Annotated in this window: 40 protein-coding genes and 1 riboswitch (1 of these 41 running past the window's edge); of the genes, 24 read left to right on the plus strand and 16 right to left on the minus strand. The window is 39.7% G+C overall.

The window, feature by feature from the left end; translation table 11 throughout:
- The first annotated feature begins 127 nt into the window (after positions 1-127).
- Positions 128-883 carry a hypothetical protein gene (locus HWQ42_RS02755; protein WP_292809087.1) on the plus strand — a complete coding sequence of 252 codons (756 nt, stop codon included), beginning with the start codon at positions 128-130 and terminating at the stop codon, positions 881-883.
- 215 nt (positions 884-1,098) lie between these two features.
- Complete coding sequence (locus HWQ42_RS02760) at positions 1,099-1,929, plus strand: peptidoglycan-binding domain-containing protein (protein ID WP_292809089.1); 831 nt, start codon at positions 1,099-1,101, stop codon at positions 1,927-1,929.
- 296 nt (positions 1,930-2,225) lie between these two features.
- On the opposite strand, the gene cobO is transcribed toward HWQ42_RS02760, so the two are convergent.
- The 3 genes from cobO to HWQ42_RS02775 all read right to left on the minus strand — a co-directional run bounded on the left by cobO (position 2,226) and on the right by HWQ42_RS02775 (position 5,105).
- Positions 2,226-2,903, minus strand: coding sequence for a cob(I)yrinic acid a,c-diamide adenosyltransferase (cobO, locus tag HWQ42_RS02765; RefSeq protein ID WP_292728626.1), 678 nt, complete (start codon positions 2,901-2,903; stop codon positions 2,226-2,228).
- A gap of 340 nt (positions 2,904-3,243) precedes the next feature.
- Positions 3,244-3,699, minus strand: coding sequence for a GFA family protein (locus HWQ42_RS02770; protein WP_094350332.1), 456 nt, complete (start codon positions 3,697-3,699; stop codon positions 3,244-3,246).
- A gap of 137 nt (positions 3,700-3,836) precedes the next feature.
- A complete protein-coding gene (locus HWQ42_RS02775; protein ID WP_292809091.1) occupies positions 3,837-5,105 on the minus strand; it encodes a plasmid pRiA4b ORF-3 family protein in 1,269 nt (422 codons plus the stop codon).
- Between the two features lie 194 nt (positions 5,106-5,299).
- On the opposite strand from HWQ42_RS02775, the gene HWQ42_RS02780 reads away from it, so the two are divergent.
- From HWQ42_RS02780 to HWQ42_RS02790, 3 genes are all read left to right on the plus strand, one after another.
- Entirely contained in the window at positions 5,300-5,836 is a 537-nt protein-coding gene (locus HWQ42_RS02780; protein WP_292809093.1) for a nucleotidyltransferase family protein, read from the plus strand.
- 185 nt (positions 5,837-6,021) lie between these two features.
- The gene (locus HWQ42_RS02785; RefSeq protein WP_292809095.1) at positions 6,022-11,448 is read left to right on the plus strand and encodes an ATP-binding sensor histidine kinase; all 5,427 of its coding nucleotides are present in this window, start codon (positions 6,022-6,024) and stop codon (positions 11,446-11,448) included.
- A gap of 432 nt (positions 11,449-11,880) precedes the next feature.
- Positions 11,881-12,543 carry a nuclear transport factor 2 family protein gene (locus tag HWQ42_RS02790; protein WP_292809097.1) on the plus strand — a complete coding sequence of 221 codons (663 nt, stop codon included), beginning with the start codon at positions 11,881-11,883 and terminating at the stop codon, positions 12,541-12,543.
- A 147-nt stretch (positions 12,544-12,690) separates the two neighbouring features.
- Here HWQ42_RS02790 and HWQ42_RS02795 read toward each other — a convergent pair whose 3' ends face one another.
- Entirely contained in the window at positions 12,691-13,107 is a 417-nt protein-coding gene (locus HWQ42_RS02795; protein ID WP_292809099.1) for a (2Fe-2S) ferredoxin domain-containing protein, read from the minus strand.
- Positions 13,108-13,498: 391 nt separating this feature from the next.
- Between HWQ42_RS02795 and HWQ42_RS02800 the strand changes: the two genes are divergently transcribed.
- A complete protein-coding gene (locus HWQ42_RS02800) occupies positions 13,499-13,891 on the plus strand; it encodes a carboxymuconolactone decarboxylase family protein (RefSeq protein ID WP_292728612.1) in 393 nt (130 codons plus the stop codon).
- A gap of 55 nt (positions 13,892-13,946) precedes the next feature.
- Positions 13,947-14,762: an alpha/beta hydrolase gene (locus tag HWQ42_RS02805; protein WP_292809101.1), complete on the plus strand. Its 816-nt coding sequence runs from the start codon at positions 13,947-13,949 to the stop codon at positions 14,760-14,762.
- Positions 14,763-14,766: 4 nt separating this feature from the next.
- Here HWQ42_RS02805 and HWQ42_RS02810 read toward each other — a convergent pair whose 3' ends face one another.
- Positions 14,767-16,353 (minus strand): hydantoinase B/oxoprolinase family protein, encoded by a 1,587-nt coding sequence (locus HWQ42_RS02810; protein ID WP_292809103.1) that lies wholly within the window; start codon positions 16,351-16,353, stop codon positions 14,767-14,769.
- A gap of 187 nt (positions 16,354-16,540) precedes the next feature.
- The gene (locus tag HWQ42_RS02815; RefSeq protein WP_292809104.1) at positions 16,541-18,634 is read right to left on the minus strand and encodes a hydantoinase/oxoprolinase family protein; all 2,094 of its coding nucleotides are present in this window, start codon (positions 18,632-18,634) and stop codon (positions 16,541-16,543) included.
- Between the two features lie 313 nt (positions 18,635-18,947).
- Positions 18,948-19,091, plus strand: a riboswitch (cobalamin riboswitch).
- On the opposite strand from HWQ42_RS02815, the gene HWQ42_RS02820 reads away from it, so the two are divergent.
- The 4 genes from HWQ42_RS02820 (at position 19,065) to HWQ42_RS02835 (ending at position 21,310) form a co-directional block, all read left to right on the plus strand.
- Positions 19,065-19,373: a hypothetical protein gene (locus HWQ42_RS02820; protein ID WP_292809106.1), complete on the plus strand. Its 309-nt coding sequence runs from the start codon at positions 19,065-19,067 to the stop codon at positions 19,371-19,373. It overlaps the preceding riboswitch by 27 nt.
- A gap of 20 nt (positions 19,374-19,393) precedes the next feature.
- On the plus strand, positions 19,394-19,804 hold the full coding sequence (locus HWQ42_RS02825; RefSeq protein ID WP_292809108.1) for a DUF1636 domain-containing protein: 411 nt from the start codon (positions 19,394-19,396) through the stop codon (positions 19,802-19,804).
- Between the two features lie 162 nt (positions 19,805-19,966).
- The gene (locus tag HWQ42_RS02830; RefSeq protein WP_292809110.1) at positions 19,967-20,431 is read left to right on the plus strand and encodes a hypothetical protein; all 465 of its coding nucleotides are present in this window, start codon (positions 19,967-19,969) and stop codon (positions 20,429-20,431) included.
- Positions 20,432-20,449: 18 nt separating this feature from the next.
- On the plus strand, positions 20,450-21,310 hold the full coding sequence (locus HWQ42_RS02835) for a methyltransferase domain-containing protein (protein ID WP_292809111.1): 861 nt from the start codon (positions 20,450-20,452) through the stop codon (positions 21,308-21,310).
- Positions 21,311-21,560: 250 nt separating this feature from the next.
- On the opposite strand, the gene HWQ42_RS02840 is transcribed toward HWQ42_RS02835, so the two are convergent.
- Positions 21,561-24,371, minus strand: coding sequence for an ATP-binding protein (locus tag HWQ42_RS02840; RefSeq protein WP_292809113.1), 2,811 nt, complete (start codon positions 24,369-24,371; stop codon positions 21,561-21,563).
- Between the two features lie 236 nt (positions 24,372-24,607).
- Entirely contained in the window at positions 24,608-26,860 is a 2,253-nt protein-coding gene (locus HWQ42_RS02845; protein WP_292809114.1) for a glycoside hydrolase family 65 protein, read from the minus strand.
- 413 nt (positions 26,861-27,273) lie between these two features.
- Between HWQ42_RS02845 and HWQ42_RS02850 the strand changes: the two genes are divergently transcribed.
- Positions 27,274-29,922 carry an ATP-binding protein gene (locus HWQ42_RS02850; protein WP_292809115.1) on the plus strand — a complete coding sequence of 883 codons (2,649 nt, stop codon included), beginning with the start codon at positions 27,274-27,276 and terminating at the stop codon, positions 29,920-29,922.
- Here HWQ42_RS02850 and HWQ42_RS02855 read toward each other — a convergent pair.
- The 3 genes from HWQ42_RS02855 to HWQ42_RS02865 all read right to left on the minus strand — a co-directional run bounded on the left by HWQ42_RS02855 (position 29,919) and on the right by HWQ42_RS02865 (position 32,058).
- A complete protein-coding gene (locus tag HWQ42_RS02855; RefSeq protein ID WP_292809116.1) occupies positions 29,919-30,623 on the minus strand; it encodes a helix-hairpin-helix domain-containing protein in 705 nt (234 codons plus the stop codon). The two genes, HWQ42_RS02850 and HWQ42_RS02855, sit on opposite strands and share 4 nt — an antisense overlap.
- Positions 30,624-30,644: 21 nt before the next feature.
- Positions 30,645-30,986, minus strand: a complete 342-nt coding sequence (locus tag HWQ42_RS02860) for an NINE protein (RefSeq protein WP_292809118.1) — start codon at positions 30,984-30,986, stop codon at positions 30,645-30,647.
- A 676-nt stretch (positions 30,987-31,662) separates the two neighbouring features.
- Positions 31,663-32,058 (minus strand): hypothetical protein, encoded by a 396-nt coding sequence (locus tag HWQ42_RS02865; protein ID WP_292809120.1) that lies wholly within the window; start codon positions 32,056-32,058, stop codon positions 31,663-31,665.
- A 605-nt stretch (positions 32,059-32,663) separates the two neighbouring features.
- Here HWQ42_RS02865 and HWQ42_RS02870 point away from each other — a divergent pair.
- From HWQ42_RS02870 to HWQ42_RS02885, 4 genes are all read left to right on the plus strand, one after another.
- Entirely contained in the window at positions 32,664-32,828 is a 165-nt protein-coding gene (locus HWQ42_RS02870; RefSeq protein ID WP_292809122.1) for a hypothetical protein, read from the plus strand.
- A 287-nt stretch (positions 32,829-33,115) separates the two neighbouring features.
- The gene (locus HWQ42_RS02875) at positions 33,116-33,469 is read left to right on the plus strand and encodes a hypothetical protein (RefSeq protein WP_292809124.1); all 354 of its coding nucleotides are present in this window, start codon (positions 33,116-33,118) and stop codon (positions 33,467-33,469) included.
- 516 nt (positions 33,470-33,985) lie between these two features.
- Complete coding sequence (locus HWQ42_RS02880) at positions 33,986-35,338, plus strand: histidine phosphatase family protein (RefSeq protein WP_292809126.1); 1,353 nt, start codon at positions 33,986-33,988, stop codon at positions 35,336-35,338.
- Between the two features lie 197 nt (positions 35,339-35,535).
- On the plus strand, positions 35,536-36,840 hold the full coding sequence (locus HWQ42_RS02885; protein ID WP_292809127.1) for a dihydroorotase: 1,305 nt from the start codon (positions 35,536-35,538) through the stop codon (positions 36,838-36,840).
- 351 nt (positions 36,841-37,191) lie between these two features.
- On the opposite strand, the gene HWQ42_RS02890 is transcribed toward HWQ42_RS02885, so the two are convergent.
- The 3 genes from HWQ42_RS02890 to HWQ42_RS02900 form a co-directional block, all read right to left on the minus strand.
- Entirely contained in the window at positions 37,192-38,283 is a 1,092-nt protein-coding gene (locus HWQ42_RS02890) for a response regulator (RefSeq protein ID WP_292809128.1), read from the minus strand.
- 269 nt (positions 38,284-38,552) lie between these two features.
- Complete coding sequence (locus tag HWQ42_RS35415) at positions 38,553-39,287, minus strand: response regulator (RefSeq protein WP_334812071.1); 735 nt, start codon at positions 39,285-39,287, stop codon at positions 38,553-38,555.
- Positions 39,288-39,561: 274 nt separating this feature from the next.
- Positions 39,562-42,900 carry a PAS domain S-box protein gene (locus tag HWQ42_RS02900; RefSeq protein ID WP_292809130.1) on the minus strand — a complete coding sequence of 1,113 codons (3,339 nt, stop codon included), beginning with the start codon at positions 42,898-42,900 and terminating at the stop codon, positions 39,562-39,564.
- Between the two features lie 860 nt (positions 42,901-43,760).
- On the opposite strand from HWQ42_RS02900, the gene HWQ42_RS02905 reads away from it, so the two are divergent.
- Both HWQ42_RS02905 and HWQ42_RS02910 read left to right on the plus strand, forming a co-directional pair.
- Positions 43,761-49,160 carry a PAS domain S-box protein gene (locus tag HWQ42_RS02905; protein WP_292809132.1) on the plus strand — a complete coding sequence of 1,800 codons (5,400 nt, stop codon included), beginning with the start codon at positions 43,761-43,763 and terminating at the stop codon, positions 49,158-49,160.
- Between the two features lie 12 nt (positions 49,161-49,172).
- Positions 49,173-50,252 (plus strand): hybrid sensor histidine kinase/response regulator, encoded by a 1,080-nt coding sequence (locus HWQ42_RS02910; protein ID WP_292737202.1) that lies wholly within the window; start codon positions 49,173-49,175, stop codon positions 50,250-50,252.
- A gap of 21 nt (positions 50,253-50,273) precedes the next feature.
- Here the strand turns inward: HWQ42_RS02910 and HWQ42_RS02915 are convergent, their stop codons facing one another.
- Entirely contained in the window at positions 50,274-52,082 is a 1,809-nt protein-coding gene (locus tag HWQ42_RS02915; protein WP_292809134.1) for an endonuclease, read from the minus strand.
- 252 nt (positions 52,083-52,334) lie between these two features.
- Between HWQ42_RS02915 and HWQ42_RS02920 the strand changes: the two genes are divergently transcribed.
- The 5 genes from HWQ42_RS02920 to HWQ42_RS02940 all read left to right on the plus strand — a co-directional run bounded on the left by HWQ42_RS02920 (position 52,335) and on the right by HWQ42_RS02940 (position 56,003).
- Positions 52,335-53,069: an SGNH/GDSL hydrolase family protein gene (locus HWQ42_RS02920; protein WP_292809136.1), complete on the plus strand. Its 735-nt coding sequence runs from the start codon at positions 52,335-52,337 to the stop codon at positions 53,067-53,069.
- Positions 53,070-53,349: 280 nt separating this feature from the next.
- Positions 53,350-54,024 (plus strand): HupE/UreJ family protein, encoded by a 675-nt coding sequence (locus HWQ42_RS02925; protein ID WP_292809138.1) that lies wholly within the window; start codon positions 53,350-53,352, stop codon positions 54,022-54,024.
- Between the two features lie 156 nt (positions 54,025-54,180).
- The gene (locus HWQ42_RS02930; protein WP_292809140.1) at positions 54,181-54,744 is read left to right on the plus strand and encodes a hypothetical protein; all 564 of its coding nucleotides are present in this window, start codon (positions 54,181-54,183) and stop codon (positions 54,742-54,744) included.
- Between the two features lie 53 nt (positions 54,745-54,797).
- Positions 54,798-55,175 (plus strand): DUF2358 domain-containing protein, encoded by a 378-nt coding sequence (locus HWQ42_RS02935; protein ID WP_292809142.1) that lies wholly within the window; start codon positions 54,798-54,800, stop codon positions 55,173-55,175.
- Between the two features lie 168 nt (positions 55,176-55,343).
- Positions 55,344-56,003, plus strand: a complete 660-nt coding sequence (locus HWQ42_RS02940; RefSeq protein ID WP_292809162.1) for a Uma2 family endonuclease — start codon at positions 55,344-55,346, stop codon at positions 56,001-56,003.
- An 83-nt stretch (positions 56,004-56,086) separates the two neighbouring features.
- Here HWQ42_RS02940 and tnpA read toward each other — a convergent pair whose 3' ends face one another.
- Positions 56,087-56,509, minus strand: coding sequence for an IS200/IS605 family transposase (gene tnpA, locus HWQ42_RS02945; RefSeq protein WP_292809144.1), 423 nt, complete (start codon positions 56,507-56,509; stop codon positions 56,087-56,089).
- A 68-nt stretch (positions 56,510-56,577) separates the two neighbouring features.
- Between tnpA and HWQ42_RS02950 the strand changes: the two genes are divergently transcribed.
- On the plus strand, positions 56,578-57,671 hold the 5' portion of the coding sequence (locus HWQ42_RS02950; protein WP_292809146.1) for a transposase. 229 nt of this gene lie beyond the right edge of the window; only the first 1,094 of its 1,323 coding nucleotides appear in the window; it begins with the start codon at positions 56,578-56,580; the stop codon falls past the right edge of the window.

Consider the following 57,671-nt stretch of genomic DNA (forward strand, 5'->3'; position numbering starts at 1 on the left):
TATCTAGCATCTATAGATTCCATAGGTGATATTTTTTGTCAATGCGTAAGTCCTAGTTCCTTAACTTCGGTTGTTAGCGCAGAGTTACACGTGCAAAATACAAAAAGTTTTCCAATTGATAAATCCAGTGAAAAAGTTAAGTCGCATTTTAATAATTTTCCTCAGCTTTATTCTTTGGCTAGGTGGGCTGAGTCCGGCTTTAGCAGATAACAAAACAGTATTAGGTATAACTACTCTTTACAGCAGCCCAGAGCAACAAGGACAAGGAGTTACGGTATACAAGGATATACTTAAATACGCAATTGCTACCCCTTTTGCTCCAGATTCGCCGATTCCTGCTACTAAAGAAGAGTTTGATAAAACACTAGTACCAGAACTGGTTAAAGCACTTGGAGATGGTTCTGTTACAAAAGCTTGGTTCGACTTCCAAGCTGCTAAAGGTGAAAGTACTGGCAACAAATTATTTAGTGTTGATGCTCCTTCGGGAGAGAAACTATATAGTGTAGTCGCTGGAAAACCTTTACAGCAATGTCCTCTAAAAATTCAAGATACTCAAATTGATTTCTTTCTAGATTCACATAAAGCAGCTGACAGAGCCGAAGAATTGGATAAGCAAGGTTACTTTATCTATGTTTCTCCTGTTGAGGAATTACGCAAAAAAGTACTTGATGCTTTGTACGATCAATATAGCAGTGGAAGTAATAATCCATCTTGTTTCTTAGTTAATGGCACTACTAAGAAGATTACAGTTGATTTCCAAGATATTTATACTTTACTTCCTTCTCAATTGCAGCAGCCAGCGAGGGAAAAACCACTCGTTTTCTTACCTAAGAATGAAAATGAGTTTTTATATGTTGTCAATGCCAGAGAGTCAGTTAGCTAGTACTCTACCAGATTAATTTTGCTCAGTTCGTAGTGGGTAGAGCAGTAGGGACGCACATCTGTGTGTCCCTAACACGTAGTATCATTAATAGTTGAGAATAAGCGATCGCATCTCTTTCTTTTTCACTCTCTATAGTCGCATACGCCGAACGTCTCAAAGAGTTGCAGCTTGTCGTCACACATCGCTTAACTTTCGGAACGCCTTGCAAATAAGAAATGTTAGATTTATTTATTTCTACTTACCCAATTTTTGTAAAACAAGATACATTAAATGGTAGTTTAATCGCAAAGGAACCAAAAAGCATGGCTGTTAGTAGCCCTGAAGTCATTCGTCATATATTGATCGGATTGGGATATTTAGCTCCTGAGATTGATCCTAAGCCGGATCTCACTAAATTTGCTCCCTGGAAACGGAATAACAACTCCCTGACAGACGATCCTACTGAAGAAGCGATTAAAAAGTTTCAGAAACAGTATTCACAAAAACTTACGGTTAATGGTAACGCTGATGCCGAGACTCGAACTGTCATGGAAGATACAGTCACAGGACTTCAGAATAGATTGAAGTTTCACGGTTTTGCAACCAATGCCGAAATTCCTCCAGGCAAGCCTTTTTATGGTCCAGCTACTTATACAGCAGTCAAGAAATTTCAGAAATCTCAGGGTTTAACTGAAAATGGGATTGCTACTATTGCACAGCGTCAAATTCTCCAGCAACCTAGTCTAACAGATAAGCCCCAGCCTCAGCCCCAGTCACAACTCAAGCTGATAGATTTGTGCTTTCAATTCAAAAAAGATCCTCAAAATCCTTCTTACATCGCAGCATTAAATAACTTACAACAAAATCTACCCAAGGACGTTTTACACAAAGTTACTAACAAATGGAGGGCGACAAACGATCAAAATCCTGAAATTGTCAAGCTGACGAATCTGTTTACTTATTATGATGACAATAATGCAAACCATCGTGATGCACTAAATCACTTACAAAGTCAGATTACCCCAGCCATATCTCAAGCATTTTTAAGTCTTTGGAATAAGAAGTAACAAATGGGACTTACAGCAGAATTCAGAATTCAGAACTAAAACTTTGTACCTCATCAACTTGAAATCTGCTTTTCCACATCTGATACCAATTCAAAAAATGTTTACGACAGATAAGCCCACCCGCGCTGACGCGCACCCCTTAGTAAGGGCAGGATTGGTGATATCTATTATCTATGTGTTGCATTCTTTTTTCAAATTGGTATGACATACGAGAATTAAAAACCAGATTTCTGATCTCTGCTGAGTCGAAAACCTGGTTTTTTAACAATTCTGAGTTCTGAGTTCTGAATTCTGATTTAATATTCAATTCCCGGTTGTGCTTTCACACCTTGATCGCGGAAAGGGTGCTTAACTAGGGTCATTTCAGTTACTAAGTCAGCACGCTCAATTAAAGCAGGTGGTGCGCCTCTACCTGTGAGAATAACGTGTTTGTTAGCGGGTTTTTGTGCCAAACCTGCTAAAACGTCTTCTACTGGTAAGTAAGACATTTTGAGGGCGATATTGATTTCGTCTAACAACACTAGATGAAAGTCTGGGTTGCGGATGTATTCTAATGATTTCTCCCATGCGGCGCTAGCTTTGTCAAGATCGCGATCGCGGTCTTGAGTTTCCCAGGTAAAGCCTTCGCCCATTGCGTGAAATTCTATCTGGTCTTCCCAATAACTGAAAACCCTTTTCTCGGAAGGTTCCCAGCTACCTTTGATGAATTGAACGATCGCTACTTTATACCCATGACCGAGCGATCGCAACACCATCCCCAAAGCCGCAGTGGTTTTACCCTTGCCGTTACCAGTATTTACAATAATTAACCCTTTTTCCGGTACAGCTTCTGCTATGCGCTTGTCTTGCACTTCTTTGCGTCGCTGCATCTTTTTGCGGTACTGTTCATCAGTCAGAGATGAAGACATTACCTCATCAATTAAGCGCCCAATTTCTTGGTCTGGGTTCAATTCCTGTGGTGTATCGTTTTTCATCAAGCTTGTCTAGAAATAACTGTTAAAAGTGTTGAAAATGAACTAAAATCGTCTTACTTATCCAATTTCACTTAAATTACTTGCTTGGAAATGTCCAGTAAGCTTTCATGTGAAATATTAATAGTGTGTTAGCTTTATTAACGATTTGCAGACAAGTGGAACTATATATGATACACAAGCTGAACTTATAATTTAAGTTTACTATTACTGTTTTAAATAATCTAATATGTTCATTAAAGCATTTTACCAGTAAAATTTTATTATTATCTTCTTTAGTACAATGATGAGTTAGATACTTTAAGTATCATAAGTATGATGTCTAATATCAGGAGTTATGCATTTATGGATGTTGTTGTTTCCATTTTTCCCATAAAGCCTGCGTATCTTCTGGTTGTCCGTCATAGTTGAGCAATTGGTCTGAAATTATCACCCATGATTGGGCACTGCGTGTCCAAATGTTACCCACTGGCCGTAACCAACTTGTATCATCTAAGGTTCCAGCTTTGACATTAATAGTATTTGAATTGTAAGTCCTTTCATGGAACAATCGCGTTCCGCAGTCGCCACAGAATAGGTTATTTACTTCACGTCCGCTATCATTTTTCCGAGTCCAAGCTTTTGGTTTTCCCTGAACAATTACAACAGCATCTCGTAATACTGTAAGAGACATACCAAAGGCACTAGACGATTGTTTTTGACACTCCTTGCAGTGGCATAGATAAAGTGTTAACGGTTGGGCATTAATTTCATAACGAATCTGTCCACATTGACAACCTCCAGTATATGGAATATTCACAGATTTTATCTCCTAACAATTTGTATTGCCGTATTGTAAATAAAACTATCTCAATCTTTAAGCGGGTTTTAATAGACACAAAAAGAAGACATGAGAATACAAGAAACTTTCATTATCTACACTTACCTAAATCCTTCTCATTCTTCATCTTCATCCGATTCATCATCCTCACTCCAATACTGTTGAGGTGCATTTCCGTGAACTTCTAAAATCTTCGGTTTTTTGATTTTGTTATCAGGTGGATTAATTGCTTCTAACTGCACATCAAATTTCCAGTTGTCACCAAAATCATAAAGATAGGTCATTTTACCACCCGGTTCTAGAGATAAATCACCAATCTGCACTTGGTCGGCAAATGGGGGTGTTTCCATGTAGGCATGACCGATTTTTATGATGCGACCAAAATGGTCTTTATAACTAAACTCGTACAGGTGATCGTAATCAAAGTCAAAAGCATCGAGAATTATCTCTGCTAGCCAGCTTAATGGTTTTTTTGCTGGTATGGCAATGCGTCGCCAAGCCTTAAAAAGGGATACTTTAAAAATATAAATACCATCAGTGAAGCCTTGCTTGGGAACAAGTAAATTATGCTCCCATTCTGGAAAAAATGGTTGGAAATGTGACTGTAATTTTCCAAAAGTCACATTCACATCATCCTGTAATTCTCCTCGTATACCCAGTGGAAAAAGTAATTGCAACAGAGCATCACCAAAGGGCAAGCGTTGTAAACCAGTAATGCGCCACCCCTTACCTTCTTGTGGTTTGCCATGTTTGATAGATAACAATCCAAATAACTCTAACAAGGCAACATTATGCAGTCCGGGATAATAACTAATATTGTTTTGATCTTCATATTTAGTGAATTTTAAACCTTTATCTGGGACGCGGGGCCAAAGTTGAATACATCTAAATAAGTTCCCTAATGAATCTTGATGTTCACCCAAAACTTCGTTATTTCCCCAAATCAACCAAGCTTCTAATAAGTTGAAATAGCGTTCTGTTAGGTTGAGGCTTAACCATGATTGCAAAGTTGCTGCATCTAAAACTAAAACCTGCTTCTTCCCTTGGGATTTAATTTGGGCTATTCCAGAACTGCGTAATAACAGATATAGTCCATTAATGTAGGGGTATGATTTCTGTACAGGGCGTTTGAGTTTGGTTTCAATTGGGTGACTTAACCGAGAATTAACTTCTGATAGGACTTTTAGCGGTAGAAGGTTATTAATACTACTAACTTCCACTCCGTTTGGTTGCAAGAAATCTATCAGGGTTTGAAAGTCATGCAGAATCGTACCGGGTTGATTTTCATCAATACTGAATTCTTGGAGGAGTTGTTGTTGTGACTCTGTTAGAGAAGGTAGTTCAGGATTGAGTGTGCGTTCTAGTCGCGCAAATAAATCTTCCATAAATAAAAATTCTAAATTCTAAATTCACAATTTAACCTTCTGTTTAACCTGTTTTCTTTATACTATGACTACAGAAGTTCTCCTGATAAACATTGACCTGCCAAGTGTCACAACAGGACTATCAACACCGTAAGTTTAATGAAATATGAATGATAATATTTTCACCTTCTACTTGACAATCCCAGGAATTTGATATGAATAGTAACACTCGCCTACAGATGATTTTAGCTGATACACGTATTAATACAGTATTACCTGCGATCGCTCAACTAAATCTACCTAACTGGTGGTTAGCCGGAGGTGCAGTCCGAAACACCGTTTGGTCTTCAATTTTTGGCAATGACTGTGGGTTAGGTATTAAAGATTTTGATATTGCATTCTTTGATATAGAGGGGAACCGTTCCCAAGAACTAGCAGCAAAAGCTACTCTCACAGAACAATTTCCTGATGACGAGTTTGATGTTAAAAATCAAGCCAGTTTTGCTCGTTGGCGTCTTGGTAGCAGACCTTATACTAGTACAGAGGATGGCATCAAAGATTGGCTGCACACCGCTACCGCTGTGGGAGTTCGACTAAATGCTCAAAGACAATGGCAATTTTTTACACCCTACGGGTTAGATGACCTATTTGGCGGCATTATTCGACCTACGCCAACGCATACTCATAATTTGGATGCCCATAATAAGGCATCTGGATTTTTACAGAAGTGTCCTTATCTGCGGTTGGCGTAAAAGTTACAGTCAGATTTTAGCCGCTAGTTTTCGTTACCAGGAAATAATCGCTTTTTAATTTACAACCATTGGATACTGAAGCCCAATGTTAATAATTCTCTACGTACTGGGAATAATTAAACTAGAATCCCTTTCACGATAGAACAGGGATGATGCTAATTTTATAACTTTATAGTCAAAAATCAATGCCAAATCTTACTGGATACCAAATCAAGTCGACTCTCCACGAAGGAATCCAAACAATTATTTATCAAGCACAAACGCCAAAGACGCAACAGCGAGTTATCCTCAAGCTGCTTAAAAATGAATATCCGACTCTCGAAGCCTTTACTCGGATTAAAAATGAGTATCTAATTCAGCAAGGTTTAGACCATCCCAATATAGTTAAAGCTATCAGTCTAGAAACCTTTGGAAATCGTGTGGGATTGTTGTTAGAAGACTTTGGTGGTCAGTCTTTATCTCAACTTCTACAAACAAAAAAACTTGACTTAATTAACCATTTCAAGATTGCTATTCAGCTGACTAAAGCTTTAGATTATTTGCATAATAATCAGATTATTCATAAAGATATCAAACCTAATAACATCATAATTAACTCCCAGACAGGTATTGTTAAACTCGCTGACTTTGGTATAGCCTCGCGTCTCAATAAGGAAAATCCCCAATTTAATAACCCTAACTGCGTTGAAGGCACACTTGCCTATATGTCTCCTGAACAAACTGGGAGAATGAATCGCATTCTTGATTATCGCACTGACTTTTATTCTCTTGGCGTGACTTTATATGAAATGCTAACTGATAAAATACCATTTATTAGCCAAGATCCCCTAGAAGTAGTTTATAGTCACATTGCAGTTCAAGCGAGAAACCCGCAATCATTAAATTCACAAATTCCTACCGCTATCTCTGAAATTGTGATGAAGCTGATGGCAAAAAATGCGGAAGACAGATATCAAAGTGCTATAGGATTATTAGCAGATTTAGAATCATGTCTCAAGCAGTTAGAAACTAAGGGAATCATCACTGATTTTGTGCCGGGTCGTTTGGATATATTGAGTCAGTTATTAATTCCTCAAAAATTATATGGTCGTGAAGAACAAGTTAATGAACTTTTAGCTGCATTTGAGCGAGTTACATCTGGAACTAGTGAAATGATGCTAGTTTCTGGTTATTCTGGAATAGGCAAATCAGTTTTAGTCAACGAAGTTAATAAACCCATTACTCGCAGACAAGGGTACTTTATTTCTGGTAAATTTGATCAGTTAAAACGAAATATACCCTATGCTTCTTTAATTCAGGCTTTTGCATATTTAATGCGGTATTTGCTGACCGAGAATAATGAAAAAATAGAAATATGGCGTAGTAAAATATTATCAGCTTTAGGAACAAATGGAAAAGTTATTACTGACGTAATTCCAGAAGTAGAGTTAATCATCGGTACACAACCGGAAGTTGCCCAAATTGGTGCAACAGAATCACAAAATCGCTTCAATCATGTTTTTAAAGAATTTATCCAAGTTTTTACACAAAAAGAACACCCATTAGTCATATTTTTAGATGATTTACAATGGGCCGATTCAGCCACTTTAAATCTAATTCAACTGCTCATAACTGATACTGATAGCAAATACTTTTTATTTATTGGTGCATATAGAGATAATGAAGTTAGTTCAGCACATCCTTTAATCCAAAAAACAGAAGAGATTAAGAATAGTGGCACGGTTATTAATAATCTTGTATTGCAACCCTTAAATTTAGCCAATGTAACTCAGCTAGTTGCCGAAACTCTTCAAAAAATAGAGGTTAAGCAGGATGAAGAGACAGGAGTCTTTAACCAAGAAATTATTAAACTAGCTGAGTTGATTTGTAACAAAACAGGTGGAAATCCATTTTTCATAACACAACTAATTCAGGCACTTCATCAAGAAAAACTGTTAAAATTTGACTTTACTAATGCTAAATGGCAATGGAGTCTAGAGGATATTCAGGCAATTGGAATTACCGACAAAAATGTAGTTGAGTTGGTTGCCAGCCGAGTTGAGAAACTACCAAAGTTTACCCAAGATGTTTTAAAATTAGCAGCTTGTGTAGGTGACAGATTTAGTCTGGATATTTTATCGATAGTTAATGAAAAATCACCTTCTTTGACAGCGAATGATTTACATTCGGCTTTGCAAGCGGGATTAATTCTGCCTTTAAGTGAAGCTTACCGCATTCCTTTAGTTTTTAATCAAGAAGAAGCGGTTAATTTAAATTTCGATACTTCACGGGTGGGTTACAAGTTCTTGCATGACAGAGTACAACAAGCAGCGTATTCGTTAATTCCAGAACAACTGAAGAAATCTACTCACCTGAAAATTGGGCAATTGCTTCTCCAAAATATACCTAAAGAAGAAATAGAAGCTAATATTTTTGATATTGTCAATCAGTTGAATGTAGGTATTGTTAACCTGATAGAGCAATCTGAAAAAACTGAATTGGCACGATTAAATTTAATTGCCGGACGAAAAGCTAAAGCTTCTACAGCTTACGAAGTGGCTCTTAAGTACTTCACAAATGGGATAGAACTTTTAAATATAGACTCTTGGCAAACTGAATATACCTTAACCATAGGTTTATATGAAGGAGCAGCAGAAGTAGCATATCTGGGCGGTGATTTTGAGCAGATGCAAAAATGGGCTGAGGTGGTGCAGCAAAAAGCCAAAATTCTTTTAGATAAAGTGAAAGTCTATGAAGTAAAAATTATCGCTTCTATCATTCAAAGCAAGCAATTGGAAGCTATTCAAACCGCAGTATCAATTCTGCAATTATTAGGAATAAGTTTTCCCGATGAACCAACATCAACTGATATTCAGCAGGGAATGGATGAAATCGCTGCTTCTTTAAAAGGAAAAGCCATTGCAGATTTAATTAACTTACCATTAATGACTGATCCTAACAAAATTGCAGCGATGAGAATCTTAATGGGAGTTCTCCCTGCGGCTTTTCAAACTGCTCCTGCAATGATGCCAATTATTGTCTGTAAAATGGTCAATTTGTCCTTAAGTTATGGAAATACGGCTGTATCTGCCTATGGTTATAGTCTTTATGGATTACTTCTTTGTGGAGTTCAAGGAGAAATTGATTCTGGCTATGAATTTGGGAAATTAGCTTCACGCCTGGTGTCACAATTTAATGCTGAAGAACTCAAGGCAAAAATTCTGACGGTTGTTAGTGCCCATGTGATGCATTGGAAAGAGCATGTTAGAGAGACATTAACATCATCAATGTCAGGATATTCTAGTGGTCTGGAAACTGGAGATTTAGAATATGCTGGTTATTGTGGTTACATTTATCCTTATCATTCATTTTGGATGGGTAAGGAACTTTGGGTTTTAGAAAAAGAACTGATAGCTTATTGTGATTCACTGAAAAAAATCAAGCAACAAGTAGCCTTCACTTGGAACTCAGTGTATTTGCAAACAGTTTTGAACTTGAAAGTAAGTTTTGAAAATGTGGACTGTTTAATTGGAGAAGCTTACGACGAACAAAGTATGCTGCCCATTCATCAGCAAGTAAATGACCTTTACACAATTAACCATTTATTTGTTAATAAGTTAATGCTCTCTTATATATTTGGGGAGTACTTTAAAGCTGTAGAAAATGCTGCGATCGCAGAAAAATCTTTAGGTGGTGTTACAGGCTTGTTTGTTGTTCCAGTGTTTTATTTCTACGATTCTTTAGCCCACTTGGCAATATATCATACTGCTAAAGAATCTGAGAAGCAAGCTATTCTAGAAAAAGTCCAAGCTAATCAGCAAAAGATGGAACTCTGGGCTACTTATGCTCCCACAAATCACTTACACAGATTTTATCTCGTGGAGGCAGAACGGTATCAGGTTTTGGGTCAAAAGCTAGAAGCAATGGACTATTATGAAAACTCTATTGCCAAATCTCAAGCAAACGGTTTTCTCCAAGAAGAAGCTTTAGCCTATGAGTTAGCTGGAAAATTTTATCAGTCTCTAGGTAAAGAATTAATTCATCAAACTTATATAACTAAAGCCTATTATGCCTATATTCGTTGGGGTGCAATCGCTAAAGTTAAACACTTAGAATCAAAGTATGTTTTTCTAGTAGGACAAACTACTACTATAGAAAACACTAGTTCAAAACTTGATACAACTCATATTACTACTAACACTACTACCAATAGCAGCTTGAGCGATTTTCTAGATTTTAATGCATTCATCAAGTTTTCACAAGCAATTACTAATGAAATTGTTTTAGAAAATTTATTGGGTAAGCTGATCCAAATTTTACTAGAAAATGCTGCTGCGCAAAAAGCAGTACTCCTCCTACTTAAAGATAATCACCTGTATATTGAAGCTTCTGGAAATGCTACCGACGATGTGGTGACGGTTTTACGTTCTATTCCTGTTGAAACCTATCAAGATTTACCGCTATCTGTGATTAATTACGTTCTCCGAACTCAGCAATATATTGTATTAAATGATGCAATGATTACAGAGCCTTTTAATTTTGATATCTATATCCAAAAATCTCAAACAAAATCAATCTTTTGTTTGCCCATTATGTACCAATCACAGCTTACTGGTATTATTTATTTAGAAAACCAGTTATCATCAGGAGCTTTTGTTCTAGAAAGGGTAGAGGTATTAAAAGTCTTAGTTTCACAAATGGCTATTGCCATAGAAAATGCCAGCTTGTACACAAGGGCGCAAGAGAAATCTAAAGAATTAGAACAATCGATAAAAGATTTACAAGAAGCACAACTACAACTTATCCAAAGTGAAAAAATGTCTTCTCTGGGTAATTTAGTTGCAGGTGTAGCACACGAAATAAATAATCCTATTGGTTTTATTACAGGTAGTATTGCCCAAGCAAAAGATATTGTTAAAGATTTAATAGACTATCTGCAACTGTACCGAGAAAAATTCCCCAGTCCTGGCGCTGAAATTGAAGAAAAAGCCGAAGAGATAGATATAGATTTCCTCATAAAAGATTTACCTAAAATGATTGATGGTATGACAGTGGGAACACAGCGCATTCGTAATATTAGTACTTCTCTCCGTACTTTTTCTCGTGCTGACACTACCTCTAAAGTGTTAGCTAACATCCATGAAGGTATTGATAGTACTTTGATGATTTTACAACATCGTCTGAAAGCCGATCATAATCGTCCAGCAATTAAAATTATTAAAAATTATGCAGATATCCCATTAGTAAAATGCTATTTGGGACAATTGAATCAGGTGTTTATGAATATTCTTGCCAATGCAATCGATGCTTTAGAAGAAGCAAATATCGGCCATAATTTTTTAGAAATTCAAGAAAAGTATCCGAATATTATTACTATTGAGACTTTTCTACAAGTAGATAATCACAAGGTGGTAATTAAGATTCAAGATAATGCCAAAGGAATGCCTGAAGAAGTTAAAAGATGCATCTTTGAAAATTTGTTTACTACCAAATGCGTAGGAAAAGGTACAGGATTAGGATTATCTATTAGTCGGCAAATCATAGTTGAAAATCATGGTGGAAATTTGATTTGCGAATCAGTCTTGGGAGAAGGGACACAATTTATAATTTCTCTGCCCATTTTGGGAGAATAAGGAATTTTTGATAGTTTTAGCGGCAGATTACCTACTTCTCAAATATGTTGAGGAGTTTATCACGAATATTACAGTATTGCTATAGTAATTCTATTTGATTTCTAAAAATTGGGAAACGAAAATTCATTTCCCTGTTAATAAAACTATGTAAGTAGTGACTTGATTACTTAATAAAATCAACATAAACTTAGTCACAATTAACACTTGTAAATTGTTAATTAACTGTTATAACTAATTGTATACATCAAATCTTGTATGTACTAGCTTTATCATTTACTAGAAAAGAGATTTTCTAGCAGATATAAAACGTAATTACTAGTAAAATCTATAAGCATATTAGCTAGTTTTTATGACCTAAAATTATTAGCTAAAACTTTAGTTTGTAGTAAAGTACAAGATGCGAAAATCGTAAATAATTAAGGGAGTCATCTTGTGGATAAAAGAAGAGAAAATGGGGGAATAGTTTCAAAGGCTATTTCGTTTCTGTTAAATCGTATAACTTTAATTGTGCTTGCAGTCACTCTTGTGCTGTTTGTTGGAGGTAAGTTTGAGGTAGCAAGTGCAACTCAACCTAACGCAGAACTAGAAATTCAAAAATTAACATCCTGTTACGCTCTGGGAACTGACGCCATTGGTAGAGGAAATCTCCAAGAAGGAAAGAATATTTATCGAGATTGCTTTACTCAAGATTCAGTCCTCACTGCGATTTTTCCTGATGGGGCAACTCAAACAAATTATGGGACAGATTCTTGGGCAGATTTTGTCTATTCAGTATTCCAAGGAAATGGTTATACAGCTACTCAACACTTGATGGGTACAATAAACATTTCAGTTGAGAATAATAAAGCAACGATGACCTCTTATCTCCATGCTACTCACAAACGTTCAGAAACTAGCATTGATGTCGCTAATGGCACTTATGAAGATAAAGTCGTCAAAACAAATGGGATCTGGAAAATTCGTAATCGTACCCTTAAACTCATTGATTTCTTGAATCTCAGTTCGCCAACTACTGCTTCTTCAAGCACTAATGCCCGAAGTGCTAATTCCTCAGCTACCTTTGTAAGACCAAATATACCTCGTATAAAAGAATAATTCTTTAGATTGGAATAACACTAATACGGGTTGGATAAGTATTCTTTACTTCTCTTATGACCTTGAAAAAGGGGTGAATTAAAATCTTCACCCCTTTTTTATTTGCCACTTGAGTAAAATATAGTGCAAGATAAACAACCTTTGCAGTCAGTCTTTATTCTGCTTGATATATAAATAGAGAAGTTCGCGATCGCTTCGAGGATTTACAATTAAGCATGGACTATTTCCGTAACTTCCATTACTGACAAGAACAACAGTAATGCCCATCCGGGGACAAACCCCTAAACAACTGGTGCTAACCACCCGAAATTCACCCCATAATCCCTCAAATTTTAAACGCGATTTCAACCAATTCTCTAAGTCTTCAGAAGCGGTTGAGCCTGATTGCTCGTTTGCACATTGTGAACACACAAGCACCAAACCAGACTCCCATCGGGGAGAAACGGTTGGAATAGAAGTTTCTAATCGAGAATTTATAAGGGGCGATGGTTGCTGAGAATTGGATGCCGACCTCTTGAGGATACGTTTGAGCAATCTCTTAATACGCTGGATCAGTTTTTTCATGGACGACCCTACCTATTTCTGTCTCTGAGAGAATAATATAAATTTCCTGTTTAGTCTGTTCAACTGGTTGCACCAGCAGGACGATTCATTGTCAGCAGCTACAGTAGTCGCAGCCGAGGAATAATTCCTCTGGACATTGAAACGTATTTACGACAGCTTGGATTTAAAGTAGAGGGGAGTGTTATCGCTCAAGAAGTAGATGGTTGGATACTCACTCGTGTTGCTTGGATTGAGAAAGTGCTTTAGTAGTGCGCTGTCAATCTGTCGTTTCAGTAACCGGACATTGGCTAAAAGTTTCAGCCTCAAAGACTCAAGTTACTATCTTTAATTGCAACTCAGTATTACAATCTAGGGGTTCCCACTCGCTGGGGAAACTATATGGAATTAAAATATGACTAAGCTGATTGAATACGAAGAAGCCAGCGACGAAGTACGTGCAGTGTATGACGACATCCGCGTTACACGTCAGAATGACTACATTAATAATTTCTGGAAAGCCATAGCCAACCATCCTCCCACCCTGCAAAGAACGTGGCAAACGTTAAAGGAAGTGATGGTTAGCCCTGGTGAAATTGATCCACTCATGCGCGAACTGATTTATATCGCCGTGAGTGCAACGAATGGCTGTGAGTACTGCATCGCTTCGCACACAGCGGCAGCACGTGCCAAGGGTATGAATGATACTATGTTCGGGGAGCTAATGGCGATCGCAGCTACTGCCAATATGACTAATCGCCTCGCCAATGGCTATCAAATTCCGGTGGACGAGAAATTCAAGACGTAGGAGTTTAGCCTTGTCTATCCCTGCTTAAAAATAAGGTTTATCAGAATTATTTACTATGCCCAAGGTTCAGATTAACGGGATTGATTTGTTCTACGACATTAAGGGAACAGGTGAGCCTTTGCTATTAATAGCTGGCTTTCTTTGCGATCATGCTTATTGGTCGCTAATTATGCCATCGCTGGTTTCGCAGTATCAAGTCATTCGCTTGGATAACCGAGGTATGGGGAGAAGTTCTGCTCCCGAAAACCCCTATAGTCTGAAACAGATGGCTAGTGATGTTGCAGCATTGCTCGATTGCATCGGAATTAATCAGGTGCATCTAGCAGGCCATTCAATGGGTAGTCAGATAGCCCAAGAGTTAGTGTTAGCACACCCTGAAAAGATAAAAAGTCTGATGCTACTCTCATCTTTGGCAAAAGGTGATGCATTATTCAACAGCATCATTGAAACTTGGGGCGAACTTCCTAGTAATGTAGACCTAAAACTTTACGAAAAAGTCATATTGCCCTGGATATTTACAGATACTTTCTACTCAATTCCTGACATGATCGAAGGGCTGATTGAATTTGCGATCAGATATCCTTTCCCACCTGCAACTCATTCACTCTATCATCACAGCCAAGCTATCCTTAGTAGTGACACAATAGACCGCCTCCAACAAATTCATTGTCCTACCTTAGTTATGGTTGGTAAACAAGATATTCTCACTCCGCTAAAGTTTTCCCAGCAACTTGCTCAAGGTATTCCCAATGCTGAACTTGTAGTCATCGAACATGGAGGTCACGGCTTCTTGATTGAGTCGCCGGATGCTGTGGTTTCGGCGATGCTCAATTTCCTGGGGAAGTTGAAGCTAGCTTATAGCAATTTTTGATTATTTAAGAGCATTTACCAAATCCACCGCCGCCAGGAGTTTCTATCACAAAAACATCTCCAGTTTTCATCTCTACTGTTGCTGTGCTGTCTAAATTCTCTTCAATTCCATTCAGACGTTGTATCCAGTTACGTCCTACTTTTGCTGCTTTCCCACCATTTAATCCAAAGGGAGGAGCAACCCGATGACCAGAGAGAATATTTGCTGTCATCGGTTCAAGAAATCGAATGCGGCGGACAACTCCATTACCACCCGAATATTTTCCTTCGCCACCACTATTGGGACGAAGACTAAAGCTTTCTAAAAGTACAGGATAACGGGTTTCTAAAACTTCTGGATCGGTCAAACGAGAGTTAGTCATGTGAGAATGAACACCATCGGTTCCATCAAAATTAATTCCTGCGCCAGAGCCGCCGCAGATAGTTTCATAATATTGATATTGCTCATTACCAAAAGTAAAATTATTCATCGTTCCTTGAGAAGCAGCCATAACACCCAAAGCACCATATAAAGCATCAACAATAGTTTGAGAAGTTTCTACATTACCTGCGACTACTGCGGCTGGATAGATTGGGTTGAGCATACAACCAACCGGGATAATAATTTCTAGAGGATTAAGACACCCAGCATTGAGAGGAATATTATCATCAACTAAAGTACGGAAGACATATAATACTGCTGCTTGAGTTACGGCTTTGGGAGCATTAAAATTACTATTTAGTTGTAGAGAAGTTCCTGTAAAATCAATGGTAGCACTGCGGTTTTCTGGGTAAATCGTCACTTTAACTTGAATTTGAGAACCATCATCCATTTTATAAGTAAATGAGCCATCCTTGAGAACTGCGATCGCACGTCTCACAGACTCCTCAGCATTAGCTTGCACAAATGTCATATAAGCTTGAACAGTATCAATTCCGTATTGTAAAACCATTTTACAAAGTTCTTGAACTCCCCGTTCATTTGCGGCAATTTGGGCTTTGAAATCGGCTAGATTTTGGTCAGGTTTACGAGCAGGATAAGTATGATTTGAGAGGTGCTGTCTGACTAAGGTTTCTTGAAAATTTCCCTCTTCAACCAAGAGAAAATTATCAAAAAGAATTCCTTCTTCTTCTACTGTGGTGCTGTGGGGAGGCATTGAACCGGGAGTAATTCCACCAATATCTGCCTGGTGTCCGCGAGAAGCAACGAAAAAGATGGGCATGGGGCATTGGACATTGGGCATTGGGGATGGATTATTTTCACTACTTTCTAAAAATACAGGGGTAATTGCAGTTACATCAGGAAGGTGTGTGCCGCCGTTATAAGGGTTATTAGATAGATAGACATTTCCTGGTTTTAGCGTGTCACCTTTATCGTTAATTAAGCTGCGAACACTTTCACTCATTGAGCCTAAATGTACGGGAATGTGTGGGGCATTTGCTACTAGTAATCCCAATGAGTCAAAAATAGCGCAGGAGAAATCTAGCCTTTCTTTGATATTCACTGATGTGGCTGTGTTTTGCAACACAATTCCCATTTGTTCGGCGATAAATTGATAGAGATTTTTAAATATTTCTAAGCGGATGGGATCGGGTTTAGATGTTGTGTACATTTTGAGATTTTATTTATATAGATGATTCCATAGCTAAATTTTCCCTATCAAGAAAAAACTTATTGATTTAAAGAAGGGTTTTAATAACCGGATAAACGTAAGGTGACATTTAACTTCTATTTAGTTTTACTACAAGGTACTTGCTATTGATTATCCTGTAATTTACAGACTATCACTGATGAATTAATTAATATTTACGGTCTAAAATTAGGTGATTTTGTGCAGTTAATCTGGCGTTCCAGTTAGGCTCAACTACAATTGTGCTAATTTTTTCCACAACGATCGCAGGGCCATTAAGAATATCTTCTGGCTGTAAATCTTCTCGTCTATAAATAGGAGTATCGTGCCATCTCTCAGCAGTAAACATCTTGACTGTTTCAACAGATATGGGCACTTCATCTAAAGGGCGGGTACGAATAACTAAAGGTTCTTCAGGAGTATCCATTTTTTGAATTACTTCCACTGAAGAAGATTCGACAATTAAGGTTTTCTCTAATTGAATGAAACCATAGCGAGATTTATGTTCACTCTCAAATTCTTGTCGCATCACTACCACATCATCGGCAAAATTAACAGTCAAGATAGAGTTAGTACCCTCGTATTTTAAGTTAGCTTTTCGGATTACCTCTACTTGACTCAGTGCCTCATCTATTTCATTGCTAGCTTGAGTTTCTAAATATTCCATTAGCTGCTGTAACTTAGGGACTAATGCTTGAGTTAAAGGTTGTTCAACTCCTCCTTCTCTAATCGCTCGTACATCAGCTAATCCCATTCCATAAGCAGATAGGACTCCAGCATAAGGATGTAAAAATATTTTTTTCATTCCCAAGGTATCGGCAATTAAACAAGCAACTTGTCCACCTGCACCACCAAAACAACAAAGCACATATTGGCTGACATCATAACCACGTTGTAGACTGATTTTTTTAATTGCATTCGCCATATTTTCCACTGCGATCGCAATAAATCCTGCGGCTACTTGTTCGGGAGTACAATCATTTAATGTAGCGGCTTGAATGTCTTGGGTTAATTGTGTAAATTTTTGAATAACAATATCTTTATCTAAAGGTAAATTGCCATCAATGCCAAACACTGAGGGAAAATATTGTGGATGAATTTTACCTAACATCACATTGGCATCAGTAACCGCTAATGGCCCGCCACGTCGATAACAAGCAGGCCCAGGATTTGAACCAGCAGATTTAGGGCCGACACGATAACTAGAACCATCAAAAAAGAGAACTGAACCACCACCCGCAGCAATGGTATTAATTGCTAATACAGGAACTCGCATCCGCGCCCCAGCTATTTCTGAATCTAGTTGTCGTTCATACTCTCCTTTAAAGTGGGCAACATCTGTACTTGTCCCTCCCATATCAAAGGTAATAACTAACTCAAAACCTGCTCTTTTACTAGTCTGAACTGCGCCAACAATACCGCCAGCCGGGCCGCTTAAAATACTATCTTTGCCTTGAAATTGTTCGGCTGCGACTAAACCGCCATCAGATTTCATAAACATTAATTTGACTCCGGGTAACTGACTTGCTACTTGGTTAACATAGCGGCGCAGAATCGGAGTTAAATAAGCATCGACTACTGTTGTATCTCCTCGGCTAACTAACTTCATTAAAGGACTAACTTGATGGGATACGGATATTTGGGTAAAGGCGATTTCTTGGGCAAGCTGGGCTATTTGTTGTTCGTGTTTAGGATAGCGATCGCTGTGCATAAAAACAATAGCGCAACTCCGAATTCCTGTATGGTAAACTGCTTGCAAGTCACTTTTAACTTGTTCAATATTTATGGATACTAATTCATTTCCGTTAGCATCATAGCGTTCATCTATCTCAATCACCTGCTCATAAAGCATCGTTGGTAAGATTATCTGGCGGGCAAAGATGTTAGGACGGTTTTGGTAGCCAATTCGTAGCGCATCTTTAAATCCTTTGGTGATGAGAAGAACAACGCGATCGCCTTTCCTTTCTAACAGCGCATTTGTTGCTACTGTTGTCCCAATTTTTACAACTTCTATCGCTTCATTAGGAATGGCTTCGTTGCTAGCAATACCCATAATATCTCGAATACCTTGGATAGCCGCATCTTGATATAGTTCGGGATTTTCTGAAAGTAGTTTGTAGACTATAATCCATTGCTGATTAGGCAGAGTCACAATTAAAAAACGTTCAGGATGTTTTGAAAGTCTATCGATAATTGCTTGATTATTAGTAACAGCAACAATATCTGTGAATGTACCACCACGGTCAGCAAAAAACTTTAACATTACTCTGTTTACTCGACACTATAGAGGTAGCATAACAATAGAATTTGGAGTGTTTATACTTCCTCAATTTTAAGTTTTGATTTTTCAGCTAGTGAGGCGAGTTAGCGTAGGCGTAGCCCGCACTTCTCTACGAGACGCTGCGCGTAGCCTTGCTTCCACGTTCGCGCAGCTGCCGTAGGCAAGTGGTACGACAAAGCTCAGTCACCATCGTAGACATCGCTACATCGAACCCAGGCATCGCGTCTGATAAATTGTAGCTATTGGAACCAGTAAGTTTTAAGTATTCTTAAATTCATTCATAATCATGCTATTATAAAACCAATATCAAATCGGTTCTGGTGGGGATCAGCCATCAGACGCAAGGGGGAAAGTTCGGTGTAAATCCGTCGCTGTCCCGCAGCTGTAATGAAGCTTATGCCTCAAAGTCAGAATGCCCGCCGAAAGTAACAGACAAACTTACATCCATCTGCGAGGTACAGGTGAACATTGCCATAAATATTTCAAAGATACATCAGTTTCACGCTCTCATAGTGCCAGAGATACGCCACGGACTACTCATGGCTATGAAATTATAGGCAGTTTATTGATAGTTACAATTGTGCTTTGGTGTCACTGTCATTTACGCTATTTTTTCCCTAGCGTGAAAGCTTTTTTAACATCATTTGTGCCAAATTTACTCAATAGCTATGTTGCAGTTGCACGACTGCGACAACATGTCATATCTGCGATTTGGACTTAATCCTACACACTTCAAAATTAATGCTCGACAAACAACATAGTTTATTTGTTTGCACGACCTGCGCCAGCGTCTGGCAAGATGGTAAACGAGTTGGTGAAAGTAAAGGTGAGCAACTACTACTACACCTTCATGAACTTGCACAAGATTGGGAATTGCGAAATAAATTCCTCATTCAGGGAGTTGAATGCATGAGTGCTTGTAACCATTCTTGTGTTATTGCCTTTACAGCAGAAGGTAAATCAACCTATCTCTTTGGTGATTTACCAGTCGACACTAGTGCATCTGATGTTTTGCAATGTGCTAGTCAATATTATGCTAAACCCGATGGTTTATTGCCTTGGTCAGAACGACCGGAAATTTTGAGAAAGGGGATTTTGGCAAAGATTCCACCACTAAATAAGTGGGCAAAATTAAATATAAGTTGTTGTTAATTGATAATTGGGTAAAATTTTTCAGTTTCTAATCTCTAGTACCTAAATCATTAATCTTAAAAGGAATAGAAAGTAATGCAGATTAAAACAGCAAGGTTAGGCGATCCCTGCATTGGTGAAAACCGGGAAGTGAAGAAACAAAAGCCTTATGGGAGGAAGTGAATGCGACCCTCCAATAGTGTCTGGCAAGGAAATTTTGGCTACTGGCAAAACAGCTTTATTCATAATAATCTGCTGGTAATCGGCTACACAGGATGGCAGGGATTTCAGTCATTTGGGCGGGGAGTTGTCATTTGTGATGTGGATACTAAAGTTACTCACCCTACAAATACAAGTCTTGATACAGTTCCCTTCACCCTGCAATTTCTACCCTCCGATCTGATTAGGTTCTACTTGCGCTCGTTTCAGGATTGCGGAGCTATATCGCAATCAATCTGCTCATCCATGATTTCATCAATTTTCCCAGCAGTGGTAACATACAATCCCCATCAAGATATTCTTCTAGTGCTAAAGGCTGAACCTCAGATTGAGGTTAATTTTTTACACCAACTAAAAATTACTCCAGCCGATTGCTACGAACAAGTTTGTAAGCGATGGTCAGAATTTAAACCAAGCTTAATGCCCTAAAACTTACTTTATTCCTCAATGCTCAAGCCAAAATCAAGCAAGATTCCGAAACCAACTCGCTACCAAAATGCAGCGATAGATTATTACATTGGACTCACAAATTCCGACTATCTCCATTACGGGTATTGGGAACCACTACCTACTCATGGTGAAGAATTAACTCTAACTCGTCTGCGTGTGGCGCAAGTTGCATATACAGCCAAACTTTTGAGTTTTATCCCAGAGGGGACAAAAACTGTGCTTGATGTAGGCTGTGGGATTGGAGGTAACGCAGCATATTTGTGCGAGCGCGGTTTCACTGTTGAGGGACTAGCACCCGACGCACTCCAGCAAGAGAGGTTTTTTCAAAATACCAATGGTCAAGTACCTTTCTACTTAACGAGATTTGAAGATTTTAACAAATCATACTCCTACGACCTGATCTTATTTAGCGAAAGTAGTCAATATATTGCTGCTCTCGATTTAGCTCAAGGTGCGGCTCGTTTACTGGATAGTGGTGGCTACCTGCTGCTTGCAGACATGATGCGTTTCGATGCCGAATACCAAGAAGGTATTTTTTCTAATTGTCATATCGCCAGTGAACTCCAGATAGCGTTGAAAAAATCTGGATTTAATTTAATCAAGACTGAAGACATTTCAACCCATATTGCGCCAACGATTGATTTGTGTGTTGATAAATTCCGTACTTTTGGACTGACAACAGTTAAATATATTGCTGATGTTGTGGCGATCGCTGTCCCTCCATTACACGCACTTGGTCGTTTAGCATTTAAGCGTTGGTTGGAAAAACCGATTACGGAAGGTTTAACAGCACGGGTAATTTTTGAGAGCCATCTGCGTTATGAAATCCAACTTTGGCAGTTATCAAAAAAAGTTTAATCAAAATGACCCCAGAAATAAATACCCAAGATTGGTAACAAGCAGCAACTAAACACAATCATATCATGTCCGCTAGATTACTTATTAAACCTGAAGAAACCCACTCCGCCTGCGGGGAGAGGCTGGGGGTGGGGTGCAATGACTGTGGAAATGATAACTAATTATACGGACATGATATCATTTACCACGCCCGAAAATGGGACACGGATAATTATCACAATTTTTATTTTTGCTTTCAAAATGTTGACAATTAGATAGCTTGCTGGTTTAGCGGAATTACAATTACAAATTCTGTTCCCTGCCCAGGAGCAGAAATACATTCTAATTTTCCCTGATGTTTTTGAGTGATAATCTGATAACTAATAGATAAACCTAACCCAGTACCTTTATTAACTGGTTTAGTCGTAAAAAATGGTTCAAATAATTGTTTTTGTACCTTTTCTGGAATGCCTATACCATTGTCGCCAATACGAATAACTACCTGATTTTCGCTAGTGAGTTTAGTCTGAATGCGTATCTGGGGATTAGAAAACGCTTTTTCCCCTACTTCCCACTCACCATTTTCCACTGCCTCTTCTAAAGCATCGATTGCATTTGCGAGAAGATTCATAAATACTTGATTCAGTTGTCCAGCATAACATTCTACTAATGGCAGGTCGCCGTATTCTTTAATTACCTGAATTGTTTGATTGTTAGATTTATGTTTGAGGCGATGTTCCAGAATCATCAAGGTATTATCTATACCCTCATGGATATTCACAGCTTTCATCTCTGCGTTATCTAAGCGGGAAAAGTTTCGCAGAGATAAGACAATTTCTGTGATTCGTTCCGCACCAACTGTCATCGAAGTTAGCAAGTTGGGCAAGTCTGCAATTAGAAAATCTAAGTCGATTGCTTCTGTTTGTTTTTGAATTTCCTTTGTTGGATTAGGATAGTTTTGCTGATATAGTTGCAACAGTCTCAATAAATCTTGGATATATTGATTGGCATAGCCGACATTGCCATAAATAAAATTGATTGGGTTGTTGATTTCGTGCGCTACACCTGCTAATAACTGCCCCAAACTGGACATTTTTTCACTATGCACTAGTTGAGATACTAGCTGCTTTGCCTCTTGGCGCAATTGTGCTTCTGAGTATCGCAATATCTGCTCTGCTTGTTTGCGCTGGGTAATATCGTGGAGAATCACGACATATTCCTGAAAATCCTGATGGGGTCTATCTGAGATGGAAACTTCCAGAGTTCTGTTTTTTCCATTGCCGATTAGGATTTGTTCGCTACGCTTTGTCCACTGCTCTGGATAGTAGACTAATGCAGGTAGCCATTTATTGAGGTGATTTCCTGGCAACTCAGATGGGTTGACACCAAAAAACGATTCAGTGGCTGGGTTAGCTTGCTGGATAATGCCTTGATTATCTACGACTAAAATACCATCCTGGGCGACAATAAACAGGTGTTCGGCAGCAACTCTTGCTTCTGCGATCGCTACCACTTGCGGTAAACTTGTCCAACAAGCGATCGCTACTCCCACAAATGCCACACTCATCAGTAGCACCACAAATATATTCTCACCGCCCGCAGTTGCCACTTTATTAAGTTTGACGCCAAATAACCAGCCAACTGCCACGGCGCTGCACAGTAAAAAAATCAGGATGCTCACCTGAAGAATTACTGAATCTTTAATGATTACCACAGGGCGCGTGCGATATCGCCGCATCCACCACTTGGGATGGAATGCAGGGAAGTCCATACGGCGAATCACCGCATCAATTCCCATAACACCAATGGGAAATAATAACCCAATTAACAAGTTAAGCCAACCCCAAGCAAATCCACCCACGAACAGCACTACAACTTCTAACAGCAGAATGCCCAAAGATATGCGAGGAAACAAAACTTCCGAGCGATCGCGCCGAAGCCAAAGCCCCAGATGCAGTAACATAAAGGAGACAAACCAACCGATGTTACCAACAGCGACGATTCGCGCCACATCTCCCCAAATCAGATAGATTAAGCACAATAGCAGTGTCAACGTCAATGCTGGGACAAACACACCCCGACGGGAGACAACAGAAAATACTGGTGAAATGTGGTTATCTAAGGCCAGCTGATACAAAATTCGCGGGCAATTAGAAACCACCGTTGCCGAACCGAGTAGACAAGCTGCTACTAGCAAAAAAGAAATACTTACACCAGCGAATCTTCCCCAAAAGGGCTGGGAAGCCGCCACCAGATTCAGGAAAGCATTGTCTTTCAGGTTGGGATTTGTTGCCAACCGCATTACTACCCAAGAACCCCCCAAAAAGATGGGTGGCATCATCCAGGCGGCAATGTCTAGAAACCGCAGCGTTTGAGTGGGGTTGCGGCTATCGGCAACAAAGGAAGAAGCTGTTTCACAGCTGTAGGTTGCATAAGTGACGAAAAAGAACCACTTTGCCCAATCCACAAAGCTCAAAGATGACCAACTGCTAGGAAAAAACCCAGGACTCACCGGAGAAAACGCTAACCAGCCAAGACCTTGTATACAGAAGGTCATTAGTAGTCCAAAGGCTGGAATGACAAAAAACAAATGTAAAATACTCAGGGCGCGAGTCCCACTAAAGGCCACGATAAAGGGCAACAGTGTAAAGCTAATATCCAGAAATATTTCTGGACAGGCAATACCCAGCGGCTCCAAATTTACTTTAATTAAATCTCTGAGTACGATTGTATTAACTGACAGGTAGGAAACCCAGTTGAGGAGGTATCCAATTGCTGCATAGCGAGCTAATCCTGGGTAGTTTTGCAGTAGCTTGGTCGCATAGTTAGGTGTTCCTCCAGCTACATTGATGAAATGCATACCTAAGCGTTTCACTTGATAGTTGAGCAGCATTCCGAAAATCACCGCAGGTATCCAGACAAAAATAGCTTGGGAACCGAGAGCAGCATGAATTGCTGGAACCAGTGCTGTCCAAGAAATATGAGCTGTCAAACCAAAGCCCCAACTTTCAACAGCACTCAAGCTTTTAGTCAAGCGAGGGTAAGAAGATTGGCCCAATGTGGAGTGAGCAAAGTTGGACATGATTAGCAGTGTTGGGTGGGATACTGTAATTAAGCTTATTAGCTAGAGTTCCCATCTCATAAATCTTCTGCACAAAAACTTTCTGTAAAAAATAATACTTGGATGTTAATACATATATGATCAAAGAAAATTCACTTCACAACACCAGTGTTTATTGTCCTCATCCCCCAACCCCTGCTCCCAAACTTGGGAGAGGGATTTAGAGTGAAAGCTCTTTGATTCACGCAAGAAGTCTATTAGACGATTTTCGAGCGTGTATCTGCCAAGGCGGGAACTTTAACTTCTGTTTCGGCTTGTAAGTCGAAGTCATACCACTCGTTACGCCATTGCAGACGAAACTTCAAACGCGTCCAGTTGGGTGGTAGGTTGGGACAGGCAACGGGGCCAAATTGAGTCATCCGAATGCCGCCAAACCCAAAAACTACTGCTTGCCATACTCCTCCAGCACTGGCGGCGTGAATTCCTTCGGCGGCGTTACTTCTCACATCCTCTAAGTCTACCAAGGCCGATCGCAGAAAATGTGTATAGGCTTCGGTTGGTTGATTGAGGTCGCAAGCTAAGATGGCGTTAATGGCTGGGCCTAGTGAAGAACCATAACTGTGGTCGGTGCGTTGGGTGTAATAGTCCCAGTTGGTGGCGAGGGTGTTATAGTCGTAGCGATCGCGCAGTAAGTACAGAAGCATCAATACATCTGGCTGTTTGAGAATCTGCTTTTGGTTGGTGGCTTCAATTCCTAACAAACCTTGCAAAGATTTGCTGCGCGGTTCGTAATCAGCGAGGTTAACGTCTTCTAGTTGGAAAAAGCCTTCAAATTGCTCAATTAAACCTGTTTGAACATCTTTATTGACAAATAGACGCTCTTGGATTTCTGCCCAATGGTGCAGACGCTCTGTGGTTAAGTTGAGTTTTTGCGCTAGTTGGGCTGAAGTTTCAGGATAAGCTTGTTTGAGCCAATCCCACAGCGCCAAAGCTGACTGCAAATGCCACTGTACCATGAGATTGGTGAAGGCATTATTATCGACGCGATCGTGATTTTCATCAGGGCCAATGACATCTAGGATGTCATAGCTGTGGCGCTCTTGGTTCCACTGCACCCGACTTTCCCAGAAAACAGCCGTGTCAAGGATAATTTCTGCACCATAATCGCGCATCCAGTCATCATCGTTGGTAGTCTGCCAGTAGTGCAAAATTGCATAAGCGATATCTGCGGTGATATGCACTTCAATGTCACCGCACCAGATGCGGATTAATTCACCGTTGGGAGCCGGAACCCAGCGCGGAGTCACTTCATCGCCAGTAGTGGCACTTTCCCAAGCATACATCGCTCCTTGATAACCGGCTTCTTGAGCTTTGCGTCTCGCTCCTGGTAAGGTGTGGTAGCGGTAGGTGAGCAAGTTACGCGCTAGGGCTGGTTGAGTTAGGGTGAGGAAAGGCAGGATGAATATTTCTGTATCCCAAAAGATATGTCCGCTATAGGCAAAACCGGAGAGGGTTTTGGGAGGAATGCTCACGCTGTCATCGTGACGCGGTGTTACAGCAAGTAATTGAAAGAGATTATAACGGACGCTCAATTGAGCCAAGCGATCGCCTTCTATAATAATGTCACTGTCTTGCCACACTTGCTCCCATGCCGCAATGTGAGCCGCCAATAGGGTAGTATATCTGGGTTCATCAGCAAGTCTTGGTAAGGCGGCGGCAATGGGAATTTCTGTCTCTCGTGAAGTAAACAGGGTGACAATCTTTTCTACAGTTACCGTTTTTCCGGGATATAACTCTAAGGTGGTTGTCAAAATGGGAGAACTAGAAGCATTTTCGACGCTCACGCGTGCAGTCTCGTCGCCATCTACCACTAACTTAGCTGCCATCCCAAGTTGAATATTTGAGTGGATAGTTTTACTATTTAACCAGATAATCCGATCTATGCCACCTTGGTTTAAGGTTCGCCAATGTTTAACGCCTTGGGTATGTGGTTTGCTGTCAAATCCGGCTTCAACGGTAATTTCACCCTCAAAGTCTACCGATGTAATTTGAGCGCGAATCGCCAAAACGTGTTGGTCTGCTAAACTGGTGAAACGCTCGAAGTGAAAATCTAAGGTATGACCGCTAGGACTACGCCAGCGCACATCACGGCTAACTAAACCTAAGCGCAAGTCAAGCCGACGTTCGTAGTTGAGAATTTCACCACTGTCCATACTAAAGCGTTCCCCAGCTACTTTCACCACCAATGGCAGCCAGTTGGGACAGTTGACTAGTTCAGTATGAGTAATTGTCACATCATCATAAACACCGTGGATGAGTGTGGCTGGAAAATCCTGTGGATATCCTTCCTCAAACGTACCCCGCACTCCTAACAACCCATTACCAAGAGTAAAGACGGTTTCTTTGTGATGTAACTGCGTCGGGTTAAACTCCGTTTCAATAACGTTCCAGTCAGTATTGTCAATTAATTGCTGATTTTGTTGAGAATCGTGAGTGGATACGTTGAGCATGAGTGATAAAACCTATGTCTTGGGGGTTGCTGTGGGCAGGATGCAGTAAAATTAGGAGCAACCTTTAAGTGATTAACTCCTTTTTTTTAGCGCCTAGATTAAAACATAGTCTGAACGCTAAAAAATGCGCTTCATACAACAGTAACGCTTCAAATTTCATCTGTCTATAGTTAGATTTATTCAAAAATGCCAGTTATAACTCATAAATCTGAATTAGCTACGAATTGATTCGGTTTTTCATCAATTTTTGGCTGGTAAAATTTACAGGTGCAGTTAAGTAACGTTTTGTTCTTTTACCAGAAGTGGTATATTGGCACTTGACCCGACCGAGTACAAACTATGCATAAGCCCACAGGACAGCAAACTAGAGGTGTTGTACTCAGTAATACAGGACAGGAAGGGGAAGTGGGCAGATGAACAAAAATACCGGGCAAAGTAATGTTTTTTCTCTGTTTAAAGGTGTACCTCTAAGTCGCATTTTGGTAGCGTTGTTTTTGCTGCAAATCTTGCTAGCTGTGGGATTGACTGCATATTTATCAATCGGAAATGGGCAAAAGGCAGTCAATGAGGTAGCTAGCGAATTACGTCATGAAGTTGCCAATCGAGTTGAGCAGAATTTACAGACTTATTTGGCAACGCCGCGTCAGGTACTACGCAGTAATCAAAATGTAATTAATATCGGGTTGCTGAAGATAGAAAATTTGGCAACCTGGGAGTCATATTTAATAGAGCAGTTAAAGATTTTTCCAGATGCGTTGGCAATAACTGCAAGCAATGAACAGCAAGAGTATCTAGCGGTAGAGAAGCTCAACGATCGCCAATCTTTACTCAGAAAAGCTGGAAAGTCAACTGGGTACGACCTCTACACTTACATAATTGACTCTCAAGGTCAACGTACTCAATTACCAGAAGTGATTAAAAACTATGATGCGCGATCGCTTCCTGATTATCTCGCAGCAGTTACCGCTAAAAAATTCAGCTTTAGTGAGATTTTTACTCCCCGCACTGAACCAACACTCCTGATTAGTGCTTCTCTTCCCATCTATAACTCCCAAGGGGAATTACTCGGAGTCAACAGCACTCTCACTCACCTATCACAAATTGGGGATTTGCTGCAAAACATCAAAGTTGGCAAGTCTGGGCAAATTTTTATTATCGAGCGATCGGGGCTATTAGTTGCAAGTTCTACAACTGAAGAACCATTCCGCTTCCAAAATGGTAAGCCCATTAGGTTGAAAGCTTCCCAAAGTGGAAATTCTTTGACTAAAGCAACCGCTAAATACTTAAAAACTAAATTTAATAACTTTGACCAAATTCAAAGTTTACAACAACTAGATTTTTCTTTTGACGGCAAACGGCAATTTTTAGAAGTTAGACCGTTACAGGGCGAACCAAATGTCAACTGGTTGATTATCGTGGCTGTCCCAGAAGCAGACTTTATGGGACAAATTAATCGCAACATTCAAACTACAATTTTTCTCTGTTTGGGAACGTTGGCACTAGCTATTATATTGGGGATTGTCACCGCTCGATGGATTACTCAACCAATTTTGTACTTCAGCCGGGCGACAAAAGATTTAACTGATTTTAGCAACAGCGCAGACTCAGTGGTGAAAGTACAAGGCATTCAAGAACTAGAGGTGCTGGGTGGATCTTTTAATGAGATGGCACAATATTTACGCAAAACCTTTACTGCACTGATTAGCAAAAATGAGGATTTAGAACTGCAAGTTAAGCAGCAAACTCAAGAATTACAGCAACAGATTCAAGAACGCATTAACAGTGAGCAAAAACTGGGGCAGCATTATCAAGTACTCACAGAATTGGCAAATCACAAAGCGATTTTTGAAGGAAATTTAGAAACAGCATTCAAAGTTATCACAGAAAAAGCAGCCAATGCCTTAGAAGTAGAACGAGTGAGTGTGTGGTTATTCAATAGCGAGCGCACCAAGCTACAATGCATAAGTCTCTATGAACGTAGCAATCAAAAACATTCGGCAGGTTTAGAACGCAACCTTACAGATTATTTAATCTACTTTAAAGCCTTGGTGGTTTCTCGTACCATTGCCGTCTCTGACACTCGCACCGATCCACGGGTACAAGAATTATCGGATACATGGCTCGAACCAAATAATATTGTCTCCCTAATTGATACCAGTCTTTGGGTTGGGGGAAAAATGGTAGGAACAGTATTGTCTGAACAGGTTGATACTTCCCGCAAATGGGAACTGAGCGAGCAAAACTTCGTTAGCTCAATTGCGGAAATTGTCGCTTTGACTTTAGAAGTATGCGATCGCAAACGCGCAGAATCCGCGCTACGTGAGGCTAAAGAAATCGCCGAAGTGGCGAATCGTGCTAGAAAAACCTTTTTAGGAAACATTAACCACGATCTGAGAAATCCTTTAAACTCAATTCTGGGAATCACAGAGGCACTCAAAGATCAAGTGTACGGCCCTGTAAGTGAAGAACAGCGCCAGTCTTTAGATATGCTCGAATCTAGCGGTAAGAATCTACTAGAATTAATTAACCAAATCCTTGACCTTACTGACACCGAATCCAGCAAAATAGAACTGCAACTAGCTGCTACTTCGATTCAGGGAATATGTGACTTCTGCTTGAGTTTTGTCAAAGATTTAGCCTTCCAGAAAAATATCCAAATGAGGGCACAAATACCTGAAGAACTCGAACCCATCCAAGTCGATGAACGCCGCATTCGCCAAGTATTTATCAACTTATTGACTAACGCGATCAAGTTTACTAAAGAAGGAGGCGAAGTCTGGATTGAAGCCCAGCCAAGTTCCACCAATGAATATATTTTTATCAGCGTGGTAGATACTGGTATTGGGATGCTTTCCGACGACCTTTTTAAATTATTTCAACCTTTTGTACAAGTTGAAAATGCCTCTACTCGTCGTTCTACAGGCACGGGTTTAGGATTAGTAATGGTGCAAAAAATTGTCGAGTTACATGGTGGGACTGTTCACGCCGAAAGTCAGTTAGGTAAAGGTAGCCGATTTACAGTCAAACTTCCTTGGAAAAAGGCGGGACAATGGAGAGCCTAAGCTATGTGACGATAAGTATTAAACGGTAATCCAGTGCGTTGCTTCACATCAATCAATGATTTATACTCACCTCGTTGCTGCCTTTCGGCAATAATTTTTTCAGCGATCGCTCTATCCAATCCACAGGTAATTAATTCATCAGTTGAATATGTGTTTAATCGTTTCCAAGAAAAATCAGCTTCTTTTTTGTAGTTGTAGCTAAAAGTAATCAGTGGTGTAATTCGAGTTACCTGCTTTTCGGGAATTCCGGCTATTTCTATTAACTCTTCTATATGAGTAAAAACATATCCCTCATTCATCAATGATTCGATATTATTTGCATAAACTATCGGTAGCCCTAAATAATTAACTAGTTCATGTTTTGAGCATTCATTAATATCTACTTTATCGCGAGTATTCGCAACTAAATTTGCTAACTCTTGTTCTTCAGGAACTGGTAAATTTTTCGGATAGGTTTTGACTAAATAAGATTTCTTGAGATAGAAGGCAACGCCAATTTGAGCCATCCAGACAGCAAAAGCTAAACTATTTGCCGATAAAGCTAAAGCTAAAATAGAGATGCTAATTCCTAGAATAACCCAAGTTTTCGTCTTAGATTTATAACCTGCATAGACAATCGCAAATCCCCCCAATGTCGGAATTAATGATAACCACACCCAAGCAGGAGTTTGTTGAAACCAAGATTTAGATTGTGACATCATAAATCGACTAATGATTTTAATTTATAAATATTTCAGAAGGTTTTGGCGCTTTTCTTCATACTCTTCTGCGGTAATTATCCCAGAATCAAAAAGAGTTTTTAAATCAGCTAATGCACTGGTTGCATCTTTTGCAGAGACTGCTCCATTTGTGCTTGCGATAACTTGATTATATTTTGTATTGAATTCGGTATCTGACATCAAAACTAGGATGAAGAACTCAACAAAAGCTATTAAAGATGGAATACAAGTCCAAAAAAACAATAAGTACAAAATACCTGCTACATTTTGTCCTAAATAAAATTTGTGGATTCCCAGCCACCCGCCAAAAAAGCAAAGTATAATTGCTGTAGATTTAGTCTTCATAACATTTACTTCCTTAATTAACTATAATAAATATCTATTGGCATATAATACAACCAAACTTTTTGACCTTTTTTTGATTATTTATGTGTTTTATTAGTAATTTTTGCCGTCAAAAAATAAATAAAGATTATACATAGCTGACATTCCATTAAGACTAAATATCCTTTAACTATGTAGTTTAAATCTAGGTTGGAATTGAAATAAAAAATCAGAGAACCAATTGCTAGATATGGAAATAAACGCAACTGATGGAATTTGAGGTTTAGTTTTTGGTTATTAAAGTCGCTCATCAGTGGATAAAGTTATGTTGAGCAATCTTTGCTGATAAACAATCGATCGGTTATTACAAATTTGTTTGGTTTAACAGATATTGACTGTTATTTAAAGCTAATCTTAGTTAATTTCTATCTGTTAAACATCACGAATTTTACCGACTTTACTTATAGTTACATCAAAAGAGTTACGTAAAGTTTCTGATGACTAAAGTAAAATGCACAGCCGAAAAAATTACTTAAGTTTTGCCTTCTTTGCTGTTTTAGGCAAGAGAACAATCTAAAATTAAAGCATGACAGCGATTAGCAGTTCTTGTTCTACTTTGTATAACTCCTGTTCGTGCCTAAAAAGCTGCTAAAAACAGGTTTTGTTTCAATAGTGCAGACTTAAGTCTGAGGCGCTTTTATACCGTTGTAGCACTCTTAGTATTTGCTTCCTCTGAAGTCGCTTTCAAGCGTGTTGCTGTGCTTTTACGGATGCGATCGCTTTTACGAACACCACCCGCCATCTGATATTCATAGCTGTCTTTGCCGTATTTAAAAGCAACTCCAAGGAGCATTTTTTCCGTCAAGTCGCTCAAAGTTGTTTCCAAATCCTTCATCTCATTTTTGTAAGAGTCAATCAAAGCCAGAGTAGTATTATAAGCTTCTATTTTGCTACGATACTGCTGAATTATTTGTGTGATATTTTGCAAGTTGCGAGCATCCCCAAAATCCATACTCGGATCAATTGCTTTGAGTCCGGACATTCTCAATTCAGCTTTTTCTAGAACGCGATATGTACGCTTTTGACGAGGCATAATTATGTTCTTTTTATTGTGTTCTAGAACTAGCTTGCCTTACTAAAGCTTAATTTTGGTTGAGTAAAATCCACAAAATTTGTGCTTAATATAACTATAAATTAAGTAATATCCACTAAAGCTATGATGTTTGTAACGAAAATCGTAGTGGTGGTAACTAAACTCGTAACATTGTAACGAAAATAATCATGTTTGTAACAAAAATCGTAGCGTTAGTAACTACACTCGTTATTTTAGTAACAAACTCGTAATATTGTAACGAAAATCGTAGTGGTGGTAACTAAACTCGTTATTTTATTAACTTAAAGCGTGATGTTAGTGGCGATGTTTAGTAACGGCAACTGGTTTCAATTCAAAAAACCTAGATATCACAAGCAATATATTGAGAAAGTAATGCTGAACTCTGCAAAATCCGTAACGCTGAGTAGAATATGGGTTTTTTAACTTAGTTGCGGAATTTAGAACAAAAGCAGTGTGTTAATAAGTAAATAGGATGCACATAGTCAAGGCAGGATATGATACTTGAAACTGCGGCGAGCGCAATTGGTTCTGTAATAGCCACCAAAGCCTTAGAAAAAACAACCAAAAAGGTAACATAAACCTTATTGGATAAGGCTGGCAAGTTTCTCGTCACCCTCAAAAAACAATCTCCTTATACTGTAGCTGCAATCGAGAAAGCACCGACAGCAATAGCGGGAATGGGTGGCGTGGGCAAAACTGAATTAGCCACCCAATACGCCAGACGATATCAACAAGATTATGGCGGATAGAACAGGAGTGATATTGATTAGCGATCGCTTGTATGATTGCGTTAGTGGAGTGATTAATATATCTCAACGAACTTAGGTGCGATCGCTAAGAAGCTTAACCAGATAATCTAACTTCCAAAGAAATGCCAAAGCTATAACTTAATTAATGCCTAAAACAGCAAAATCATTGACACGCTAAGTATCTATGCAATACTGTTATTATAGTTTAACCTAACTATAGAGTTGATTAAAATACTTTTCCCAGAGAATAATATACAAGCAATATTAAAATAATTTGGATGAAACAAATGAACGCCAAAATTATTGCTTTCTTAGGGATTACGGCAGCCTTTGCAAGCTTAGGAAGCCAAGTCTACGCTCAATCACCAGCATCAAGCTCAAATCCCGGACAATATAGATTAACTAGTGATTCTCTACTTGGAATCGATCGGAAAACAGCCCAAGATGACTTTAGAAGTTTTTTTGAGCAAACTAATCCAGCAACTCTTTCCACCAATAATAGAAGAGAAAATAAAGCTCCAGTCCAAATCCGCTTTAACGAATCATTATCACAGCCTGACACTTCAGTTTTCTTAACACCGGCTCAGTCAGACAGTGACAATGATGGATTGCAAGTACAGTTAGATATAGGAAGAGAATAAGCAGGTATAAAGGCTGACGTTGTAGTTTTAAGGGACTTCCAAGAAATAAATTATCCAAATAAACGAACCACAGAGACGCAGAGAACACAGAGAGAAAAGAAATAAAGAGGATTTTTGTGTCAGTTTTGGGATATTTTTTTATTTGGAAGTCCCTAATTAATTATGCCTTGCCCAAAATCTTTCCTAATAATCTGTCAAGTTTCAATTAGTAAGGTAAACAAGTTCGTAGTAAGGACTTTAGTCTTTAATTTTCTAAACACTAAAGTTCTTACTATAAACTTTTCATTACTAGCTTAGATATTGTACTAGGCACAATATGTTCACTCTTGTATTTATACTTAAATCAAAACAGCTTTACTAGAAAATATCGTTCAGACAACGGCAGTTTTAGCCAATCGTCCTGTCTCCTCTACCAGAATAAAATTTTGCACCTGACTCAATCCGCCTTCCTGAGTCGATAATTATGCAATCGTTTTGCAGTAAAATTAATCGTCAAGATAAGAGGAGGGCTTTGAGATGACTCGTGTCATCATTGTGCGCCACGGTCAAAGCGGTTATAACACCGAGCGGCGTATCCAAGGACGCACTGATGCGTCAACATTAACCGAAAAAGGTCGTAACCATGCCAGTAAAGTAGGCAAAGCCCTCAGCAATATCTTATTTAATGCGATTTACAGCAGCCCCTTACAACGAGCGAAACACACAGCAGATATTATCCATAGTGAGTTAGCGACTCATGCTGAACAATCTGCTGTAGTTCAAGCTGCTGATTTGCTGCTAGAAATCGACCTACCTTTATGGGAAGCACTGCTAACTTCTGAAGTCAAGCAAAAATTTGCCGAAGATTACCGCACTTGGCATCAACACCCCGACGAGCTGCGGATGCTGCTTAATGATGCACAAGGGACAAGAGAATATTTTCCCGTTCTTGCTTTATACGAACAAGCACGGCAGTTTTGGCAAGAAATTTTGTCTCAACATCAAGGCGAAACTATTCTCATCGTGGGACATAACGGAATTAATCGCGCCCTGATTAGCACAGCGTTAGGCATCCCTCCCAGTCGCTACCACTCAATCCAGCAATCTAACTGTGGCATCACCGTACTAAATTTTGCTGGCGGATTGGGCGAACCAGTCCAGCTAGAATCCTTAAATCAGACGCAACACACCGGAGAAACTCTACCCTCATTGCGACCGGATCATCAAGGAGTACGATTGTTACTAGTGCGTCACGGTGAAACTGACTGGAATCGCCAAACCAGGTTTCAAGGACAAATTGATGTCCCCCTCAACGACAACGGTAGACAACAGTCGCAAAAAGCAGGCGAATTTCTCCAAGACGTAGAGATTAATTTTGCTGTAAGTAGCACAATGCTGCGCCCTAAAGAAACAGCAGAGATTATCTTAAAACAACATCCTAATGTCAAGTTAGAATTGCAAGATGGTTTAAGAGAAATCAGTCATGGTCTCTGGGAAGGAAAATTAGAAACAGAGATAGAGCAAGAGTTTCCGGGAGAGTTACAGCGATGGCGGCTGATACCAACGCAAGTGCAAATGCCTGAAGGGGAGAATTTGCAACAAGTGTGGGAGCGCAGTGTTGCAGCTTGGCAATCAATTCTGCAAGCAGCATCAAATAATCAATTCAAAACTGTATTAGTAGTAGCTCATGACGCTACTAACAAAACCTTGCTTTGTCATATTCTGGGTTTATCGCTGGAAAACTTCTGGAGTTTTCGCCAGGGTAATGGTGCAGTCAGTGTTATCGACTACCCTGCTGGAATCGATGGTTTACCAGTACTGCAAGCGATGAACATCACCTATCACTTTGGTGGAGGCGTACTAGATAAAACAGCAGCGGGAGCGTTGTGAGTACTGAGTGCTGAGTGAGGAGTGAGGAGTTAGGAATTACGAATAAATTTATAAGCAAGGAATTAGAAGTGAGGAATAAAGTTAGAAGCAATGATTGAGGAACAAATAACTCATAACTCCTAACTCTTAACTCCTAACTCCTAACTTCTCACTCTCACTCTTGACTCATAACCCTTAACTCATAACTAAAAATTTTTATGACTGAACTGCTGCAAAAAGTACGAGTGATTGACCCTGTTTCTGAAATCGATGAACTCTTTGATGTGCTGATTGCTGATGGTTATATCCGAGAAGTGGCTTCGCACATTTCTGACATCAGTTCCGATACTCAAATCAGAGATTGTCAGGGATTAGTTCTCGGCCCTGGATTAGTGGATTTGTACAGCCACTCTGGTGAACCTGGCTTTGAAGAACGGGAAACCCTTTCGTCTTTTTTACAAGCTGCTGCTGCTGGCGGCTTTACTAGAGTTAGCATTTTACCCGATACATCCCCAGTTATTGATAACCCTGCACTTGTGGCACAGTTGCAGCAGAAGAGGGCAGAGGGGCAGAGAGGCAGAAAGGCAGAGAAGAGTTTGTCTCCCCTGCTCCCCTGCTCCCCTGCTCCCCTGCTTCATATCTGGGGTGCAATCACCGTAGATGTTGCTGGAAAGCAGATGACGGAATTGGCAGATTTAGCGTCTGCTGGAGTTGTTGGTTTTAGTGATGGTAAGCCCTTAGAAAATTTGGCGCTGGTGCGGCGAGTGTTAGAGTATCTCCAGCCATTGGGCAAACCAGTCGCATTTTGGCCTAGCGATCGCCAGTTAACAGCAAATGGTGTAATGAGAGAAGGGACAGATGCTCTGCGTTTTGGTTTACCCCCAATCCCCGCCAGCGCTGAAACTACTGCGATCGCAGCTATGCTTGAATTGGTTGCCACCATAGGCACACCAGTTCATATCATGCGTGTCTCTACAGCTCGCAGCGTGGAATTAATTGCTTCAGCTAAGGCGGCTGGTTTACCCATCACCGCCAGCACCACCTGGATGCACCTTTTACTTGATACCAAAGCAGTTAAGAGTTATCACACCAGCTTGCATTTAGACCCGCCTTTAGGTACTGCCAGTGATGTAGCGGCGTTGCGTGCAGGGGTACGTGCAGGTGCGATTGATGCGATCGCTATCGATCACACACCCTACAGCTACGAAGAAAAAGTCCAAGCTTTTGCCGAAGCACCAGCTGGGGCTATTGGTTTAGAGCTAGCATTACCTTTGCTGTGGCAATATCTCGTTGAGACTGAAGAATTTACAGCTTTAGAATTATGGCGGGCATTGAGTACTAATCCAGCGGAGTGTTTAGGGCAAAAAGTAAGTGCGATCGTACCTCATCAACCAGCGGAACTTACTTTATTTGATCCTCAGCAAACCTGGAAAGTCGAACGTAAAAGTCTGTATACACTTTCACAAAATACACCTTGGTTAGGACAACAGTTGAAGGGTCATGTTGTGCAAACCTGGTGTTGAAAAAGCGTACTTCAAACTACGGAATATAACTAATCCCCTAAAAGATTAAGATAGATTCCCTTTACTCCCTGAATTGCTATTTTGTAAATTTATATTTTGCTGTAATTATATTTGTAAGCAGGGAGCATCTCAATGAGTGTAAAAACACGCCTGCCCTGGCGAATGGAATAGAGCCTCCGGCATGCTGATGCGTAGCTTGCTTCTCCGTAGGAGTACGCGGCTATACAAACAAAACCCACCTCTGTGGGTTTCAAATTCTTCGAGTCCGCGTAGGCGGACTTAGTTTTTGTAGCCGCGATTTCTAATCGCCTGGTATATTTGCAAAGGTGAGATGCTCCCTGTAAGCATCTCCTAACAAGGCAAACTAACACTTACAATAGTTCCTTTTTCAGGAATGCTAGCAATTGTAAATTCACCACCATATAATTTAACTATATGCTGAACAATAGCCAGCCCTAAGCCAGAACCTTGTTGTTCCCATAACTTTCGATTAAATTGTACAAAAGCTCCAATGTTATTAATCTCTTCAATTGCCATACCTTTGCCATTATCAATTACAGACAAATTAAATTTATTACCTTCTATCTTACTCAGAACTTGAATTTCGCTGTTTGGCAAAGAGAATTTAAAAGAATTCTCCAGTAATTCTTCAATCAGAATACTCAAATTTTCTTGTGATAATTGTACTGGAGATTCTTGGATATCCAGCTTTAAATCTTTTTGTCTACAGTTTTCTGTAGCTTTTTTTAGAGCCACTTCACTAATAATTTTCTCAGCAAGACATTTATCTTTTTTCTCTTTAATTTGACGGACTTTTTCGGGGTTTTTAGATATTAATTCCAGATTACTATATAATAAAAACCTTTGAACTAATCTATTCAGGCGATTGGCAGATGTGTAAATTAATTCTGCAATTTCAACTTCTTCAGAGCCAGGCATGATGCCACAACTTTCTATTAACAGCTGTGACATACCGAGAATACCATTTAAAGGCGTATTCAGTTCGTGAGGTAATGAGTGAGCAATATTCATTCTGAGTTCGTCTAGTTTGGCTTGAGTTTGGCGCTCAACTAAAGCATGTTTATCAAGACGAGAAGCGATCGCACTGAGTAGTTCTTCAGGAGTAAACGGTTTAGTCAAATAATCATCAGCCCCATAATCCATTCCCTGACGAAAATCTGAACGATCTGCTTTAGCAGTAACAAATATTAAAGGAATATTGATAGTTGCTTCATTTTTGCGTAAAGCAGACAGCACGCTATAACCGTCTAATTCAGGCATCATAATGTCACAGATAATTAAATCTGGTAATTTGGCTTGAGCAATTTCTAATCCAATCTTGCCGTTTGCAGCTATCAAAGTTTCAAAATCAGAAAGCTGTAAAATTTCCTGAATGTTTCCCCTGACTTGAGGTTCGTCTTCTATAATTAAAATTGTGTTCATCTATGATTACTAAAGATAAAAATATCAATTTTATGTTATTGGTCTAGCATGAGATGGTATAGCAATTTCCGACCTGGTGAGATACGCTTTTAAAGCTACTAACCTTGGGAAACAAAATTTGGGTGTACTTCAGTTGCTTAGAAAACGCTATATCCATACAAGGCTTATCTTGCTAAACAAGAAAAATTAATTTTCAATAATACCGCATAATCAGATTCATGCCTTAAGTATAAACGCTGAAATATTTCAACATTTTTTCATAAACTATATTATTTGCTATGGTTAAGCATATTAAACTTTTGCAAAAGCTTGGCATTTTCTGGGGTTAGTAATGTTTGTAAATTCTTCATTTCATTCAAAAACATAATTTCTCTAGCATACTCTTGTTGTAGGATATTCAAGTAGCGATCGCGCTCAATATCTGATTGAGCTTTTTTCAGCATATAGATTGCCATATTGATATTTGAAAGGGGGTTGCCTAAATCTTGTAAAAGTTTTTGTAAAACCTCATTGCATATTTCTGCCAGGTGTTGACTCTCTTGTAACTTTTGTGAATTTGTCTCTATCTGCTGCTTCAACTTAGTATTTTGTTGATGTTCTTGTTCATATTGTTGTTTGATTAAAGTTGGTTTTTCTACGCGATTTAATCTGACGTTAATTGCCTTCAAAAGTTCTTCCATAGAGAAAGGTTTTGTCAGGTAATCATCGGCTCCTAACTCCATACCTTGGCGTAAGTCACCACGATCTACTTTTGCAGTCAGAAAAATTACTGGGATAGATTCAGTTACTGGGTCTTGGCGTAAGGCTGTCAGTACACCGTAACCGTCAAGTTCAGGCATCATAACGTCACAACATATAAGGTTTGGTTGTTCTGTTTTAGCAAGTCGTAATCCTTCTAAGCCATTATTTGCAGTAATAGTATTAAAATCGGAGAAAGTTAAAATCTGTTGAATATTTGAACAAATTTGGACTTCATCTTCAATTACTAATATTTTTTTGTTCATTGACTTATTTCAATAGTAATTTTTACTAGGCAGTTTTGTGATATCTATAGACGCAGTAAATGCAGTGACTAGAACTGATTATTCAGCTTAACCAACTTGGAAATTTACATTAAACCTCGTCTAACTTGAGAACTGTAGTTTTTTAGCAAAGTTTTGTGATTGCTTCCTTCGTCACAATGACACAACAGAATAATTCAAAACTTCAGGTTTCAACGTGGACGAGGTTCAGATTCCAAACAATCTCCCGCAGTTTATTGTTCCCTAAAATTATTTACTAATAACATATTAGATATTTTTCATGCAGTAAGTCACTTATCATTAGTGGTAGTTCTACCCTAAATGTCGTACCAACTCCGACCTGGCTAGCGAAGATAATTATTCCTCTATGAAGGTCTATACAATTGTTGACTATTGCCAAGCCTAATCCAGTTCCTGGCGTATTCCCAACATTACTAGCTCGGTAGAATGGTTCAAATAAGTTCTGTTGTTCCTCTGGTAAAATGCCAATACCCTCATCTTGAATTAGAAAAACTGCGCTTTTATCTTGAACTAATAAATCAATTTCAACATTGCTACCGTCTGGTGAATATTTGACAGCGTTTGAAAGCAAATTGCTCAGTATTTGTCGCAAAAGTTTCTTGTCTATACAAGCCATAAAGCGATCATCTGTTGATGAATCACCCAAATATTGAGGAGCAAAAACTAGGGTATGGTTGGGAGAACTTAGTTGAATTTCCTCTACCAAAGAACGACAGAAATTAATCAAATTAATACAAGTTGGTTCAAATGCTAATTTTCCAGCTTCAGCCTTATTAATTAGCAAAATATCATCTAATAGTTGAGTAGTGTGTTGAACATAAGTTTGAATACACTGAAGATGTTTCTGCTTTTGTTGTTCATCTAGTTTATGGCTAAAACTTTTTAAGATTCCAGCAGAGGAAGCAATCACAGCTAAAGGAGTTCGGAACTCGTGGGAGGTCATAGAAATGAAACGAGATTTTAACTCACTGAGTTCTTTTTCTTTTACTAAAGCTTTACAAATATTTTCTTCAGCTTGTTTGCGCTCGCGTATATCTTTAACTACACCGATCACGTAAATGGGTTTACCAATCGGATCTCGAATTAGAGAAACCGTTAGATTTATCCAAATTACATCAGCATTTTTATGTAAATAGCGCTTCTCTATGGAGAATGTTTCTAGCTTTCCTGCTATTAATTTTTGCAACTGATTGAGATGGATTTGTATATCTTCTGGATGTGTGATATCTCTAAAGTTTTTCTTTAGTATTTCTTCTTGGCTATAGCCTAAAATTTCACACAACTTTTGATTAACTTTCAGAAAATCACCATCTAAAGTTTCTAGTTTAATTCCCACTGCTGCTTGATTAAAAATAGCTCTAAGTTCTGCCTCACTTTGTTGTAAGTCTAAAGCGCGTTGCTTAACCCTGACTTCTAAATCTTGATTGAGTTTTTGTAGAGCTTCTTGCGCTCGTTGTCTTTGCAGTTCAGCAGATGCTCTGGCTGCAAATACTTTGAGAATTCCTTCAAATTTCTGTTGGTCAGGTATGGGTTTGTCATCTACTATGCATAGTGAGCCAATTGGTTGACCAAAATCATCACTCAAAATAACTCCCATAGAACTTTCTGCTTCCATAGCAGCTAATCTTTTCGCATTAGGAAAGAGTTGATGAATTCTCGAACTACAGTGGTAAAATCCTTGCTTGAGCAAAATTTCACATATAGTTGATTTTGGGTCATAGCAAATATTGGGTTGTAACTGCCCATCAGACCAAAATCCTAAAGTGTGAGCTTGCTCATCAATTAACTCACTCACTAAGGTGTTACGGACATCTAAAGTAGAAGAAATATGCTCAACTAATGCTGGAAAAAAGTCACGTCCAGTCGTAGAAGCTGTACTTTCTATCAAACTTCGTAAGGCTATTTCAGCTTGTTTGTGTTTTGTAATATCGATTCCGATTGCAACGGCGGCTGTGTTTTGTTGATATTTTTGAGCTACGAGCAAATAATTGCATATTTTATCATTAATTTGGACATCGATAACCTTAGAATCTGCTACATCTTGCCTATCTAAAAACTCATGCATAAATTCTGTAAATTGCGGGCTGTTTTCCATAAACCCCAATTCTTGACCAACAAAAGCATCGGGAGTCAAGTTAAAACTTTCAGCTAAATGGCGATTAACCCCTAAATAATATCCATCATCATTTACCCAAGAAACAAACCCAGGTACTGCATCTAAAACCGTTTGTAATTGCTCTTTTGCTTGTTGCAGATTTTTTTCTGCTCGTTTGTATTCTGTAATGTCCTCGGAAATACATAACAGATATTCGGGTTGTTGGTTTTTGTCATACAAAGGAATTTTAGTCATGTGTAAAATTCTTCTGCCAAAACGAGGGCTGTCAATAGGTTCTTCAGAAATATCTTGAGGTACACCACTAGCAAAACTTTCTAGGTCTTTTTGACAGAAAAAGTCTGCTTGTTCTTTCGGGAATAATTCGTAATCTGTTTTGCCAATAGCCTGCTCTGCTGTAATTCCAAAAATATTTTCACAGGTATGATTCCAGAGCTTGACTGTCCCAAAACTTTCTGGTTTGGCATCTTTAACAAAGACGGCTACAGGCAGATTATTAATCATCGACTGTAAAAAGTTGCGAGTCTGCTGGAGTTCCTCTTGTGCTTTTCGGCTTTCAGTAATATCAATGCCTGTACAGACGATATAATCAACTTGATTATCGCGATTCAGTAAGACCTTATTTGACCAAGAAATTAAGCGGCTAGCACTATCTTTAGTAACTAAATAAGTTTCGTAACGTTGAGGAAATTCTCTCTCTGCTAAATTTTGAAAAATATCTTTGATACATTTTGTTGTATTAGGTAACAGCAGCACATCCCAAACAAGTTTTCCTTTAACTTCATCAAATGCGTAACCTGTAGCTTGTTCGCAAGTATGATTAAAGCGAACAATTTTTCCCTGACAATCTAGTACTATAACCAGAGCGTCTGCTAGATTCAAAACGGTAGAAACAAAATTACGCTCCAATCGCAGTTCTGCCTCGATTTTCTGGCGTTCTACAAGTTTAACTCGTGTATGATTGTAAAGTTCCGCTTGTAGAATAGAAACTGCCAGCAGACTGCTAGGAGTCACTAATCCAATTAATTCTCCTTGATCTCCAACAATAGGCAGATGACAAATCCGATTTTTCCTCAGCAAATGTAACGCAGTAAAAACATCTTTAAAATCTCTTAACCTCAATGTTATTAACTCTCTGATCATCACTTGGGCAACACTGATACCCTCTAGATTTTTCCCTTGTGCTGTGAGCTTAATTAAATCTTGTTGTGTAATTATCCCCACCAACTGTGAGTTTTCTAGAACTAAAACACAACTGGTGGCTTGAGATGTGTTGCTAGCTATATCTTTACCTGGGTTAGGCAAATAATTGCTATGTTTGATTGGCAAGCTATCATGATTACCTGATGCTTCATTGATTAGTGCAATTACATCTGGAAGCATCATCTCAGAGCTAACAATAAGCGGATGACGAATGATAGTCTGTTGTAAATTATCAGAAATGATAGAGTTAATGAACATTACGTATAGATGCCTGGAATAAAATTATCTTTAAAAAAGAGGAAAATAATATTTTTACTGATAATTCACTAAAAAGCATCAGTGTTTTCTATGATTATTTTTTTATATTATTTTTAATAAGCCCCTTTACTATTTGTGATTCACAGCCTTTTAAGGTCTAGTTTATGCTGTAACCGACGCTCTATACCTGCTAGTGACATTAGGTTAAAACTCCTTTTGCGATTGGACTTAAGCCTGAAATTTTAAATACACTGAAGTGGCTATAAACAAATCATTTCTAGAAAATATTGTTTGTAATAGTTTTAGTATTAAGGATTTAAATGAAAATGTAATCGAGAAAAAACAGGATTTTTTTCTGATTAAGTTGAGAGTATTTACTTGAATGGCTATTTTGAATTTCTGAAGAAATACTGAGTAGCAACTCTAAATTGTCCGTAGGATAGAGGAGATTTTATAGAAGAACAGTACAGAACAAGCCAATAAAATCGATAATGTGAAACTTTAAAAAAATCTGGCTAATGATAAAAATCACTACAAAACAGAGGTTTGAGCATTATTCTAGCGGCTATTAATGGATGAATTTTGAAGACTGCAAATTTACTGAAGCTCTGAGGAGTTGTTTAGGTAAAATTGCGAATCCCACTCGTTTATAACACCCAGTCGTAAAGCGATTAAAGTGCAAAAATTTTCAGGTCTTTGGGCAATACATCGCGCTGAAGGGCAATATAAAGATATTTCAGGTATTTTGCCTGTTCTATATTTTTCTTGTCTAAGCGTAATTAGATTTACATCAAGCTATTAACACGGTGATATCGAGCTATAATTTTTTTGAAACGCGATCGCGTTTATATTTTTAACTTATGAGTCATCCTTCTTGCCTCACGATCCTGCTGATTGATGATTGCGCTGAAGATCGGGAAGCATATCGTCGCTTTTTGGAGCAAGACAGCCTGTATACCTACCGCTTTTTGGAATTTGAGACGGGAACGCCAGCGCTGAAATGGTGTCAACAGGAGATACCAGATATCATTTTGCTGAATTTTTTGTTACCCGATGGTGATGGGCTGAAATTTATTCAGCAGTTTCGGGAATGCCATAGCAATACCCAAACTGCTGTGATTATGCTGACAGGACAAGGGGATGAAATTACTGCTGTCCGTGGCATGAAAAGTGGTGTACAAGATTATCTCGTTAAAAAGAAACTCACATCTGAAGTTCTTCAAGGTGCAATTCATCATGCCATTGAACGGATGGATTTGGCTCGACAGTTAGAACAAAGTTGGGAACAACAACAACTGATTGCTGCGATCGCCTTACGGATTCGTCAGTCTCTCAAACTAGAAGAGATTCTGCCTACTATAGCAACAGAAGTGCGACAGTTTTTGAGAGTAGACCGAGTACTTGTTTTTCAATTTCAGCCGGATATGAGCGGCACAATCAAGGCGGAGTCAGTGCTTCCAGGTTGGACTGTGGCTTTGGGGCAGCAGATTTTGGACACCTGCTTTCAAAAGGGAGCCGGAAGTGACTATCGCCAAGGGAAAAAACGAGCAATCGACGATATTCATCAAGCTGGTTTAACGAATTGTCATTTGCAGCTTCTAGAACAATTTGAAGTCAAAGCCAATCTGGTAGTACCCATTTTGGTCAAAGAGCAATTATGGGGATTATTAATTGCTCACCAATGTAGCGCGCCTCGTCATTGGCAATCAGTAGAACTAGATTTGTTGGATCAACTAGCGGTGCAAATAGCGATCGCCATTCAACAGGGAAGTGCATATCAGCAATTACAGGCAGAACTGGCAGAACGCCAACGGACAGAAGCAGCCCTAAAAGCTAGCGAAGAGAAACTCAAGCTTACCCTGAGTTTTGCTGGTATTGGCTATTGGGAATGGAACCCAATCACCCATCAAATATTTGCTAGTGAGAATGCAATTCGCTGTTTTGGTTCCGATCTGAGTGATGTGAACTGGACTTATGAAAAGTGGCTCAATCAAGTCTATCCAGAGGATCGGGAATGGGTTGAGCAAGAACTGAGGCAGGCGATCGCCACCCAAACCGATTATGCTGTGGAATACCGAGTTGTCTGGCAAGATGGCAGCATTCATTGGGTATCGGCAAAAGGACGGGGAGTTTACGACGCAACAGGACAACTACTGCGAATGCTGGGCGTGCTAATAGATATCACAGAACGCAAGCTCTCAGAGGAAGAGCGGCGGCGTGCCCAAATGCTGCAAATTGAATTACGTCTTCTGGAGCAAATTCTCGAAGTAGTCCTAGCAGGTTACTGGGACTGGGATATTCCGGGCAATCAGGAGTACTTGAGCTTAACCTTCAAGCAGATGTTAGGCTACGAAGATCGTGAATTGCCAAATACACCAGAGAGCTGGCAACACCTGATTTTTCCCGAAGATTTACTGGCTGTTCTGGAACTTTTTGAACAACACGTCCAAAGTCGTGGACAAATCCCCTTTTACAATGAGGTGAGATATCGACATAAAAATGGTTCTACCGTTTGGGTCATTTGTTCCGGTCGCGTCATTGCATGGGATCGAGACGGCAATCCCCTGCGAATGATTGGTTGCCATATTAACATTACACAGCGCAAACAGGCAGAAGCTCAATTGTTAGCGATCGCTAATTTGCAGCAAGCCATTTTAGATGGTACTGACTATGCGATTATTTCTAATAACTCAAATGGCATCCAAACCTTCAACGCAGCTGCTCAGAAAATGTTGGGTTACACAGCAGATGAAGTTGTTCGGCAAATAAGTCCAACTACATTTCATGACCCGGAAGAACTCAACCAACGCGCAGCAGAACTCTCGTTGGAATTGGGTAGGGAAATTGCACCTGGTAGGGAATTTTTTACTATCGTCACTCAAGACGGAAGCACCTATGAAAACGAATGGACTTACATTCGTAAAGATGGCTCGCGGTTCCCTGTATTTTTGTCGGTGAAAATCCTCCAGGATCTAGAAGGACACAATATCGGTTTTCTAGGTATTGCCAAAGATATTACCCAGCAAAAACAAATAGAGACAGCCCTTCGAGACAGCGAACTCCGTTATGCACATCTGGCAGAAGCGGCTCCTGTAGCTATTTTCCGGCTGGATGCCTTTGGTAACTGCATCTATGCTAACGATCGCTGGAGTGAGATGACTGGTAGACCAACACAGGCAGCATTGGGGATGGGTTGGTTACAGGCTTTGCACCCAGAAGACGCCGAGCGTTTGGGGAGGGAATGGTCTCTAAAATTTGAGCAAGAACATGTTAACCCAAGGGAATTTTATCAGAGTGAGGGCAGACATCTACGCCCAGATGGCAGCATCAACTGGTTCTATGTCCAAGTGCTACCCGAAATCAACACCAACGACACCATTATTGGCTACATCGGCACACTGACAGATATCAGCGATCGCAAACAAGCCGAACAAGAACTCATCCACAACAGGGATTTACGAGAAGCAATTTTTCACGAATCTGCTGATGCCATCTTTCTGGTTGATCCGCAAACGCTGCTGACTTTGGATTGCAATCGGCGGGCAGTGGAACTGTTTGAGGCGGTTGACAAAGCTGAATTAGTCAATATCAATGGGCAGACACTCCAACTGCGTCCATTCACTACCAGCGAAACAGATGCGATCGTCAGAGCTATGCTGTCAAAAGGTGTCTGGAGCCTAGAGATTGAATATGTGACTCTTCAGGGTAAAATTTTCTGGGGAAACATTGCAGCCAAACCCATTACTGTAGCCGGACGTACTATGCATCTAGTCCGGATCACTGATATCAGCGAACGGAAACAGGCACAAGAGGCATTGGCGAAATATGCTCATGAGGTCGAAGATTTGTACAATAATGCTCCCTGTGGCTACCATTCCCTCGACAGCGAAGGCCGATTGCTCAAGGTCAACGAGACTGAACTGCAATGGTTGCGTTATACCCGTGAAGAAATGATTGGCCAAACCCTGGTCAGTTTTTTCACTCAAGCCAGTCGCTTGACCTTCGAGCAAAACTATCCTCATTTCAAAGAACAGGGTTCGTTGAAGGATTTGGAACTTGACATGGTTTGTAAAGATGGCACAGTTTTCCCAGTACTGGTAAGCGCTACTGCTGTCAAGGATGCTGAGGGAAACTATCTATACAGCCGCACCACCCTATTTGATATCCGCGAACAGCAAGCTGCACTACGTGAACGCAAACAAACCGCGCAAGAACTGGAAGAATCACGTAAAATGCTGCAAACGGTACTAGATACATTTCCGCAACGTGTTTTCTGGAAAGACCGCCAATCGCGGTTTATTGGTTGCAATCCAGCATTTATCCGCCATTCTCAACTGACAACCGATGACATTATCGGCAAGACCGATTTTGAATTACCTTGGGCAAAGTTAGCACACCTCTACTGTGCAGACGATATGATGGTGATGAACACCCGAACACCTAAACTAGGCTATGAGGAGCCATTTGAAGGGGCTAATGGCGAACAACTCTGGCTACGAACTAATAAAGTGCCCCTGACCAATAGCGCAGGAGAGGTGATTGGCATACTGGTATCTCACGAAGATATCACAGAACGCAAACAAGCCGAAGCACAATTACGGCAAACAAATGAGCAGCTTGCTAACGCAAATATGGAACTTGCCCGCGCCACTCGCCTCAAAGATGAATTTCTCGCAAACATGAGCCATGAACTGCGAACACCTCTCAATGCGATTTTGGGTATGTCAGAGGGTTTACAAGAAAGTGTATTCGGCTCCATTAATGAAAGACAAGTAAAAGCGATCGCCACTATTGAGCGCAGTGGCAGACATTTGCTAGAACTAATCAACGACATTCTAGACTTGTCTAAAATCGAATCAGGCAAACTGGAACTGCAACTAAGTGATGTTTCTGTCCAGAACCTCTGTGATATCAGCCTTGCCTTTGTCAAACAGATGGCTTTGAAAAAAAAAATTCGTCTTATTAATCATATTTCTGACAATATTGACAGCATCCAAGTAGACGATCGCCGCCTGCGTCAAGTACTGATCAACCTGCTAAGTAACGCTGTCAAGTTTACGCCAGAACGGGGATCTATAACGTTAGAAGTCCGGCTGGAGGGAGCGGGGGAGCAGGAGAGCAGGGGGGCAGGGGGAGCAGGGGAAGTAAATTCTTCCTTGTCTTCCTTGTCTTCCTTGTCTTCCTCATCTCCCCCAAATCTCTGCTTCCATATCACTGACACTGGCATTGGTATCGCCCGTGAAGAAATTGGCAAGCTGTTTCAGCCTTTTATCCAGCTTGACAGCAGCCTTAACCGCCAGTACAGTGGCACTGGTCTAGGTTTGGCACTGGTACAAAAGATTATTACGCTACATGGAGGAACAGTCTTAGTTAGCAGTGAAGTTGGCAAGGGAAGTTGTTTTACCGTCCGTATTCCCTACCATACCAGCGATAATGTTCTCAGGACGCAGGTAACTACTTCATTACCCAGCTATCCTTTACTTACTGAAAATGCTCAAGTTTTGATTATCGAAGATTCTGTGGCGGCAGCCGATCAGATTACTCGTTACTTCAGCGATATGGGAATGCAACCGATCATCTATTCTCAAGGTGAAGGAGCCGTAGAAGAAGTGTTGCGAGTTCAACCTGCTGTAATCATTCTCGATCTGCAACTACCGAATCTATCGGGTTGGGAGGTGCTAAATCAACTCAAGACCAATCCAAAAACCAAAGATATTCCAACGATCATCATTTCAGTGGTGGATGAGCATAGCAAAGGGCTGGCTCAGGGAGCGTTTGAATATCTGGTCAAACCCATTACCCGCGCTCAACTTCAGGCAACTATAGAGAAACTACAACATCCTACCCGCTCTGACTCGCCAAATCTAATTGTAGTGCCAGAAGTCTTTCTGGACACTCCTTTGATTTTGCTGGCAGAAGATAATCAACCAAATATTGATACGATGTCCGCCTATCTTGAAAGTCGAGGGTATCATCTTATTTTGGCGAACAATGGACAGCAAGCTATTGATCTTGTGAGAGTTCAACGCCCCGACTTAATTGTGATGGACATTCAAATGCCGGGAATGGATGGGTTGGAAGCAATCCGCCACATCCGCAACGATCAACAATTTGCGCATATTCCGATAATTGCACTAACGGCGTTAGCTATGCCCGGCGATCGCGAAACTTGTTTCGCGGCTGGAGCTAACGAATATTTGACCAAACCCGTAAAACTGAAACACCTTGTAACCACAATTCAACAATTTTTAGGTAGGTAGCGGAAATTCTCAATGGATAGTCAACCCTCTATTTTAGTGATCGATGATGAACCCGATAACTTTGACGTTGTTGAAACCTTGCTCGATGGTGAAAACTACCAGCTATACTACGCTCCTAGTGGTCAACAAGCTCTCAATCGCCTCGATACTTTTCAGCCCGATCTGATTTTATTAGATGTGATGATGCCCGATCTCGATGGGATGGAAGTCTGCCAACGCATCAAAGCCGATCCACAATGGCAAGCAGTGCCGATCATTATCGTGACAGCATTAACTGATAAAGAAGATTTGGCTCGATGTCTGGCAGCGGGTGCAGATGACTTCATTAGTAAACCCGTCAATGGTGTGGAATTACGAGCCAGAGTTCATTCCATGTTGCGGATTAAGCAGCAATACGACAGGATGCAAGTATTGCTCAAACTGCAAGAAGACATGGTAAATATGATTGTGCACGATTTGCGAAATCCACTTACCAGTATTGTCTTAGGCACAGAGATTCTGCGGTTGCCAAATTTATCACCTGAACAACAGCAAGGAAAAGTCGATCAAATTTTACGTGCTGCACAACAACTACAATCATTGATTGATAGCTTGCTGATCATGGCAAAGCTGGAATCTGGGAAAATGGTTCTCAATTATACAGAAGTAGACCTTTATACGCTGTGTATGTCAGCATTGGCAGATATTGAGGCGATCGCTAATCAAAAGAACCTGACCCTGATACCTGAACTACCCGAACCTGGTGGCATTGTTGCAGTAGATGTAGTTGTTTTTCGTCGAGTGTTGGATAATTTGCTCTCCAATGCCATTAAGTTCTCCCCATCCAAGTCTCAAGTGACTCTACGGGGAGAGTATTTAGCAGCAGGTGGTGCAAAAGTGCAAGTCGCTGATTCTGGTTCGGGAGTAAGTTTGGAGTTACGACAGATTATTTTCGAGAAGTACGAAGTTGGAACTCCGATGCCAGAAGTTTCGCAAATTGGTTTAGGATTGGCTTTCTGCAAAATGGCGATCGAGGCGCATTCTGGTACAATTACCATCGAAGATAATTATCCAAATGGTAGTATCTTCACTGTACTAATCAAAAATGAATAATTAACTCTCAAGTTACTGCATTTAAGAATTACAGTATGCCCGTTCTGCTAATGTAATATCTAGTACGAAGGGATTATCATTACCTTGAAATCTAGCGATCGCCCGATTCCGTTCTATTTCAGTAGTATCAGGTAAGTCTTGCTGATTCCATTTACACAAAGTTTGACGCTGATTCTGAAAAGAATTTGAGTCCACTGTCTCAGCTTGCTGCCGATAAATCGTGTAAAAGTAGAAAATTGCCCTGGCTATATCACCTTTTACTTTCTCTCTAGGCTCAAATTTAGAAGATGCTAATTCGCTAAACTCATCGATTCCACTATTAGGAATTGTAGATTGAACAGTATTATTTCGATACCATTTCTTAGTAGTTGTATCGGCTATATCGTCGAAAGGTTTATTGCCTCGCTCACTATTAATATTTGCTCGTGTAGGAAATAGATGATGAAGGTCACTTCTGGCATTACCTTTGTCAGCCCCTTTGCTTTGCGGCCAAACATGTTCAGTATTCAGTCCTAGTTTGTCAGCTTCCTGACTAGGATCGCCATTACCAATTAAACGAATTGGATAACTGGCATAAATGTCTGTCACAATACCTGCTTGATTATCAATAACTCCAAACATTTCGTCTCTTGCGCGATCGTAATTCAAAGTTTTGCTTGGCGTATACTTCTTAGCTAGTTCGTCAACTAAAGCAACTTTGGATAGTTGAGGCAAGATAATCGCAGAATCACTTACAGGAGTGGGAATGGGTTGGACAACGGGAAGGATGGTGTCAGAGGTGGACTGGTTAACAGGTAATGTAAACGCTGCAATTACAGGATCGTGGTCGCTGACAGGCCTATTAAAGCCAACGTTTACATGCACAATGTCAATTTCGGGTTGAGCAACACTAGAAAGATTTTTACTGACTAACAAATGGTCAATAAGTTGAGGATTTCCCTTGAATTTAAAACTAAAGCGATCGCTTTGAGGTAAACGCTCCGTCAGATTTTCCAGAATGTTACCCTTCAAGGCTTTCAGAGTTAGGGAATCTGGTAAATCGTTTAAATCACCCAATACAATTACTTTGGCTTGCGGGTCAGCTTGTAGTAGTTGCGTGACGAATTCATTCACGATTTCGGCTTGTTTCACTCGTTTAACATCGCCGGGAGAACCTCCAAGCTTGGAAACAAAGTGATTAGCAATGATAAACAGTTTTTGATCGTTAAAAATAAATTCTGCTACAAGTGGCTTACGGCTTTCATCGAAAGCAGCATTCGTGGGGTCAATCCGACCTGGATTCAGCGAAATATCGACACCATTTGAACCTTGAGTAATAGCCACAGCATCTAATGAACCGCCTTTTTGGGGCACTTTTGCTAAAGTTATTCGGCTGGGTTGAAACAAGAAACCGACACGAATATTGCCTCCAGGTTCTCCACCATCTGCATCGTCACTGGGCGGAATATCAACAAAGTCGTATGCTGGACTATCGATATTTTTGAGCGCAGCAATTAGTTTTTGGTAAGTCTGATTTGCATTCACAACGTTGTCATTGGTTGGGCCGTTGTTATCCTGAACTTCAATTAAACTAATGACATCTGGTGCGTTCAAATTATTGGCAATAATTTTGGCAATATTATCAAAGCGCCGATCTTTCGGGTCTAAATTCTCGACATTAAAAGTTGCAACAGTCAATACATCCTGTGAATTTTGCAGAGATGTAGTTTCACGTTGTGCAACTACAGGTAAAGGAGTTGGCAATTGAGCTATTGAACTAGCTTGCAGTGGACTAATCCATCCAAAGAAGATAAAAACAATACTAAGTAGTAGCAATTTGATTAATGTCATTCTCTCTTCTCATGAAGGTACTTTCAAGATTAGTCTTCTTCTTAATACAGTTCAGTTAAGAAAAGTTTTAGATTGGGTAAAATTTGCAATCTCTTGGGAAAAACTTTCATATACTCATCAATAAGTCAGAACTATTTCCGAAAAAATCTCGTCCAAGAATTAAGTTATACTGCAAACATTTCAGAGATGATGAGCAACACCAAGATAGTATATTTATGTTTATTTCTCTTTGTGATGATTGTCTTGTTTAATATGCTAACAAAGCAGATTAAGACAAATTCTTTACCCGTAGCTGAACAGCAAACAATCAGAGTTTTATTTATTGGCAACAGTTATACCTATTTCAACGATCTTCCTTGGTTGACACAACAGCTAGCTGCCTCGGCAAAAGAAACTAAAAAGTTAGAAACTGAAATGGTTGTGATTGGTGGAGCTACACTCAAAAACCACTGGAAACGTGGTGAAGCACTCAGACTTTTGAAAGCGAAACGCTGGGATTACGTAGTACTGCAAGAGCAAAGTACTTTACCAATTACTAATCCCCAGGAAATGTATAAGTACGCTACTCTGTTTGATGCCGAAATTAAACGAGTAAATTCCCAAACAGTGTTTTACTTAACTTGGGCAAAGCAAAATCAACCAGAAACGCAACAGATATTGACTGATGCTTACATGAACATTGCTAAAGAACTAAAAGCTAAAGTTGCACCTGTGGGAATAGCTTGGCAAAAAATTCAGGAAGCAAATCTAAAATTAAACCTTTACAGTTCCGATCGAAGCCACCCTAGTTCAATTGGCTCATTTGTCGCAGCGTGTGTATTCTATACAACATTTTACGATAATAGTCCTGTAGGCTTGAGTCGTCGTATATATAGTAGCGATTCTAGTACTCCACAACAAAGCAACAGAATTGAGTTGGAAAGTTTAAGTGAAACAGATGCCCAAATGATTCAACAATTAGTTGAGTATATCGTCAGAAAGATATAAAAACAGCCTGTTGTATAGTTAAAAGGATAAGAGAAAGTTTTTAGACTGCATTCAGACTTTTCACCTTGAAATCAACTTGGCTTTAGATAACTTAGTGAAGCTAGTACCGCAAGGCAAAATTAAAAATTAAAAATGAATACAGCATAAGGGTTTCGTTGATTTGGAATGATTGGTTTATTTGCGCCGTGTTGTACTAGTGTAATCTAGCATCATTACCACGTTAGTTTTTTGGGGTAGGTGGGTAGTATAAATTACCTAAAAACTAATTTGGTATATAGCAATGTTCAAGACTAAATTATCGGAATCCCGTACTTGGGGGGAACTTAATACCTCAAAGTTCATGGATCGCCATATTGGGGCGATCGCAGCTTTAATTTTAATTAGCTTACTGAGTTCATTGAGTGGAACACCATTTGAACATACCATCTCTAACGCCTGGGAAGCCTTTGTGTGGGGATTAGCAGATCCAGTAATTAGTTTAAATTGTTTAGTTGGTATTGTTGCGATTGGTTTACTCTCATCTGTGTTTGCTCGTGGCGCTGCGATCGCTGGATGTTTTATCTTCGCAACAGTTTTGGGCATTGTAATGCATCTATACCAGCTAAATTTACCAGGCACAGAAATAGCCATTGCTATTTCTACCATCGTTTTTGGTACTATGCTGATGATGCCAAATCAACTAAACTTTCTAGTGCTTGCGCTAATGGGCATCAGCGCTGGTTTATTTCAGGGTTACGCGAATGCTGAATCTATTACTGGGGCAGGAATGATATCAGTGGTTGTCTATATACTAGGTATTACCTTAACTCTATTGGCAGTTGCCATGAGTGCTAGAGAAATTGGTGTTGGGATGGGTATGAGAGAATTAAACCGAATTTTACCCTGGAAAATCAGCCTTGCTGGCTTCGCTTTGTGTGCGATCGGCATTGTGTTTTTGAGCAATTCGCTTATTTAAATCAGATATTTCAATTCAGTGGAATACATTCATTCGTGGGGGCGTACAGCTAGGTGTACGCCCCCACTGCGTTTTTAGATTGGACAGGCAAGCGTTCTGGTGAATAAGTTGATGCACCTCTGCGCTAATCTAGAGGCTATATATAAATAAAAAGTTATGACACCTGAAGAAATTGCGGATACGCTAACAGAATTATTTGGCACATCGGCAGTTGGTACGCTCGCTGCTGGCGAGTGGCAAATAGACACTTCTAATTTTCGGCTATTGGTGCTGCTTTCCGAAGATAATACTTGGCTGCGAGTTTTACTGCCTATTGTGCCCATCCAAGAAGCCCAACCATTTTTAGAACAGTTTCTAGAAGCCAACTTTGATGACACTCAAGAAGTACGTTACGCTTTGTATGAAGGGGTAATTTGGGGGGTCTTTCAACATAATAGTGGTACTTTAGTGAGTGCAGATTTGTCCAATGCAATCAATCGACTTGTATCTCTCCATCAGGCTGGATTAGATAATGTCTTTAATCGACTAATTGAAAGCCGCATCCGGCAAATTATTCAGGCAGCAAAACAGCAAGGACAATCTCTGCAAGCTACGATGCAAAGCTTAGAGCGCTTTTACGCCGAAGGAATGATGGGCGAAATTAATCAAACTTCACAAGGGCGAGAAGAAGCCCTAACTGCTTGGCGGCGTCAGTTAGAACGTTTATGGAATGAGGGTTAATTTCAATTTTTCAGTTTTCCTATTAAACCAATTTACGGATATATTTATCTATCATGGATATCATTGAAATCCTCAAAGAAGACTATCAAAGATTCCCAGTCAATCAAACTTACAGTCTTTATGCTCCAGAGGTTTATTTTCAAGACCCTCTGAATAAATTTCGGGGTGTTAAACGTTACAAAGGAATGATTAATTTTATCCAAACTTGGTTTTTAAATCCCAAGATGGACTTACATAATATTCAACGTTTAGGAGACACAATAAAAACTGAGTGGACACTCAGTTGGAATACTCCTCTACCCTGGAAACCACGGATCTCTATTCCTGGTTGGAGTGAATTAGGTCTTAACTCTGATGGTTTCATTGTCTCCCATATTGATTATTGGAACTGTTCACGCCTAGATGTGGTGAAGCAGCATTTTTTCTCTTGAAAAAATTAACAATTGATATATCTAAACAGATGATTGCTACTATTACACTAAACGTAAGAGCAAAAGCCATTAATCATTATGAATGAGAAATTAAAAGGATACAAAACACCTGAATTTATGGGGATTGTTAATTTTGAATTTTGAATTTTGAATTCGGAGCGAAGCGAAGTGACGGCTGCCAAAAATCATGAAATTCCTGCTGAATTAACTATACATACAGAAGCAGAAGATATTATCATTCCCCCTAGTGATTTATGGAGTGATGAGCCTCCTTTGGAAAGCGATCTACACCGCGAACAAATTGAACTACTATTGGCGTGTCTGAAATGGTGGTGGCGTCAGCGTAATGATTTTTATGCTACTGGAAATTTAACGATTTATTTTAGCCCAGAACAGATTACCACACGAGACTTTAGAGGGCCAGATTTTTTTGTTGTCAAGGATTGTGAAAATCGCCCCCGCAAAAGTTGGGTATTATTGGCAGAACAAGGGAAGTATCCCAATGTGATTATTGAATTACTTTCTAACAGTACTGCCAAGGTTGACAAAGGTCTGAAGTTTGAACTTTACCAAGAGACTTTTCGTACGCCGGAATATTTTTGGTTTCACCCCAATACTTTGGAGTTTCAAGGGTTTAGTTTAGTGGGTGGGAAATATCAACCTTTGGAACCAAATGCTCAAGGGTGGCTGTGGAGTCAGCAGTTAGAATTATTTTTGGGAATCTATGAGTCCAAATTACGGTTTTTTAACATAAACCGCGTAATTCCCCTTCCTCAGCGTCAGCAGGGAGGGGATGTAAGCGGGTCAAAAGCGTTAGCGAAGCGGTAGCGAGTCTTCGAGCGTCAACGTCCTATTGATGATTTTTACCGTAGGTATAAACAGTCGATAGGACAGTTGAGCTTTTGACAATACTATCTTTCGGGTTTGTCCTGAGAACGGATATATTCTTTGACTATTTCTAGCGGTGCGCCACCCACTGAATTAACAGAGTAGGCATCAGTCCAAAAGCTAGGATCTTTCTCTTTCCAATAATATTGTTTTAGATAATCCTGAAATTCCTTTCTAATAATACGACTTGATGCTGATTTGAGTGAACCAATTAGCTGTGAAATGTTGTTGTCAGGATGTACGTCTATCAATAAGTGTACATGGTTGTCTTCACCACTAAACTCAGTAAGAAAACATTTACGTTTTTCACAAACACGATTGAATATTTCTTGCAACTTAACAAGTATTTCCTGCGTGATAACTTCCTTGCGGTATTTAGCAATAAGCACGACGTGTAAGTGAATGCTAAAAACCGCATGGGACGCTTTTCTAAACTGAGTTTTCATGTTGACAACTGAATTTTATTAATGGTACTATACTATGAGTCTTGATTGTTGTAAGGGGGTGGTAATTAGTGGCATTGCGTAGAGCGACTTTTAGGTTATATCCAACTAAAAAAGTGAATGATTTATTGCACTATCATCGGAGGCTTCATAAGGAACTCTATAATGCCGCAGTGTCTAATAGAATTACGTCTTACAGGAGATTTAGTAAATCAGTTTCCTACTTTGAACAACAGAATTGTCTGCCAGATTTCAAGGAAGTTTGGACAGAATATAAAAAGATAAATTCCCAAGCATTACAAGCAACATTAAAGCGTGTTGACCTAGCTTTTCAAAGATTTTTCCAAGGTCTAGGTCGTTATCCTAAATTCAAATCAATTCGTCGCTATTCTGGATGGAGTTATCCATCTTTCACAGGATGGAAATGCCACAGCACAGGTGATAACGGCTATTTAGAACTAGCTAAAATTGGTTCTATCCAAATGCGGGGTAAGGCTAGATTGTGGGGTCATTTAAAAGCCCTAGACATAGTTCACCGCAACGGAAAATGGTACGCATCTATAGTTTCAGATGTGGATGATGAACTATTAAGAAATAGCCGTAAAACAGATGATGGTGTAATTGCAATTGATTTAGGATGCAATGACGCTATCGCTTGGACTAATGGACAAGAAAATGGTTTGATTCCTGCTCCTAGATTTTTCAGGAAAGCAGAAGAAAAAATAAAACGATTAAGTAAAGATAAACGTCGTAAGCGTTCACCTAACTATAAGAAAAAACAGAAAGCTTCTAGAAGATGGAAGAAAGTTCAGAGTCAGATTAGCAAAGTCTATCGCAAAGTGGCTAATCAAAGACAGAACTGGGTTCATCAAATTACCACACGAATTGTAAGCAGTAATAGCACGGTGGTAACTGAAAAACTAGAAGTCAAAAACATGAGTGCCAAGGCAAAGAAAGGCAAACGTAAAAAGCAAAAGTCTGGTCTGAATAAATCAATTCTGGATGTCGGGATGGGGATGCTTAAGCAATCTCTTAAGGCTAAATTGGATGATGTTAGTGGTGTATTTTCACAAGCGCCAACCAAGAAGATAAAACCATCTCAAACTTGCCCTAAATGTGGGCATCAAGAAAAGAAATCTTTAGACCAGAGATTGCATATTTGCTC

Origin of the sequence: Nostoc sp. JL23, assembly GCF_017115065.1 — a bacterium.
Classification (GTDB): Bacteria; Cyanobacteriota; Cyanobacteriia; order Cyanobacteriales; family Nostocaceae; genus Nostoc; species Nostoc punctiforme_A.

Coding starts and splice junctions, on each gene's coding strand:
- tnpA (WP_292809144.1), bottom strand. CDS start 56,509: ATGAAAACTCAGTTTAGAAAAGCGTCCCATGCGGTTTTTAGCATTCAC.
- HWQ42_RS02915 (WP_292809134.1), bottom strand. CDS start 52,082: ATGACATTAATCAAATTGCTACTACTTAGTATTGTTTTTATCTTCTTT.
- HWQ42_RS02850 (WP_292809115.1), top strand. CDS start 27,274: ATGAACAAAAATACCGGGCAAAGTAATGTTTTTTCTCTGTTTAAAGGT.
- HWQ42_RS02880 (WP_292809126.1), top strand. CDS start 33,986: ATGACTCGTGTCATCATTGTGCGCCACGGTCAAAGCGGTTATAACACC.
- HWQ42_RS02795 (WP_292809099.1), bottom strand. CDS start 13,107: ATGAAAAAACTGATCCAGCGTATTAAGAGATTGCTCAAACGTATCCTC.
- HWQ42_RS02920 (WP_292809136.1), top strand. CDS start 52,335: ATGCTAACAAAGCAGATTAAGACAAATTCTTTACCCGTAGCTGAACAG.
- cobO (WP_292728626.1), bottom strand. CDS start 2,903: ATGAAAAACGATACACCACAGGAATTGAACCCAGACCAAGAAATTGGG.
- HWQ42_RS02900 (WP_292809130.1), bottom strand. CDS start 42,900: ATGTTCATTAACTCTATCATTTCTGATAATTTACAACAGACTATCATT.
- HWQ42_RS02805 (WP_292809101.1), top strand. CDS start 13,947: ATGCCCAAGGTTCAGATTAACGGGATTGATTTGTTCTACGACATTAAG.
- HWQ42_RS02830 (WP_292809110.1), top strand. CDS start 19,967: ATGCGACCCTCCAATAGTGTCTGGCAAGGAAATTTTGGCTACTGGCAA.
- HWQ42_RS02815 (WP_292809104.1), bottom strand. CDS start 18,634: ATGTTAAAGTTTTTTGCTGACCGTGGTGGTACATTCACAGATATTGTT.
- HWQ42_RS02800 (WP_292728612.1), top strand. CDS start 13,499: ATGACTAAGCTGATTGAATACGAAGAAGCCAGCGACGAAGTACGTGCA.
- HWQ42_RS35415 (WP_334812071.1), bottom strand. CDS start 39,287: ATGAACAAAAAAATATTAGTAATTGAAGATGAAGTCCAAATTTGTTCA.
- HWQ42_RS02820 (WP_292809106.1), top strand. CDS start 19,065: ATGCCCGCCGAAAGTAACAGACAAACTTACATCCATCTGCGAGGTACA.
- HWQ42_RS02885 (WP_292809127.1), top strand. CDS start 35,536: ATGACTGAACTGCTGCAAAAAGTACGAGTGATTGACCCTGTTTCTGAA.
- HWQ42_RS02825 (WP_292809108.1), top strand. CDS start 19,394: ATGCTCGACAAACAACATAGTTTATTTGTTTGCACGACCTGCGCCAGC.
- HWQ42_RS02785 (WP_292809095.1), top strand. CDS start 6,022: ATGCCAAATCTTACTGGATACCAAATCAAGTCGACTCTCCACGAAGGA.
- HWQ42_RS02875 (WP_292809124.1), top strand. CDS start 33,116: ATGAACGCCAAAATTATTGCTTTCTTAGGGATTACGGCAGCCTTTGCA.
- HWQ42_RS02810 (WP_292809103.1), bottom strand. CDS start 16,353: ATGTACACAACATCTAAACCCGATCCCATCCGCTTAGAAATATTTAAA.
- HWQ42_RS02930 (WP_292809140.1), top strand. CDS start 54,181: ATGACACCTGAAGAAATTGCGGATACGCTAACAGAATTATTTGGCACA.
- HWQ42_RS02860 (WP_292809118.1), bottom strand. CDS start 30,986: ATGAAGACTAAATCTACAGCAATTATACTTTGCTTTTTTGGCGGGTGG.
- HWQ42_RS02935 (WP_292809142.1), top strand. CDS start 54,798: ATGGATATCATTGAAATCCTCAAAGAAGACTATCAAAGATTCCCAGTC.
- HWQ42_RS02865 (WP_292809120.1), bottom strand. CDS start 32,058: ATGCCTCGTCAAAAGCGTACATATCGCGTTCTAGAAAAAGCTGAATTG.
- HWQ42_RS02905 (WP_292809132.1), top strand. CDS start 43,761: ATGAGTCATCCTTCTTGCCTCACGATCCTGCTGATTGATGATTGCGCT.
- HWQ42_RS02760 (WP_292809089.1), top strand. CDS start 1,099: ATGTTAGATTTATTTATTTCTACTTACCCAATTTTTGTAAAACAAGAT.
- HWQ42_RS02845 (WP_292809114.1), bottom strand. CDS start 26,860: ATGCTCAACGTATCCACTCACGATTCTCAACAAAATCAGCAATTAATT.
- HWQ42_RS02775 (WP_292809091.1), bottom strand. CDS start 5,105: ATGGAAGATTTATTTGCGCGACTAGAACGCACACTCAATCCTGAACTA.
- HWQ42_RS02925 (WP_292809138.1), top strand. CDS start 53,350: ATGTTCAAGACTAAATTATCGGAATCCCGTACTTGGGGGGAACTTAAT.
- HWQ42_RS02890 (WP_292809128.1), bottom strand. CDS start 38,283: ATGAACACAATTTTAATTATAGAAGACGAACCTCAAGTCAGGGGAAAC.
- HWQ42_RS02910 (WP_292737202.1), top strand. CDS start 49,173: ATGGATAGTCAACCCTCTATTTTAGTGATCGATGATGAACCCGATAAC.
- HWQ42_RS02835 (WP_292809111.1), top strand. CDS start 20,450: ATGCTCAAGCCAAAATCAAGCAAGATTCCGAAACCAACTCGCTACCAA.
- HWQ42_RS02840 (WP_292809113.1), bottom strand. CDS start 24,371: ATGTCCAACTTTGCTCACTCCACATTGGGCCAATCTTCTTACCCTCGC.
- HWQ42_RS02855 (WP_292809116.1), bottom strand. CDS start 30,623: ATGATGTCACAATCTAAATCTTGGTTTCAACAAACTCCTGCTTGGGTG.
- HWQ42_RS02780 (WP_292809093.1), top strand. CDS start 5,300: ATGAATAGTAACACTCGCCTACAGATGATTTTAGCTGATACACGTATT.